The 56,415-nt window shown below is 73.3% G+C and carries 53 protein-coding genes and 1 pseudogene (2 of these 54 running past the window's edge); 35 read left to right on the top strand and 19 right to left on the bottom strand.

All coding sequences use genetic code 11. From position 1 onward, the window contains the following. Both istA and Q0963_RS12600 read right to left on the bottom strand, forming a co-directional pair. A pseudogene (gene istA, locus Q0963_RS12605) lies at positions 1-1,192 on the bottom strand (IS21 family transposase) (it extends 496 nt beyond the left edge of the window). Positions 1,193-1,913: 721 nt separating this feature from the next. Continuing rightward, positions 1,914-2,930, bottom strand: coding sequence for a hypothetical protein (locus Q0963_RS12600; RefSeq protein WP_299446344.1), 1,017 nt, complete (start codon positions 2,928-2,930; stop codon positions 1,914-1,916). Positions 2,931-3,234: 304 nt separating this feature from the next. On the opposite strand from Q0963_RS12600, the gene dnaK reads away from it, so the two are divergent. From dnaK to Q0963_RS12580, 4 genes are read left to right on the top strand one after another with little or no spacing between them, the layout of a single operon-like run. Then, the gene (gene dnaK / locus Q0963_RS12595) at positions 3,235-5,139 is read left to right on the top strand and encodes a molecular chaperone DnaK (RefSeq protein ID WP_299446342.1); all 1,905 of its coding nucleotides are present in this window, start codon (positions 3,235-3,237) and stop codon (positions 5,137-5,139) included. Further along, positions 5,136-5,732 (top strand): nucleotide exchange factor GrpE, encoded by a 597-nt coding sequence (gene grpE / locus Q0963_RS12590; protein ID WP_299446340.1) that lies wholly within the window; start codon positions 5,136-5,138, stop codon positions 5,730-5,732. Before dnaK ends, grpE begins: the two co-directional genes overlap by 4 nt. Before the next feature lie 47 nt (positions 5,733-5,779). After that, positions 5,780-6,829, top strand: a complete 1,050-nt coding sequence (locus Q0963_RS12585; protein ID WP_299446338.1) for a DnaJ C-terminal domain-containing protein — start codon at positions 5,780-5,782, stop codon at positions 6,827-6,829. 14 nt (positions 6,830-6,843) lie between these two features. Then, on the top strand, positions 6,844-7,299 hold the full coding sequence (locus tag Q0963_RS12580; protein ID WP_299446334.1) for a heat shock protein transcriptional repressor HspR: 456 nt from the start codon (positions 6,844-6,846) through the stop codon (positions 7,297-7,299). A gap of 72 nt (positions 7,300-7,371) precedes the next feature. Here Q0963_RS12580 and Q0963_RS12575 read toward each other — a convergent pair whose 3' ends face one another. Then, positions 7,372-8,352 carry a hypothetical protein gene (locus Q0963_RS12575; protein WP_299446332.1) on the bottom strand — a complete coding sequence of 327 codons (981 nt, stop codon included), beginning with the start codon at positions 8,350-8,352 and terminating at the stop codon, positions 7,372-7,374. An 89-nt stretch (positions 8,353-8,441) separates the two neighbouring features. Beyond that, a complete protein-coding gene (locus Q0963_RS12570) occupies positions 8,442-9,230 on the bottom strand; it encodes a tryptophan-rich sensory protein (RefSeq protein WP_299446330.1) in 789 nt (262 codons plus the stop codon). 125 nt (positions 9,231-9,355) lie between these two features. Between Q0963_RS12570 and Q0963_RS12565 the strand changes: the two genes are divergently transcribed. From Q0963_RS12565 to Q0963_RS12540, 6 genes are all read left to right on the top strand, one after another. Further along, on the top strand, positions 9,356-10,846 hold the full coding sequence (locus Q0963_RS12565) for an LCP family protein (RefSeq protein ID WP_299446328.1): 1,491 nt from the start codon (positions 9,356-9,358) through the stop codon (positions 10,844-10,846). 93 nt (positions 10,847-10,939) lie between these two features. Next, positions 10,940-11,473 carry a gluconokinase gene (locus tag Q0963_RS12560; protein WP_299446326.1) on the top strand — a complete coding sequence of 178 codons (534 nt, stop codon included), beginning with the start codon at positions 10,940-10,942 and terminating at the stop codon, positions 11,471-11,473. A gap of 73 nt (positions 11,474-11,546) precedes the next feature. Next, complete coding sequence (locus tag Q0963_RS12555; protein WP_299446324.1) at positions 11,547-14,114, top strand: ATP-dependent Clp protease ATP-binding subunit; 2,568 nt, start codon at positions 11,547-11,549, stop codon at positions 14,112-14,114. Positions 14,115-14,150: 36 nt separating this feature from the next. Continuing rightward, a complete protein-coding gene (locus tag Q0963_RS12550) occupies positions 14,151-14,855 on the top strand; it encodes an LppX_LprAFG lipoprotein (RefSeq protein WP_299446322.1) in 705 nt (234 codons plus the stop codon). After that, the gene (locus Q0963_RS12545) at positions 14,836-16,509 is read left to right on the top strand and encodes an MFS transporter (RefSeq protein WP_299446320.1); all 1,674 of its coding nucleotides are present in this window, start codon (positions 14,836-14,838) and stop codon (positions 16,507-16,509) included. The genes Q0963_RS12550 and Q0963_RS12545 overlap by 20 nt, the downstream gene beginning before the upstream one ends. Before the next feature lie 10 nt (positions 16,510-16,519). Further along, entirely contained in the window at positions 16,520-17,029 is a 510-nt protein-coding gene (locus Q0963_RS12540; RefSeq protein ID WP_299446318.1) for a mycothiol transferase, read from the top strand. Here Q0963_RS12540 and Q0963_RS12535 read toward each other — a convergent pair. Together Q0963_RS12535 and Q0963_RS12530 are read right to left on the bottom strand one after the other, a co-directional pair. Continuing rightward, a complete protein-coding gene (locus tag Q0963_RS12535) occupies positions 17,016-17,429 on the bottom strand; it encodes a hypothetical protein (protein WP_299446316.1) in 414 nt (137 codons plus the stop codon). The genes Q0963_RS12540 and Q0963_RS12535 overlap by 14 nt on opposite strands. Before the next feature lie 71 nt (positions 17,430-17,500). Beyond that, on the bottom strand, positions 17,501-18,286 hold the full coding sequence (locus tag Q0963_RS12530; protein WP_299446314.1) for an exodeoxyribonuclease III: 786 nt from the start codon (positions 18,284-18,286) through the stop codon (positions 17,501-17,503). Between the two features lie 44 nt (positions 18,287-18,330). Between Q0963_RS12530 and Q0963_RS12525 the strand changes: the two genes are divergently transcribed. The 4 genes from Q0963_RS12525 to pyrE are packed head-to-tail and all read left to right on the top strand — an operon-like array spanning position 18,331 to position 20,749. Continuing rightward, the gene (locus Q0963_RS12525; protein ID WP_299446312.1) at positions 18,331-19,107 is read left to right on the top strand and encodes an SDR family oxidoreductase; all 777 of its coding nucleotides are present in this window, start codon (positions 18,331-18,333) and stop codon (positions 19,105-19,107) included. Positions 19,108-19,158: 51 nt separating this feature from the next. After that, entirely contained in the window at positions 19,159-19,617 is a 459-nt protein-coding gene (locus Q0963_RS12520) for a hypothetical protein (RefSeq protein ID WP_299446310.1), read from the top strand. Between the two features lie 48 nt (positions 19,618-19,665). Beyond that, complete coding sequence (locus tag Q0963_RS12515; protein ID WP_299446309.1) at positions 19,666-20,142, top strand: hypothetical protein; 477 nt, start codon at positions 19,666-19,668, stop codon at positions 20,140-20,142. 52 nt (positions 20,143-20,194) lie between these two features. Then, positions 20,195-20,749 carry an orotate phosphoribosyltransferase gene (gene pyrE / locus Q0963_RS12510; RefSeq protein WP_299446306.1) on the top strand — a complete coding sequence of 185 codons (555 nt, stop codon included), beginning with the start codon at positions 20,195-20,197 and terminating at the stop codon, positions 20,747-20,749. 74 nt (positions 20,750-20,823) lie between these two features. Here the strand turns inward: pyrE and Q0963_RS12505 are convergent, their stop codons facing one another. Together Q0963_RS12505 and Q0963_RS12500 are read right to left on the bottom strand one after the other, a co-directional pair. After that, positions 20,824-22,269, bottom strand: a complete 1,446-nt coding sequence (locus Q0963_RS12505) for a sodium:alanine symporter family protein (RefSeq protein ID WP_299446305.1) — start codon at positions 22,267-22,269, stop codon at positions 20,824-20,826. Next, the gene (locus Q0963_RS12500; RefSeq protein WP_299446303.1) at positions 22,269-22,700 is read right to left on the bottom strand and encodes a universal stress protein; all 432 of its coding nucleotides are present in this window, start codon (positions 22,698-22,700) and stop codon (positions 22,269-22,271) included. The genes Q0963_RS12505 and Q0963_RS12500 overlap by 1 nt, the downstream gene beginning before the upstream one ends. A gap of 117 nt (positions 22,701-22,817) precedes the next feature. On the opposite strand from Q0963_RS12500, the gene Q0963_RS12495 reads away from it, so the two are divergent. From Q0963_RS12495 to Q0963_RS12475, 5 genes are all read left to right on the top strand, one after another. After that, entirely contained in the window at positions 22,818-23,408 is a 591-nt protein-coding gene (locus Q0963_RS12495; protein WP_299446301.1) for a LemA family protein, read from the top strand. Positions 23,409-23,484: 76 nt separating this feature from the next. Then, positions 23,485-24,354, top strand: a complete 870-nt coding sequence (locus tag Q0963_RS12490; protein ID WP_299446299.1) for an ABC transporter ATP-binding protein — start codon at positions 23,485-23,487, stop codon at positions 24,352-24,354. Further along, positions 24,351-25,148, top strand: coding sequence for an ABC transporter permease (locus Q0963_RS12485; protein WP_299446297.1), 798 nt, complete (start codon positions 24,351-24,353; stop codon positions 25,146-25,148). Before Q0963_RS12490 ends, Q0963_RS12485 begins: the two co-directional genes overlap by 4 nt. 23 nt (positions 25,149-25,171) lie before the next feature. Further along, positions 25,172-26,386 carry a sensor histidine kinase gene (locus Q0963_RS12480; protein WP_299446295.1) on the top strand — a complete coding sequence of 405 codons (1,215 nt, stop codon included), beginning with the start codon at positions 25,172-25,174 and terminating at the stop codon, positions 26,384-26,386. After that, the gene (locus Q0963_RS12475; RefSeq protein ID WP_299446293.1) at positions 26,383-27,012 is read left to right on the top strand and encodes a response regulator transcription factor; all 630 of its coding nucleotides are present in this window, start codon (positions 26,383-26,385) and stop codon (positions 27,010-27,012) included. Before Q0963_RS12480 ends, Q0963_RS12475 begins: the two co-directional genes overlap by 4 nt. Positions 27,013-27,019: 7 nt before the next feature. Here Q0963_RS12475 and Q0963_RS12470 read toward each other — a convergent pair whose 3' ends face one another. Beyond that, the gene (locus Q0963_RS12470) at positions 27,020-27,772 is read right to left on the bottom strand and encodes an SDR family NAD(P)-dependent oxidoreductase (RefSeq protein ID WP_299446291.1); all 753 of its coding nucleotides are present in this window, start codon (positions 27,770-27,772) and stop codon (positions 27,020-27,022) included. Between the two features lie 110 nt (positions 27,773-27,882). Continuing rightward, positions 27,883-28,581, bottom strand: coding sequence for a VTT domain-containing protein (locus Q0963_RS12465; protein WP_367180065.1), 699 nt, complete (start codon positions 28,579-28,581; stop codon positions 27,883-27,885). 72 nt (positions 28,582-28,653) lie between these two features. Here Q0963_RS12465 and Q0963_RS12460 point away from each other — a divergent pair, with 72 nt between their 5' ends. Further along, a complete protein-coding gene (locus tag Q0963_RS12460; RefSeq protein ID WP_299446289.1) occupies positions 28,654-29,313 on the top strand; it encodes a TrmH family RNA methyltransferase in 660 nt (219 codons plus the stop codon). On the opposite strand, the gene Q0963_RS12455 is transcribed toward Q0963_RS12460, so the two are convergent. Then, complete coding sequence (locus tag Q0963_RS12455; protein ID WP_299446287.1) at positions 29,291-30,574, bottom strand: acyltransferase; 1,284 nt, start codon at positions 30,572-30,574, stop codon at positions 29,291-29,293. The two genes, Q0963_RS12460 and Q0963_RS12455, sit on opposite strands and share 23 nt — an antisense overlap. A 420-nt stretch (positions 30,575-30,994) precedes the next feature. Here Q0963_RS12455 and fbaA point away from each other — a divergent pair, with 420 nt between their 5' ends. The 4 genes from fbaA to Q0963_RS12435 all read left to right on the top strand — a co-directional run bounded on the left by fbaA (position 30,995) and on the right by Q0963_RS12435 (position 34,994). After that, positions 30,995-32,026: a class II fructose-bisphosphate aldolase gene (fbaA, locus tag Q0963_RS12450; protein WP_299446285.1), complete on the top strand. Its 1,032-nt coding sequence runs from the start codon at positions 30,995-30,997 to the stop codon at positions 32,024-32,026. A gap of 110 nt (positions 32,027-32,136) precedes the next feature. Next, positions 32,137-32,544, top strand: coding sequence for a DUF3151 domain-containing protein (locus tag Q0963_RS12445; RefSeq protein WP_299446283.1), 408 nt, complete (start codon positions 32,137-32,139; stop codon positions 32,542-32,544). A gap of 231 nt (positions 32,545-32,775) precedes the next feature. Beyond that, the gene (locus Q0963_RS12440; RefSeq protein WP_299446281.1) at positions 32,776-33,555 is read left to right on the top strand and encodes a DUF6879 family protein; all 780 of its coding nucleotides are present in this window, start codon (positions 32,776-32,778) and stop codon (positions 33,553-33,555) included. A 137-nt stretch (positions 33,556-33,692) separates the two neighbouring features. Continuing rightward, positions 33,693-34,994, top strand: coding sequence for an adenylosuccinate synthase (locus Q0963_RS12435; RefSeq protein ID WP_299446279.1), 1,302 nt, complete (start codon positions 33,693-33,695; stop codon positions 34,992-34,994). Here the strand turns inward: Q0963_RS12435 and Q0963_RS12430 are convergent. Next, positions 34,991-37,207: a UvrD-helicase domain-containing protein gene (locus Q0963_RS12430; RefSeq protein ID WP_299446277.1), complete on the bottom strand. Its 2,217-nt coding sequence runs from the start codon at positions 37,205-37,207 to the stop codon at positions 34,991-34,993. The two genes, Q0963_RS12435 and Q0963_RS12430, sit on opposite strands and share 4 nt — an antisense overlap. 194 nt (positions 37,208-37,401) lie before the next feature. Here Q0963_RS12430 and Q0963_RS12425 point away from each other — a divergent pair, with 194 nt between their 5' ends. The 3 genes from Q0963_RS12425 (at position 37,402) to Q0963_RS12415 (ending at position 40,177) form a co-directional block, all read left to right on the top strand. Then, positions 37,402-38,061 (top strand): ABC transporter permease, encoded by a 660-nt coding sequence (locus Q0963_RS12425; RefSeq protein WP_299446275.1) that lies wholly within the window; start codon positions 37,402-37,404, stop codon positions 38,059-38,061. A gap of 89 nt (positions 38,062-38,150) precedes the next feature. Further along, complete coding sequence (locus Q0963_RS12420) at positions 38,151-39,317, top strand: ABC transporter ATP-binding protein (RefSeq protein ID WP_299446273.1); 1,167 nt, start codon at positions 38,151-38,153, stop codon at positions 39,315-39,317. Continuing rightward, positions 39,314-40,177: an ABC transporter permease gene (locus Q0963_RS12415; RefSeq protein ID WP_299446272.1), complete on the top strand. Its 864-nt coding sequence runs from the start codon at positions 39,314-39,316 to the stop codon at positions 40,175-40,177. Before Q0963_RS12420 ends, Q0963_RS12415 begins: the two co-directional genes overlap by 4 nt. A gap of 73 nt (positions 40,178-40,250) precedes the next feature. On the opposite strand, the gene Q0963_RS12410 is transcribed toward Q0963_RS12415, so the two are convergent. After that, positions 40,251-41,207, bottom strand: a complete 957-nt coding sequence (locus Q0963_RS12410) for a glycine betaine ABC transporter substrate-binding protein (protein WP_299446271.1) — start codon at positions 41,205-41,207, stop codon at positions 40,251-40,253. A 251-nt stretch (positions 41,208-41,458) separates the two neighbouring features. On the opposite strand from Q0963_RS12410, the gene purD reads away from it, so the two are divergent. Further along, complete coding sequence (gene purD / locus Q0963_RS12405; protein ID WP_299446270.1) at positions 41,459-42,745, top strand: phosphoribosylamine--glycine ligase; 1,287 nt, start codon at positions 41,459-41,461, stop codon at positions 42,743-42,745. Between the two features lie 9 nt (positions 42,746-42,754). Here purD and Q0963_RS12400 read toward each other — a convergent pair whose 3' ends face one another. Together Q0963_RS12400 and Q0963_RS12395 are read right to left on the bottom strand one after the other, a co-directional pair. Continuing rightward, a complete protein-coding gene (locus tag Q0963_RS12400; RefSeq protein WP_299446268.1) occupies positions 42,755-43,675 on the bottom strand; it encodes an LLM class F420-dependent oxidoreductase in 921 nt (306 codons plus the stop codon). A 9-nt stretch (positions 43,676-43,684) separates the two neighbouring features. Beyond that, positions 43,685-45,121, bottom strand: a complete 1,437-nt coding sequence (locus Q0963_RS12395) for an MFS transporter (protein ID WP_299446266.1) — start codon at positions 45,119-45,121, stop codon at positions 43,685-43,687. 56 nt (positions 45,122-45,177) lie between these two features. Between Q0963_RS12395 and soxR the strand changes: the two genes are divergently transcribed. Both soxR and Q0963_RS12385 read left to right on the top strand, forming a co-directional pair. After that, positions 45,178-45,633 carry a redox-sensitive transcriptional activator SoxR gene (gene soxR / locus Q0963_RS12390; RefSeq protein WP_299446264.1) on the top strand — a complete coding sequence of 152 codons (456 nt, stop codon included), beginning with the start codon at positions 45,178-45,180 and terminating at the stop codon, positions 45,631-45,633. A 26-nt stretch (positions 45,634-45,659) separates the two neighbouring features. Further along, positions 45,660-46,568, top strand: coding sequence for a phosphoribosylaminoimidazolesuccinocarboxamide synthase (locus Q0963_RS12385; protein WP_299446262.1), 909 nt, complete (start codon positions 45,660-45,662; stop codon positions 46,566-46,568). Here Q0963_RS12385 and Q0963_RS12380 read toward each other — a convergent pair. Continuing rightward, positions 46,549-47,319, bottom strand: a complete 771-nt coding sequence (locus tag Q0963_RS12380; protein WP_299446260.1) for an SDR family oxidoreductase — start codon at positions 47,317-47,319, stop codon at positions 46,549-46,551. The genes Q0963_RS12385 and Q0963_RS12380 overlap by 20 nt on opposite strands. A gap of 146 nt (positions 47,320-47,465) precedes the next feature. Between Q0963_RS12380 and purL the strand changes: the two genes are divergently transcribed. The 3 genes from purL (at position 47,466) to Q0963_RS12365 (ending at position 53,032) form a co-directional block, all read left to right on the top strand. After that, complete coding sequence (gene purL, locus Q0963_RS12375; RefSeq protein WP_299446258.1) at positions 47,466-51,365, top strand: phosphoribosylformylglycinamidine synthase; 3,900 nt, start codon at positions 47,466-47,468, stop codon at positions 51,363-51,365. 4 nt (positions 51,366-51,369) lie between these two features. Next, the gene (locus Q0963_RS12370; protein ID WP_299446256.1) at positions 51,370-52,479 is read left to right on the top strand and encodes a winged helix DNA-binding domain-containing protein; all 1,110 of its coding nucleotides are present in this window, start codon (positions 51,370-51,372) and stop codon (positions 52,477-52,479) included. Positions 52,480-52,573: 94 nt separating this feature from the next. Next, a complete protein-coding gene (locus Q0963_RS12365) occupies positions 52,574-53,032 on the top strand; it encodes a pyridoxamine 5'-phosphate oxidase family protein (protein ID WP_299446254.1) in 459 nt (152 codons plus the stop codon). Positions 53,033-53,059: 27 nt separating this feature from the next. Here Q0963_RS12365 and Q0963_RS12360 read toward each other — a convergent pair whose 3' ends face one another. Continuing rightward, positions 53,060-53,863, bottom strand: coding sequence for a spermidine synthase (locus Q0963_RS12360; protein WP_299446253.1), 804 nt, complete (start codon positions 53,861-53,863; stop codon positions 53,060-53,062). 39 nt (positions 53,864-53,902) lie between these two features. On the opposite strand from Q0963_RS12360, the gene Q0963_RS12355 reads away from it, so the two are divergent. Next, a complete protein-coding gene (locus Q0963_RS12355) occupies positions 53,903-54,289 on the top strand; it encodes a sterol carrier family protein (RefSeq protein ID WP_299446251.1) in 387 nt (128 codons plus the stop codon). Next, a complete protein-coding gene (locus Q0963_RS12350) occupies positions 54,286-55,140 on the top strand; it encodes an LLM class flavin-dependent oxidoreductase (protein ID WP_299446249.1) in 855 nt (284 codons plus the stop codon). The genes Q0963_RS12355 and Q0963_RS12350 overlap by 4 nt, the downstream gene beginning before the upstream one ends. Positions 55,141-55,146: 6 nt before the next feature. Here Q0963_RS12350 and Q0963_RS12345 read toward each other — a convergent pair whose 3' ends face one another. Beyond that, a complete protein-coding gene (locus Q0963_RS12345) occupies positions 55,147-55,905 on the bottom strand; it encodes an anti-sigma factor (protein WP_299446247.1) in 759 nt (252 codons plus the stop codon). Further along, positions 55,902-56,415, bottom strand: partial view of an ECF RNA polymerase sigma factor SigK gene (gene sigK / locus Q0963_RS12340; RefSeq protein ID WP_299446245.1) — the 3' portion only. Its footprint extends 89 nt past the window's final position; 514 of the gene's 603 nt are visible here — the last part of the coding sequence; its start codon lies off the right edge, out of view — the gene reads right to left on this strand; the stop codon is at positions 55,902-55,904. Before sigK ends, Q0963_RS12345 begins: the two co-directional genes overlap by 4 nt.

Genomic DNA, 56,415 nt, shown 5'->3' with positions numbered 1-56,415 from the left:
GGCTTGGTCCGCAGGACCTCCAGGTAGTGGTCCAGGGCGAGGCGGTGCCCGGTGCGGGCCGCGACCCGCTGGTGGACCGCGACGATGTGCGCCCGTCGAAGACCACGACCTGGGAGGCGCGCAGCGAGACCCGGACCCGGCGCCCGATCAGGTGCGCCGGGACGGAGTACTTCACCATCCGCACCGTGACCATGGAGGAGCGGTCCACCCACGGGTGCAGCACCGTGCCCGGGTCGAACCCCTCGCCCGGAAGAGGCGCCAGCAGCGACTGCTCCCGCGCGAACGCTATGCCGACCGGCTCGGTCCGGCCGCTGATGACGCGCGCGTCGGCGGCGGACTCCCAGGCCTGGATCTTCGCGTTGAGCTCGGCCAGGTCGGTCACCTCGGGCATGGGGGTGAGGTGGTTGCGGCGGAACCAGCCGACCGCACCCTCGACCCCGCCCTTCTCGTGGGCGCCCTCGATCCCGGGTTGGCAGTAGAACGCGTCGAAGCCGTAGTGGGAGCGGAACAGCACCCACCGCTCGTTCTCCACGCGGGCCCGGCCGGGGCCGTGCACGACCTGGGAGACGGCGCCCTTGAGGTTGTCGTACTTGATGTGCCCGGTGGGGATCCCGCCGATGGCCTCGAACGCGGCGATGTGCCCTTCCAGGAAGGCTTCCTGCGCCTGGGTCGGGTAGACCCGGTGGACCGCCTTGCCGGAGTGGGCCAGCCAGAACACGAACAGGAAGCACTTCGTGCGCACCCCGTCGAGGATCACCCACACCTCGCCGAAGTCGACCTGCGCCTCCACCCCAGGCGCGTGGTCCTGGGCGATGAACACCTCGACCCGCCGCCCGGCCTCCCGGTCGACCTGGGCGCGGCGGACCCGCACGTAGTCCCGCACCGTGGAGTACGACAACCCGGTCGCGTCGTGTTCCTCGACCAGCCGCGCCAGGATCCGGGTGGCGGTGTGCCGCTGCTTGCGTGGCGCGTCCAGGTCCGAGATCAGCATGGCGTCGATCGCCGCCTTGTACGGCTCCAGCCGCGGCGAGGACCGCACCGGCCGCTTCCGCGGCGGCGGCACCGCCGACGCCAACGCCTGACGGACCGTGCGCCGGTGCACACCATGCCGAGAAGCCAGCTCCCGGATCGAGAGCTCCTCCACCCGCGCGTCCCGGCGGATCGCAGCGAAGACGTCCACACGTGATCCCATCCCGACCCAACCCCTTTGCCTCGAGAACCAGCCGATGGGACTCAGGCTCAGGTGGGGCCAGATCAAACCGTCACAACCACCCCGGCGCGTCGCCCATGGGGCCAGAACAAGCCGTCACGGTGGGGCCAAATCAACCTGTCATAGACAACCGGGAGATGCCAGTAGTAGTCCATGTCGAGCGGGACTTGTGGGCCCAGTCGCTTCTCCGTAGCGTCGAGCGCGCGAAGCAACGCGGTACGTAGGTCGGCGATGCTGACGGTCAAGGGCTCTGCCACCCCACGAGCATGTCGCAGAAGCGCATGCTCATGCTGCGATTCCGACGGTCGACAGGCGGCGCTATGCAGCGGGTCCACGACCTCGGGGAGGCGGTTCAGGGCACGTCCGATGGCTCAGCCCGTGGAGTTGCCACCCCAACGGCAGTGCCGCCACCCGCGCCCTCGACGGAGTAGCCCGTCGCCCCGACGAACGACGAGAACATGCCGCGCCGCTGACCTCGTCGACGGCGTGTTCTCGTCGTTCGACGCAGGGGTGGTCGGGGTAGCCCCTTCTGGGCGCTGTGACGCGCAACGCCACCGTGGGGCGTGCCATCCTTCTGGAGCCGCCCCTACGACGACCCGGATCGAGGACGTCGTTCGGCTCCCTCGAAGGACACGACGGGGCGATCCTCCACGCCGCCTGACCCGCGGCCCCGCCCACGCGGTGCCGCGGGTCAGGCGCAGCCTCAGTCCGCCTGGCCGTAGAGGCCGGCCAGGGTGGCGCTGTCGGCCCAGTGGATGTGCTTGATCGGGTTGTCCGGGTCGTCGAGACCCTTGTTGTAGGTGTATGCCCCGCTCTCGTACACCGCCCAGACGTGCTGGTTGCCGTTGGAGTTGCCGGAGGCCACGCCCTCGATCATCGACGGTGCCCTCATGCAGAACGAGGTGGCATCGGTGATGTCACCGGTGAAGGACGTCGGCCGCACCCACACGTTGCTGCGGTCGTTGCGGCCGTAGGACGTCGCGAAGACGAACTTGCCGTCGATGACGGTCATGCCCTGGGTCTTCTTGGGCACCCAGCGCTTCTCTCCCGTATAGGTCAGCGACCCGTCGCTGTTCGGGCTGTACTTCCACATGCTCTGGTGGGCGTCCTTGTCGAAGTTCCCGGTCCAGATCTTGCCCCCCTGCTCGCCGAGGAAGGACGCGGCGCCGGCGACGTCCTGGGTGCCCTTGGGGCCATGAGTGGTGTTGTCGTTGGCCGCAGCCAGCTCGGAGTGCACCTTCGAGGTGGTCCAGTACCGGACGATCCCCTCGCCACCGACGTAGACGTGGCCACCGGCGATGGCGACACCTCCCGCGTGCGTCGTGGGGATGAGCATCCGTCCCAGGCTCTGGCCGCGCCGCTCGCCGCTGAGGACGACGCCGAAGACGGCACTCGGGCCGTCGGGGTCGCTGTTGCCGTCGCCGTCGTGGTACGCGGAGATGAGCAGCACGTCCTCGGTGGTGCCGTCCCAGTTGTTCCAGTAGGCCAGGCCCTGCGGCACGTACCGGCCGTCGAGCAGCCCGGCCGGGATGGCGACGCTCTGGTGGAACGTGCTGTCGTAGGTGGTGCTGGCGGACGGGCCCGGGTACCAGGGGTTGGACCCCTGGGTCGTCCGGCAGTTGGCGTCCTCGGCCAGTGCGGCCTCGGGAGCGGCCACAGCCACCAGCCCGCCCAACGTCGCTGCCGCCATCGTCATGGCCAGTTGCTTGAGTCCTGCCATCGTCAGTGATCCCCCTCGTGTCGTTCTCGTCGCGCCGGAGGTGCCTCCCCCCGGCCGGACCCCGAATCCCCCGGGCGTCGCTTCGCAAGATAGCCCCTCGGCGCCGTGGGGGCGTGCTGGCTGGACGGGGAGGCCTCCCCATCCCTCGACGGACGATCGCGATCGGGAACAGATGGCCGAGGACCAGAGTTGAGTCTTCTGAACGCAAGGTTGGCGACGTGAGTTTGCGCAAGGAGACCCACCGACCTAACGTGAGCGGGAGGCACTCAACCCAGTGTCACCAGATCGAGCAAGGAGCAGCCCCATGGCCCGTGCAGTCGGCATCGACCTCGGCACCACGAACAGCGCCGTCGCCGTCCTCGAGGGCGGCGAGCCCACCATCATCGCGAACGCCGAGGGCGGTCGCACCACCCCGTCGGTCGTCGCGTTCTCCAAGGGCGGTGAGGTGCTCGTCGGCGAGATCGCCAAGCGCCAGGCCGTGACGAACGCCGACCGCACCATCCGGTCCGCCAAGCGCCACATGGGCACGGACTGGGCCACCGACGACATCGACGGCAAGAAGTACACCGCGCAGGAGATCAGCGCCCGCATCCTCCAGAAGCTCAAGCGCGACGCGGAGTCCTACCTCGGTGAGAACATCACCGACGCCGTCATCACCGTCCCCGCCTACTTCGACGACCACGAGCGCCAGGCCACGAAGGAGGCCGGCGAGATCGCGGGCCTCAACGTCCTGCGCATCGTCAACGAGCCCACCGCCGCGGCCCTCGCGTACGGCCTCGACAAGGGCAAGGAGGACGAGCTCATCCTCGTCTTCGACCTCGGTGGCGGCACCTTCGACGTCTCGCTTCTCGAGGTCGGCAAGGACCCCGAGGACGGCTTCTCGACCATCCAGGTCCGCGCCACCTCCGGCGACAACCAGCTCGGTGGCGACGACTGGGACGAGCGGGTGGTCAACCACCTGCTCACCACGGTGAAGAACACCAGCGGGGTGGACCTGTCCAAGGACAAGATCGCGATGCAGCGCCTTCGCGACGCCGCGGAGCAGGCCAAGAAGGAGCTCTCGTCCGCGAGCAGCACCAACATCTCGCTGCAGTACCTCTCGATGTCCGAGAACGGCCCCATCCACCTCGACGAGACGCTGACCCGCGCCCAGTTCGAGCAGATGACCAAGGACCTGCTCGACCGCACGAAGCAGCCGTTCCAGAACGTCATCAAGGACGCGGGCATCGCGGTCGCCGACATCGACCACGTCGTCCTCGTCGGCGGCTCGACCCGGATGCCCGCCGTCAGCGCCCTCGTCAAGGAGATGACCGGCGGCAAGGAGCCCAACAAGGGCGTCAACCCCGACGAGGTCGTCGCGCTCGGCGCGTCGCTCCAGGCCGGTGTCCTCAAGGGTGAGCGCAAGGACGTCCTCCTCATCGACGTCACCCCGCTGAGCCTGGGCATCGAGACCAAGGGCGGGCTGTTCACCAAGCTCATCGAGCGCAACACGGCCATCCCCACCAAGCGCAGCGAGGTGTTCTCGACCGCCGAGGACAACCAGCCGTCGGTGCTCATCCAGGTCTTCCAGGGCGAGCGCGAGATCGCGCAGCAGAACAAGCCGCTCGGCACCTTCGAGCTGTCCGGCATCGCGCCGGCCCCGCGCGGGGTCCCGCAGGTCGAGGTCACCTTCGACATCGACGCCAACGGCATCGTCAACGTCTCCGCGAAGGACCGTGGGACCGGCAAGGAGCAGAAGATCACCATCTCCGGCGGGTCCGCCCTGTCGAAGGAGGAGATCGAGCGCATGGTCAAGGACGCCGAGGCGCACGCCGAGGAGGACAAGAAGCGGCGCGAGGAGACCGAGGCTCGCAACACCGGTGAGTCCCTCGTCTTCTCGACCGAGAAGTTCCTCTCGGAGTCCGGCGACAAGGTCTCCGACGAGCACCGCGCCCCGGTGGACGCCGCCCTCGCGGACCTCAAGGAGGCCATCAAGCCCGAGAGCAACGCCTCGGCCGAGGACATCCAGGCCAAGATCAACACCCTGAACACCGCCTCCCAGGAGATGGGGGCCGCGGTCTACGCGGCGGCGGCCGAGCAGGGCGAGTCCGGGGACGTGCCGGGCGCCGAGGCCACCGACGGTGGTCAGCCGGCCACCGACGCGGGTGACGACGACGTCGTCGACGCCGAGATCGTCGAGGACGACGAGGACGCGAAGGAGGCCAAGTGACCGACCAGTCGATGGACGACTCGGTGAACACCGAGGCCGTCAACGACGAGCCGGTCCGCGGCGAGGAGGAGGTGGCCCCGGAGGAGTCCGGGGCCACCGCCCCCGCCGGGGAGCCCGCCGAGGCCCCGGCCGACGGCGCGGACACCAGCCCCGACGCCGTTCTCGCTGCGGAGCGGCTCGCCGACCTGCAGCGGCTGCAGGCCGAGTACGTCAACTACAAGCGCAGGGTCGACCGTGACCGGGCGCTCGTGCAGGAGCGGGCCATCCACGACGTCCTCGAGTCCGTTCTCGGGGTGCTCGACGACATCCACGCGGCGCGAGAGCACGGCGACCTGACCGGCCCGTTCGCGGCGATCGCCGACAAGCTCGAGGGCACCCTCGGGCGGTACGGCCTCGAACGCTTCGGCGTCAAGGGCGAGGCGTTCGACCCGCAGCAGCACGAGGCCCTCATGCACGCCCCGTGGCCCAGCGGCGACGACGAGCTGCCGGCCGACGCGGCCGCCACGACCGTCGTCACCGTGCTCCAGCCCGGATACCGTGCCGGGGACCAGGTGCTGCGGCCCGCCCGCGTCGCCGTGTCCGACCCCGAGTGACGACCACCCCGCCCATCCCCCCGACGAGCGACCGATAGGAGGCGCCGATGGCCAGCCAGGACTGGTTCGAGAAGGACTTCTACGCCATCCTCGGCGTGCCGAAGGACGCCGACGACGCCGCGATCAAGAAGGCGTACCGCAAGCTCGCGCGGCAGTACCACCCCGACCGCAACACGGGCGACGCCGCCGCGGAGCAGCGGTTCAAGGACGTCGGTGAGGCCCACTCGGTGCTCTCCGACCCCAAGCAGCGCCAGGAGTACGACGCGGTCCGGTCGATGGCCGGTGGCGGCGCGCGGTTCCGCGCCGGTGCCGGTGGGCCGAGCGGTGGCGGCGGCTTCGAGGACATCTTCAGCGCCTTCGGCGGAGGCGGCGGCGGCGGGTCCCGCGTGCGGTTCCAGCAGAGCGGCCCGGGCGGCTCGTACGCCGGCGGCAGCGACCAGGACATCAACGACCTCCTCGCGCAGATGTTCGGCGGAGGCGCGGCAGCGGGAGGCCGCGGTGGCGACCCGTTCGGGGGTCCGGGGTTCGGCGCGGCCCGCGGCCCGCGGCCGGGCGCCGACATCCAGGCCCGGACGACGCTGCCCTTCCGCGACGCGGTCGAGGGGTCCACGGTGACGCTGACGACCGCCGACGGCGGCCACGTCACGACGAAGATCCCGGCCGGCGTCCGGGACGGCCAGAAGATCCGGCTGCGCGGCAAGGGCGCTGCCGGTGACCCGGGAGCGCCGAAGGGCGACCTCATCCTCACCGTCGGCGTCGAGAAGCACCCGGTCTTCGGGCGTTCCGGCGACGACCTCACCGTCGACCTGCCGGTCACCTTCGCGGAGGCCGCACTGGGCGCCACCGTCTCGGTGCCGACCCTCGACGGGTCCAGCGTCCGGGTCAAGGTCGCCCCCGGGACCCCCAGCGGCCGGGTCCTGCGGGTCAAGGGGCGGGGCGTCGCCGGCAAGAAGGGCACCGGGGACCTGCTCGCGAAGGTCGTCGTCGTCGTCCCGCAGCGGCTCAGCGACGAGGCGCGACACGCGGTCGAGACCCTGCGCGACGCCGAGGGCGACGCGGACCCGCGTGCGACCCTGTTCCAGCAGGCCGCGACCTGACGGGAGGGTGAGCGATGGCCAGGATCGAGATCTCCGCGTTCGCGCCCGACGACGACTCCCCGGTCTTCGTCATCTCGGTCGCGGCCGAACTCGCCGGGATGCACGCGCAGACGCTGCGGCAGTACGACCGGCTCGGCCTCGTCACCCCTTCCCGCACGAAGGGCGGTGGCCGCCGGTACTCCCAGCGGGACGTCGCGCTGCTCCGTGAGATCCAGCGCCTCTCGCAGGAGGAGGGCGTCTCGCTCGCCGGCATCGCACGCATCCTGGAGCTCGAGAACCAGGTCGAGGCGCTGCGGTCCCGGGTCGCCGAGCTGACCGCGCAGGTCGAGACGCTCGAAGCCGGCTCGGGACGCACGACCCGGGTGTTCTCGGTGAGCCCGACCGGCGACGTGTACGCGGCGCGGCTCGGCGAGCGCCCGAGGGACCGGCGCGGCCAGGCGCTCGTCGTGTGGCGGCCGAACCACCGCTGAGCGGCACCCTCACCCGAGCGGCCTGCCCCAGGGTCTTGGACATCTTCCAGCTCGTCCCCACCCACAGCGAGGTCATCGGGTCGGCAGGCGGGTGATCCAGTACGCAGCGGTGCCCGGCGAGGGGACGCCGAACCGGGCGTTGACTGCCCACAGCGCGCCGCCGGCCAGGGTGGCGGTGGCGGGGACGTCGAGGGTCGGGTCGGTTAGCGCGCCGGTCCAGCGGGCGGCCAGGCTGCGGCGGCGCCGGTCGAGCGCCAGCACCGACACCTCGGCGTTGCCGCTGCCCCGGACGACGTAGACGGTGCTGCCGCGGACCTCGATGCCGTCGCCGCCGGTGATCCCCGGCCCGCCGCGAACCGGCACCTCGCTGACGGCACCGGTGGCGGCGTCGACGGCCCACAGGCCGCCGGCGCTGCTGTGGTCGACGAGCAGCGTCCCGCGGCGGACCTCGCGGATGCCGTTGGCAGCGAGGTTGGCCCCGTCGAAGCCGGGCCACTCGCCCGTCAACGGTACGAAGCGCGGCAGCGTGCCGGTGGGCCGGCCGCGAGGGTCCAGGGCGATCGCGGTCAGCCGGTCGACCCGCGAGTCGGTGACCCACACGGCCCGGTCGGTGACGTCGAGGTCGTTGAGGAAGCTCCCACCGGGGACGACGACGTCGACCGCGACGTCGCCGGTGTGCCCGTCGACGGCCCAGACGTGGGCCACGGCGCCGACGTTGCCCGCGGCCCAGACCAGGCCGGACCGGGGATCCCAGCGCAGCCCGCGCAGCTGCCGGCCCGCAGCGCCCGGCAGGAGGGTGCGGACGGTCCCCGCGAGGAGGTCGCCGGTGACGATGCGCCCGTCGGCGAGAGAGCCGGCGTAGTACGTGGTGCCGGGCCCGGACGTGATGCCCTCGGGCCGGATGCCGTCCGGCAGGGCCACCGTCGGCGCGCGTCGGGCGGCGGCAGCCTGCGGCAGGGCCAGGAGGCTCACCGCCGCGAGAGCGGTGGCGCCGATGGCGGTGCGACGTGAAGGTCGGGAGGTACTCGGGGTCGTGGCCGTCGTCGTGTCCATGGTCCACCGTGCATCCCGCCCGCCCGCCGCGGCAAGGGGCAGGGCCGGCGGACCGGGCCGGTGTCGAACGACGTCCGGCAGCCCGGCGGTCAGACGGAGAGACGCGCGTGGGCCTTGGCCGCGGCGGAGAGGACGACGACGGCGGCGACCACGGCGGCGGCCGCGACGACGAGGGACTCCGGGGCGTCCGCCACGCGGCCGACGGCGATCCACCCCAGGCCCCACGCCATCGCGAAGGCCACCGCCCACCGCCCCCCGAGGCGCCGCGCGAACAGCACGCCGAGACCGGCGGCGACGGCCAGCACGACGACGGCGAGGATCTCGACGGTCGGGCTGCCGGGGTCGACGCCGCTCTCGGCGAGGGTGGCCGTGATGTTGGCGCACGTCGCGACCGCGACCCAGCCGAGGTAGAGGCCGAACGTGCCGTCGACGATGACCGTCTCGGCCGTCCCGTACGACGGGTGCTGCTGGAGCCGGCTCACGAGCAGGCCGAGCGTGGCCGCGAGCGCGAGGATGACGAGCACGCTGGCCCAGAGCCAGCCCTGCTGGGTCACGAGCAGCCATCCGGCGTTGAGAACCATCGACGCCGCGACGAGCCAGCCGACGGCCCGGTGGCGGGCGTCCGTCGCCTGCCCGGGGAGCCACTGCCACACGGTGTACGCCGCGAGTCCGAGGTAGATGGGGGTCCAGATCGAGAAGGCCGGACCGGCCGGGGCGATGAGGGTGGCGTCCGCCGCCAGGGCGCCCCCCGCGGACTCCTCGACCCGGGTGCCGAGGACCCCGACCCCGACGAGCGTGCCGACGACGCAGAACACCTCCGCGAGCGTGACGCCCACCTGGCGGATCCGGTCGGACCGCTGGACGTCGACTCGAGGCATGCGGTCATTCGACCACAGGCCACCGGCCGCGGCTCGCGCTGGGCGCGACCGACACCGCGTCGGAGTATCGTCACGAGGGTCGGACGACACCGTCCCGGGACCCTCCGGACGGAAGGCAGGTGGTCGTGGCCGTGGGCGCAGGGGCCCCGCGCTACTACCGGAACGTCGCCCTGGCCACCGTCGCACCCGGGGCCGGGCTGCTCCGGTCACCCCGTCGCGTGCTCGGGGCCGCGCTGCTCATCTCGTGGCTGGCCGGCGTCGGGTACGCCGGCTACCGCGTCGTCCGCGACGGCGGGCCGCTCCGTGCCGTGCTCGCCCTCGCGGTCGACCCCGGGGCGCTGGAGGCTCTCGCCGTGGCCGTCGGGGTCGCCGTCGTCCTCTGGGTGGCGTCGATCGTGCTCACGGCCGTCCACGCCTGGTCCCCGAGCAGCCCCCGGCATCCCCTGGCAGGGGTGGCTGCCGCCGGCCTCGGCTGCCTTCTCGTCGCGGCACCCGGCGCGCTGGCGGTCCGCTATCTCGACGTCCAGGCGGGGCTCGTCACCGATGTCTTCGTCGCCTCGGACGCGCCGGCCCCCGCCCCCGCGGCCCCGCTCGTGGAGTCGCCGACGGCGCCGGCTCCCGCGCCGACCGCGACGGCCGACCCGTGGGCCGGCGTCCCCCGCGTCAACCTCGTCGTGCTCGGATCCGATGCCGGGCCGAACCGGGTCGGGGTGCGCACGGACTCGATGGTCGTCGTGAGCATCGACCCGGCGACGGGGGACACCCTGCTCGTCGGGGTCCCGCGCAACCTCGAGAACGCGCCGATCCCCGCGTCGAACCCGCTGCACCGGCTCTTCCCGCACGGGTACGACTGCGGTGACCAGTGCCTCCTGAACGGCATCTGGACCCTCGCCGAGAACCACCGGCACCTCTTCCCCGGGGTGGCCGACCCGGGCCGGGCCTCCACGGTCGAGGTGGTGGCTGCCGTCACGGGTCTCGACCTCGCACACTCGGTCGTCGTCGACCTCGCCGGGTTTCGGCAGCTCGTCGACGCCCTGGGCGGTGTCGAGGTCGACGTGGCCGAGCGGGTGTGCGTCTCCTGCCGCCTCACGTCCGGGGGCGCGTTCGCGTGGACGTCGGACCGTCGCGAGTGGATCGAGCCCGGCCGGCAGCGCCTCGACGGGTTCCACGCGCTGTGGTACGCCCGCTCGCGGGCGACGAGTGACGACTTCAGCCGGATGCGGCGCCAGCGGTGCGTCGCCGGCGCGCTCCTCGAACAGGCCGACCCGGTGCGGCTGCTCACGCGATACCCGGCCATCGCCGAGGCGCTGCGGTCCAACGTCTCGGTCGACATCCCGCGCGAGGACCTCCCCGCCTGGGTCGAGCTGCTCGAGCGGGTCCAGGCCGGGGGCTCGATCCGGTCGCTCCCGCTCACCGACGACGTCATCGACCCCGGTCGCCCCGACTACGCGCGGATCCGCGCGCTCGTCCGGACCGCGCTGGTGCCGCCCGCGGCCGCGACCCCGGGGCCGAGCGCCACCCGGTCCGCGGCGGGCGGTGCCGGTGGCTCGCCCGTGACCCCGCCGTCCCCGACGGCGGACCCGGGCCGGGCGCTCGGCCTCGCGGCCACCTGCTGACGCCCCGTCCGGCGCGTTCCCTCGCTAGCGTGGCTCACGCCCGCCCGGCCGGCCCCGCCTGGCCTGGACCGACCGCGACCGAGAGGTGTGCCGATGACGACGTCCGCCGGCCCGGAGGCCTGCCGGACGCGGCACGTCGTCGTCATGGGGGTCTCCGGGTCCGGCAAGTCGACCGTGGCGCGCGGGGTGGCGGAGGCGCTCGGCGTGGTCTTCGCCGACGCCGACGACTTCCACCCTTCGGCGAACGTCGCGAAGATGACCGCCGGCACCCCCCTCACCGATGTCGACCGGGGGCCGTGGCTCGAGGACCTGGCGGCCTGGATGGCCGAGCAGGCGGGGCGGGGCCGGTCCACGGTCCTGGCGTGCTCGGCGCTGCGACGCTCCTACCGCGACGTGCTCCGGCACGGCCCGCCGAGCGTGCAGTTCGTCCATCTCGACGGGCCGGCCGAGGTCATCGCGGCCCGACTGTCGGGCCGGTCCGAGCACTTCATGCCGCGCTCGCTGCTCGAGTCCCAGATCGCCGCGGTCGAGCCGCTGGAGCCCGACGAGGACGGCGTCGTGCTCGACGTGCGCCTCGACCCCGGGACGCTCGTCGAGCGCACCGTCGACTGGCTGCGGACAGCCTGAGTGGAATAGACTCAACTTTGGTGAGCGTTGCCCCTCCAGCGACACCATCCGCACCACCGAGGAGACCGGACGTATGGACCTGAAGCCGACCACGAAGGTGGCCGAGGCGCTCGCTCTCGCCCAGCGCGCCGCGCAGAGCGAGGGGCATGCCGAGATCACCCCCGACCACCTGACCAGCGCTGCCCTGCGCCTCGACACCCCCCTCGCCGACGCCCTGCTCACCGCCGCCGGCACCGGCGCCGCGCAGGTGCTGGCCCAGGCCGATGCCCGCCTGCGCGCCCTCCCGACGACCAGCGGGGCGGCCGCCGCCCCGACCTTCGGGCGGGACGCCCTCGCCGTCCTCCAGCAGGCGGACACCCTGATGCGCGCCAACGGCGACACCTACCTCGCCCTCGACCTGCTGATCCTCGCCCTCGCCGAGAGCGGCCGCCTCGCGGCCGTCGAGAAGCGCGGGGCCGCCGACATGGAGCAGAAGGTCAAGGAGCTGCGTGCCGGGCGCCAGGTGACCTCCGAGACCCCGGCCGAGTCGGGGGAGGCGCTCGCCACGTACGGCACCGACCTCACCCAGGCCGCCCGTGACGGCCGGCTCGACCCCGTCATCGGCCGCGACGACGAGATCCGCCGCGTCGTGCAGGTCCTCTCCCGGCGGACGAAGAACAACCCCGTGCTCATCGGGGACCCCGGCGTCGGCAAGACGGCCGTCGTCGAGGGGCTCGCGCAGCGCATCGTCGACGGCGACGTCCCGGAGTCGCTCCGCGGCAAGCGGCTCGTCGCGCTGGACCTCGGCGCCATGGTCGCCGGCGCCAAGTACCGCGGCGAGTTCGAGGAGCGGCTCAAGGCCGTGCTCGAGGAGATCAAGGCCAGCGACGGCGAGGTCGTCACCTTCATCGACGAGCTGCACACCGTCGTCGGCGCCGGGGCCACCGGCGAGTCCGCGATGGACGCGAGCAACATGCTCAAGCCGATGCTCGCCCGCGGCGAGCTGCGGCTTGTCGGCGCGACGACGCTCGACGAGTTCCGCCAGCACGTCGAGAAGGACCCCGCCCTCGAGCGGCGCTTCCAGCAGGTGTTCGTGGGCGAGCCGTCGGTCGAGGACACCATCGCCATCCTCCGCGGCCTCAAGGAGCGCTACGAGGCGCACCACAAGGTCGAGATCGAGGACTCCGCGCTCGTGGCCGCCGCGTCGCTGTCGGACCGGTACATCACCGGCCGCCAGCTGCCCGACAAGGCGATCGACCTCGTCGACGAGGCCGCGTCCCGGCTGCGGATGGAGATCGACTCGAGCCCCGTCGAGATCGATGTGCTCCGGCGCGCCGTCGACCGGCTCAAGATGGAGGAGCTCCATCTCGCCAAGGAGACCGACGAGGCCTCGGTGGAGCGGCTCGAACGGCTGCGCGCCGACCTCGCCGACAAGAACGAGGAGCTCGCCACGCTCACCGCGCGGTGGGAGAGCGAGAAGCAGGGCCTGAACCGGGTCGGTGACCTCAAGGCCCGCCTCGACGACCTGCGGACCCAGGCCGACCGGCTCCAGCGCGAGGGCGACTACGAGGGCGCCTCGCGGCTGCTGTACGGCGAGATCCCCGCCCTCCAGGCCGAGCTCGAGGCCGCCCAGGCCGCCGAGAGCCAGGCCGGCGACGCCGACCTCATGGTCAAGGAGCGGGTCGGGGCCGACGACATCGCCGAGGTCATCGCGGCCTGGACCGGCATCCCCGCCGGCCGCCTGCTCCAGGGCGAGACCGAGAAGCTGCTGTCGATGGAGTCGATCATCGGCGCGCGCCTCGTCGGGCAGGTCGACGCGGTCCGGTCCGTCTCCGACGCCGTGCGCCGGTCCCGGGCCGGTGTCGCCGACCCCGACCGCCCGACCGGCTCCTTCCTCTTCCTCGGCCCCACCGGTGTCGGCAAGACCGAGCTCGCGAAGTCGCTGGCGGACTTCCTCTTCGACGACGAGCGCGCGATGGTCCGGATCGACATGTCCGAGTACTCCGAGCGCCACGCGGTGGCCCGGCTCATCGGCGCCCCGCCCGGCTACGTCGGGTACGAGGAGGGCGGCCAGCTGACCGAGGCCGTGCGGCGCCGCCCGTACTCCGTCGTGCTGCTCGACGAGGTCGAGAAGGCCCACCCCGAGACTTTCGACATCCTGCTCCAGGTCCTCGACGACGGCCGGCTCACCGACGGCCAGGGGCGCACGGTCGACTTCCGCAACGTCATCCTCGTCATGACCTCGAACCTCGGGTCGCAGTTCCTCGTCGACCCGACGATGGACCCGGACGCCCAGCGCGACGCCGTCCTCGCAGCGGTTCGTGGCGCCTTCAAGCCGGAGTTCCTCAACCGGCTCGACGAGGTCGTCGTCTTCGACGCTCTCACGACCGACGAGCTCGCGCGGATCGTCGACCTCCAGGTGCACGAGCTCGGCAGCCGGCTGCGCGGACGCCGGGTCGACCTCGAGGTCACCGACGACGCGAAGGCCTGGCTCGCCGCCCGGGGCTACGACCCCGCCTTCGGTGCCCGCCCGCTGCGCCGGCTCGTCCAGCGCGAGATCGGCGACCGGCTCGCCACCGGCCTGCTGTCGGGTGAGGTCCGCGACGGCGACACCGTCACCGTCACGCTGGCCGAATCGGGCGACGGGCTCGCCCTCGGCTGACCCCGGGCGGCGGCGAGTGGCGGTTACTCTTCGGCCATGCGCCGCCGCCCCGTCATCGTCGCGGCGCTCGCCGCCACCCTCCTGGCGGCCGGGTGCGCCGGCAGTGCCGACGGGGACGTCACCCAGCCGCCCGAGCGGACCGCCGCGCAACGGCTGGAGGCGGCCAGGACGGCCGTCGCGGAGGCCGGCACGCTCAAGCTCGTGCTCACGAGCACGGACGTCCCCCCGACCGAGAACGGGGTCACCGCGGCCACCGGCTCGGGCGTCGTCAGCGTCACCGAGCCCAGCTTCCAGGGCACCATCACCGGCACCATCCAGGGGGTCGCGGCCACCGTCGAGGTCATCGCGGTCGGCGAGGACACCTACCTCAAGCTCTTCACGCCCGACTTCGAGCCCTTCGACCTCTCGACCCTGAACGCCCCGAACCCCGCCACCTTCCTCGACCCGGCCGAGGGCATCGCCGCGCTCCTGCCCGACACCGGCAGCCCGACCCTCGGCGGTCGGGTGCGGGCCGGAGCGGACGTGCTCGACCAGGTGACCGGGACGCTGCCCGCGCAGCAGGTCGCGGACCTCTTCCGTCTCGGCGAGGGCACCGGTGAGTACCAGGTGACCTACGGGCTCACCGAGGGCGACGAGCTGCGGACCGCGACGCTCGTCGGCCCGTTCTTCGGCCCCACCGACTCGACGTACACGCTGACCTTGAGCGACTACGGCACCCCCGTTGACATCACCCGCCCCTAGGGCGCTGCTCGCCGCGGCGTCGGTGGCCGTCGCCCTGGCCGCCGCCGACACCTACGTCGTCGTGCTCGCCCTCACCGACATGATGCGCGGTGTCGGCGTCGGCATCGAGTCCCTCCAGCGGGCGACCCCGATCATCTCCGGCTTCCTCCTCGGCTACGTCGCGGTGCTCCCGCTCGTCGGGCGGCTGTCCGACCTCGTCGACCGCCGCCGGGTGCTCCTCGGCTGCCTCGCGGTCTTCGTCGTCGGCTCGCTCGTCACCGCGCTCGCCGTCGAGCTGCCCGTCCTCGTCGGGGGCCGGGTCGTGCAGGGCGTCGGCGGTGGCGGCCTCGTCCCAGCCACCCTCGCCCTGGTCGCCGATCTCTGGCCGGCCGGGCGGCGCGGCGTGCCGCTCGGGGTCGTCGGCGCCGTCCAGGAGCTGGGGTCGGTGCTCGGGCCGGTCCTCGGCGCGGCCGTGCTGGTCGTCGCCGACTGGCGGGCGATCTTCTGGCTCGGGGCGGTGGCCGGGGTCCTGCTCGCGGGAGCCGTCGTCGTGACCGGCGGGGGTGGGCTGAACCGCCCCCGGGTGGTCCCCTCCTCGCTCGGCCTGGCCGCCGCTGCCGCCGGTGGCCTCGCGCTCGCCGCCCCGGCCGCGCTCGCCACGAGCGTCACCCTCGGGCTGCCCTTCGTGCCGTTCGGGGGAGCGACGTCCCGGCTCGCCACGCCGATCGGGATCGTCGCCGGAGTGCTCACCGTCCTCGCCCTCGCCGCGACGATGCGGGGCCGCTGGGCGGTCGTGCGCCGGGTCGACCTGCTCGGGGCCCTGCTCGTCGGCGGGGCGCTGGCGTGTGTCGTGCTCACCTTCGCCGCGGCCGAGCCGGAGCGCGAGGTGGTGGGGCCGCTCGGCTACGCCCTGCTCCCGGTGGCGGCCCTGCTCGCCGTGCTCTACCTCGTGCACCACCGGCGCACCGTGACCCCCCTCGTGCCACGGGGCCTGGTCCGCGGGCGGCTCGTCCGCGCGCTCGCCACCTCGCTGCTCGTCGGGGTCGCCCTCGTGGCCGTCGTCGTCGACGTGCCGCTGCTCGCCCGCCTCGTGCTCACCACCGACCAGACCGAGGCGGCGCTGGTCCTGGTCCGCTTCCTCGTCGCCGTCCCGGTCGGCGCGCTGGCGGGTGGCTGGGCGCTGCGCCACCTCGGCCCCGGGCTCGTCGCCGGCGCGGGGCTGGGGCTCACGACGGTCGGGCTCGCCGCGATGTCGACCTGGGGAGTGGGCTCGCTCGAGCAGTGGACGTCGACCGTGGTCCTCGCGGCGACCGGCCTCGGGATCGGGCTGGCCCTGGCTCCGGTCAACGACGCCGCCCTGGCCGAGTCCTCCGAGGACACCCACGGCGCCGCCTCGGCGCTCGTCGTCGTGGCCCGGATGGTGGGGATGGTCGTCGGTCTCGCGCTGCTGACCGCGGTCGGCCTGCACGCCTACTACGAGGCGGTGGCGGCGCTGCCGGACCCGACGGACACCGAGGCCCTGCGCGAGGCGGCGGTCGTCCAGGTGTCCTCGGTGTTCCGTGGGGCTGCGGTGGCGGCCGGTCTCGGTGCCGTCGTGGCACTGACGCTCGGGCGCGCCGTCCGGCGGGTGGACGGCCTCGTCGCGCACGGGGCCGGGGTGACCGGCCGGGAGTAGCGTCGCCCTCATGGCCACCGTGAGCGACATCCTCCTCGACGCCCTCGGCCGGGTGCGCGAGACCGTGCACGGCCTCCTCGACGACACTCCCGAGGAGGTCCTCGCCCAACCGCCTGCACCCGGAGCCAACACCGTGGCGTGGCTGCTCTGGCACCTCACCCGGACCCTCGACTCGCACGTGGCCGACGCCTTCGACCGCGACGTCGTGTGGACCTCCGGCGGCTGGTACGACCGGTTCGCGCTGCCGTTCCCCGCGAGCGCCCACGGCTACGGGCAGTCCTACGACGACGTCCTCGCGGTCCGGGCCACGGCCGCGGACCTGCGCGGCTACTTCGACGCGACCTACGAGCTCGTCGCGGACGCCCTCGGGAGCGTCACCGCCGACGACCTCGACCGGGTCGTCGACGAGGGCTGGGACCCCCCGGTGACCCTCGGGGTCCGGCTCGTCAGCGCCCTCAACGACGCCACCCAGCACGTCGGCCAGGCGTCCTACGCCGTGGGCATCCTCACCCGCGGCTGACCCGGGGGCTCGCGCCCTGGCCGTCGACGCCCACCGGCACGGGCAGCGGACGGACCCCCGAGAGGCGCTTGCGGTAGCGCACCCGCCCTGCATAGTGCTCGAGCGCCTGCCACAGCGCCGCATGCGCGGCCCAGGGGAGCGGGTCCTCGCCCTGGCGCCAGGACGCCCCGAACGAGACCCACACCGGGACCCAGTGCTCCGCGTCGTCCCACGCCCCCCGCCGGGCGAGCAGGACGCGGCGGCGGTACTGGAACGCCTGCCGTGGCCCGTCCGGGCAGATCGGAGCCGTCGCCATCGGCCACACCCGCAGGTCGAGGTGCATGAGCGCCACCTCGAGGTCGCCGAGGATCGCGGGGTCGACGAGGACCGTCGCGACGTTCTCGTGGGGCGGGCGGGTCATCCCGGCACGGTAGCCCGGCGCACCGGGCGGCGTCAGCCCCTGACCGCCACGAGGACGACGGCGGTCGACCCTCAGGCGTCGAGCTCGACGACGACCGGCGCGTGGTCGCTGGCGCCGGCGCCCTTGCGCTCCTCGCGGTCGATGACGGCGCCCGCCACGCGGTCGGCGAAGGAGCGCGAGCCGAGGACGAAGTCGATCCGCATCCCGCGCTTCTTCGGGAAGGCCAGCCGCTGGTAGTCCCAGTACGTGTACGTCCCGGGGCCCGGGGCGTGCGGACGGACGACGTCGACGAAGCCGGAGTCGAGGAACGCGCCGAACGCCGCCCGCTCGGGGGGGCTGACGTGCGACTTGTCGAGGTAGTACTCCATCGACCAGACGTCCTCGTCCCGGGGGGCGATGTTCCAGTCGCCGCACAACGCCACCGGGGTGCCGTCGGCCGCCCACTCGACGGCGCGCTCGCGCAGCCGCCCCAGCCAGGCGAGCTTGTACGCCATGTGCGGGTCGTCGAGCGCCCTCCCGTTGGGGACGTAGACGGACCACATCCGGATCCCGCCGCAGGTGGCGCCGATGGAGCGGGCCTCGGCCGCGAGCGGCTCACCCCAGCCGGGGTCGCCGTCGAACCCCACCTGGACGTCGTCGAGCCCGACCCGGCTGAGGATGGCGACCCCGTTCCACTGGTTGAGGCCGTGGTGGGCCACCTCGTAGCCGAGGGCGCGGAACCGGTCGTACGGGAACTGCTCGTCCTTGGCCTTGGTCTCCTGCATCGCGAGGACGTCGACGTCGGAGCGCCGGAGCCAGGCCTCGACACGGTCGGCCCGGGAGCGGATGGAGTTGACGTTCCAGGTGGCGATGCGCACGGCCACACCCTAACCGCGGGCGCCGACGGGCCTAGGGTCCAGTCATGAGCACCGCCCTCGTCACCGGAGCCTCCGCAGGGATCGGCCGTGCCCTCGCGCAGCGGCTCGCCCACGACGGCCACGACCTCGTCCTCGTCGCCCGCGACCGCGCCCGCCTCGAGCGCCTCGCCGCCGAGCTCCGCGACCGCCACGGGAGCACCGTGGAGGTGCTCGTGGCCGACCTCGCCGACCGGCAGCAGACCGAGGAGGTGTGCGTCCGCCTCGCCGACCGCGAGCGCCCCGTCGACCTGCTCGTCAACAACGCCGGCTTCGGGCTGCACCGTCCGTTCCTCGACAACGACCTGGCGCAGGAGGAGGCCGCACTCGAGGTCATGGTGCGGGCGGTGCTCGTCACGTGCCACGCGGCAGGGCGGGCGATGCGCGAGCGCGGCCACGGGGCGATCCTCAACGTCAGCTCGGTCGCCGGGTTCCTCGCGAGCGGCACGTACTCGGCCGAGAAGTCCTTCGTAACCGTCTTCTCCGAGAGCCTCGCGAGCCAGCTCCACGGCACCGGCGTCACCGTCACGGCGCTGTGCCCCGGGCTCACCCGCACCGAGTTCCACGAGCGCGCCCGGATGCGCCTGCCGGGGCTGCCGCAGGGCCTGTGGCTCGACGCCGACGAGGTCGCGCGGCAGGCGCTGGCCGACGTCGCCGCGGGGAGGGTGCTGTCCGTCCCCGGCCCGCAGTGGAAGGTCGCGACCCTCGCCGTGCGGGCGCTGCCCCGCCCGCTGAGACGCGGCGGCGCGATGCGCCTGCTCGAGCGCAGCCGGCGTCGCTCCTGAGGGTCCGCAACCGGGATGTATCAGGGGCGGCCCAGCCGGCTCCTTCCGGTCGTGACGACGTTGCTGCAGGTCGACGAAGAGCGGGGCACCCTGGTGGACTGGCCGTGGCGTTTCCTCGCCCTCATCTCGGCGATCCCACCGCACGCCTGGGACGCCATCAGCCCGCGAGGGCGGGTGCACGAGCGCCTCGTCGACCGGGTCGGCGAGCTGACGGGGTCCGGGCCCCTGGTGCCGCACGAGTCGGTGCTCGGGGCGCGTCTGCTCCAGGGCCTCGCGTACGCGGGGGCGGGAGCCGCGCTGCTCGGCGAGGTCGACGAGTGGTGCGCCACGGGCTGGCCGGGCCGCTGGCCCCGGCCGCAGGCGCACCGGCGCTGGGACGAGGCCATGATCTTCGCCGGCGGCGCGCTGGCCGCGGCCCGGCTCGCCGACCTGGGGGAAGGTGGGTCCGAGCAGCACGGGGCCCTGGCGGAGGCGGCCCACCGGCTGGCCGTGCGAGCGCTCGCGAACTGACCCGGGCGGAGTGGTGACACGTCGGGGAGTCGGGTCTACCGTGGCTGCATGGGCGCGGACGCCGAGTCCGACACGCTGCGGGAGTACCGGCACCTCCTGCGGACCGCCTCCGCCGACTGGCAGGAGACGGCCCACCGGCATGCCCTGACGGCGATGGGCCCGAGCGAGCGGGCAGCAGTGCTGGCCGAGGTCCGGCGGTTGCTGCTCGCGGGAACCCGTGTGGGCGTCGACGACGTGCATGCCATCGCCCGCCTCCTCGTCCTCGCCGAGCGCCGCCGGCCTCGCCTGCTCCTGGACCAGATGCAGCCTGACCTCCTGGGCCATCTCGCCACGCGCGTCGTCGCCAGCCCGATCGGGCGGATGCTGCGGGCCGGCTACGACGTGTGGGACGGCCAGGAGCCGCCGCGCCCCTACGAGCCGCCCGTTACCCCGGACCTCCACCAGAACTGGCACACCCAGATCCCCTCCCTCGGCACGGACCTCGGGGCCACCGGCTACGTGCTTCGGCCGTCCCGCCGCCGGTGAGCGGCCGGTGGCGCCGGAGTCGCCGCCGCCGGCACCGCCTACCGTGGTGCCCGTGACCGACATCGCCGCCGACCGCGCCCGCCTCCTCCAGATCATCCGCGACCAGGCCGTCGTCCACGGCCGGGTCACCCTGTCCTCGGGCGCGGAGGCCGACTACTACGTCGACCTCCGCCGCGTCACCCTCGACGGCGAGGCGAGCCCGCTCGTCGGCCGGGTGATGCTCGACCTCGTCGCGGACCTCGAGTTCGACGCGGTCGGGGGGCTCACCCTCGGCGCCGACCCGGTGGCGACCGCGATGCTCCACGCCCGCGCGGCCGCCGGCGGGCGGCTCGACGCCTTCGTCGTCCGCAAGGCCGGCAAGGCGCACGGGCTGCAGCAGCGCATCGAGGGCCCCTCGGTGCAGGGCCGCCGCGTCCTCGTCGTCGAGGACACCTCGACGACCGGGGCCTCGCCGCTGGACGCCGCCCGCGCGGTGCAGGACGCCGGCGGCACCGTCGTCGCCGTGGCGACCATCGCCGACCGCGCCACGGGAGCCGCGCAGGTCTTCGCCGACGCCGGGCTGGAGTACCGCCACGTCTACGGGCTCGAGGACCTCGGCCTGGCCTGAGCCGCCGCCACCGAACAGAGCACGCCGCGCGGGCCAGGCCCACGCGGCGTGCTCTGTTCGGGTGGAGCGTCAGGTCACTGGTGGACCACCTGCTTGACCTCGCCGCTCTTGACCCGGTCGAAGTACCCGTGGATGACCGACCGGATGACCGGCGCCATGATGTACAGCCCGATGAGGTTGGGGATGGACATCAGGAAGATCATCGAGTCCGAGAAGTTGATGACCGGCCCGAGGGCGGCCGCGGAGCCGATGACGGTGAAGACCAGGAAGATGCCCTTGAAGACGTTCTCCGCGGTCTGGTTGTCACCGAAGAGGTACCCGGTGGCCTTCATGCCGTAGTACGACCAGGAGATCATCGTCGAGAAGGCGAAGAGCACGACCGCCACCGCGAGGACCGTGGGGAACCACGGCAGCACGGTCTCGAAGGACTGCGACGTCAGGGCGACCCCGCCGAGCTCGGTCGCATCCGGGAGGGCGTACGTGCCCGTGATGACGATCGTCAGCGCGGTCATCGTGCAGATGACGACGGTGTCGATGAACGGCTCGAGCATCGCGACGAAGCCCTCGGTCGCGGGCTCCTTCGTCTTGACCGCCGAGTGCGCCACCGAGGCGGAGCCGAGGCCCGCCTCGTTCGAGAACGCTGCCCGCTGGAAGCCGACGATGAGGGCGCCGATCGCGCCGCCCGCGACACCTTCGGGGCTGAACGCGCCGGAGAAGATGAGGCCGATGGCCTCGGGCAGCGCGGTGATGTTCCACAGCAGCACGACGATGCAGGCCGCGACGTAGAGGACGGCCATGAACGGCACGATCTTCTCGGTCACGCGCGCGATGCTCTTGATGCCGCCGATGATGACCGCGCCGGCGAGCGCCGCGAAGACGAGCCCGATGATCCACGGCGAGCCGGCGAGGAAGGAGTCGTCGCCACCGGTGACCGCGATGATCTGGGCGGTCGCCTGGTTGGACTGGAACATGTTCCCGCCGCCGAGCGCACCACCGATCATGCAGACCGCGAAGATGACGGCGAGGACCTTGCCGAACCCGCCCATCCCGCGCTCGGCGAGGCCGTCGCGCAGGTAGTACATGGGGCCGCCGGAGACCGAGCCGTCGGCGTGCTCACGGCGGTACTTGACGCCGAGCATGCACTCGGCCATCTTCGTCGCCATCCCGAGCAGGCCCGCGAGGATCATCCAGAAGGTCGCGCCCGGCCCGCCGAGCGCGATCGCGATGGCGACGCCGGCGATGTTGCCGAGGCCGACGGTGCCGGAGACGGCGGTGGCGAGCGCCTGGAAGTGCGAGACCTCACCGGCGTCGTCGGGGTTGGAGTACTTGCCGCGGACCAGGTCGATCGCCAGCCGCGGCCCGCGGACCTGCATGAAGCCGAGCCAGATGGTGAAGAAGGCTCCGGCGATGACGAGCCAGACGACGATGAGCGGCACCTCGGTGCCGAAGAAGGGCACCGTCGTGAAGACGATGCCGGTGATCGTGTCGGAGAGGGAGTTGAACCAGTCGACCGGATTCATCAGGGCACCACCGTCACGGGAACATGGGCATGCTGGACGAGGCGGCTCGCGACCGAGCCGAAGACGGCCTCGCGGAGGCCGCTGTCGCCGGTGCGGCCGACGATGATGTGGACCGCCTTGGTGTCGCCGGCGATGTCGGACAAGGTCTCGGACGGCTTGCCGTGCCGGACCATCTCGGTGTGCGGCACGCCGCCGCGCTCCGCGATCTCGGCCATCGGGACGAGGACCTGCTCGGTGGCGGCCGCGACCTCCCGCTCCTTCTCGCGGTGGCGGTGCTCGTTCTCGGTCGGTGTCTGGAACGAGTACGGCGTCCACGGGATGACGTGGACGAGCACCACCTTCCAGGAGTTGCGCTGGGCGCGATCGACAGCGAACTCCACCGCGCGGGTGGATGCATCGCTGTTGTCGACGCCGACGACGACGGTGTCCATACGGGCCTCCCGGTCCGGCATTCGGTTGGTCCTGCGTCAACCTAGCGGAGTCGATGTGACGTGCGCCATGGTTGCGAGTCCTAGGATCGCCGTGTCGCCGTCGGCTCAGGAGGCCCCGTGCTCATCGCCACGATCGTCATCATCGTCCTTCTCGTCGCGCTCGTCGGATGGGCGATCGGCATCTACAACGGCCTGGTCAAGCTCCGGAACCTCGTCGAGGAGGCGTGGCGCCAGATCGACGTCGAGCTCACCAGGCGGCACGACCTCATCGGCAACCTCGTCGAGACCGTCAAGGGCTACGCGGCGCACGAGCGGGGCACCCTCGAGGAGGTCGTCTCGGCCCGGGCGAAGGCGATGGCGCCCGGCCAGTCCCCCGCGCAGCAGGCCGAGAGCGAGAACTTTCTCAGCCAGGCGCTCGGCCGGCTCCTCGCCATCGCCGAGGCCTACCCCGACCTCAAGGCGAACGAGAACTTCCTCGCCCTGCAGGCCGAGCTGACCTCCACCGAGGACCGCATCGCCTCGGCCCGGCGCTACTACAACGCGACGGTGCGCGACCTCAACACCCGGGTCGAGACCGTGCCGTCGAACATCGTCGCCGGGATGTTCGGGATCAAGCGGGCCGAGTACTTCGAGGCCGAGGGCGAGGAGCGTGAGGCCCCGCGGGTCGACTTCGGCGGGCGCGACGTCCCCCCGCCCCCCGGGGCCTGAGCGTCCACCGGTCGGTGGACGACGGATCCACCGCTCGGGCGTCGCGCGTCGCGGCCCGTCGCGGCACGCTGGAGGCATGACCACAGCCATCCGCATCCGCGGCCTCACGAAGACGTACGGGACGCACCGGGCGGTCGACGACCTCGACCTCGACGTGCACGAGGGCGAGGTGTTCGCCTTCCTCGGCCCCAACGGCGCCGGCAAGACGACGGTCGTCGAGATCCTCGAGGGCTTCCGGACCCGCGACGCCGGCGAGGTGTCGGTCCTCGGGACGGACCCGCACCGGGCTCCGCGGGCGTGGCGGGACCGGATCGGCATCGTCCTGCAGTCGACCGGCGGGCTGGACCTGCTGACCCCGCGCGAGATCCTGCGCAGCACGTCCCGGGCGTACAGCACGCCACGGGACGTCGAGGAGGTCATCGTGGCGACCGGTCTGACCGAGAAGGCCGATGCGCGGATCTCCGGGCTCTCCGGTGGCCAGCGCCGGCGGCTCGACGTGGCGCTCGGCATCGTCGGCCGACCCGAGCTGCTCTTCCTCGACGAGCCGACGACGGGCTTCGACCCGCAGGCCCGCCGCGACTTCTGGGACCTCATCCGCGGCCTGGCGGGCGGCGGGACGACGATCCTCCTCACGACCCACTACCTCGACGAGGCCGAGCACCTCGCCGACCGCGTCGGCGTCATCGCCGCCGGCCGGCTGCTCGCCCTCGACACCCCGGCGGCGCTCGGCGGGCGCCAGTCGCAGGAGGCGACGGTGTCGTGGGAGGAGGGCGGGGTGCGCCACACCGTCCGGACCGCCGAGCCGACGGCGGAGGTCGCCCGGCTGGCGGCACGGTTCCCCGGCGAGGTGCCCGAGCTCACCGTCACCCGCCCGTCGCTCGAGGACACCTATCTCGGGCTCATCGCCCCGCACGTGAGCGACGCGACCGAGGAGGTCCTGGCATGAACACCCTCGCCATCGGGCTCGACCGCACCGCCGTCGAGCTGCGCATGTACTCCCGCGAGAAGGAGGCGGTCTTCTTCAGCTTCCTCTTCCCGGTCCTCCTGCTCTCGCTGTTCTCGGTCATCTTCTCGGGGCAGTTCGCCGACGGCGACGGCACGATGACCGCGGGCCGCTACTTCCTGCCGGGGATGATCGCCGCCGGCGTTCTGCTCACGAGCTTCCAGACGATGGCCCTGTCGGTGGCCACCGAGCGCGACGACGGCACGCTCAAGCGGCTCCGGGCGACTCCGATGCCGGCGACGTCGTACTTCCTCGGCAAGGTCGGGCTCGTGGCGGTCAGCGCCATCCTCCAGCTCGCCCTGCTGCTCGTCCTCGCCTGGGCCCTCTACGACGTCCCGATGCCGACGGAGGGCCGGCGGTGGCTCCTGCTCGCCGCCGTGTTCGGCCTCGGCCTCGTCGGGGGCACCGTGCTCGGTATCGCGTACTCGTCGCTGTCGACCGCCCGCTCCATCGGTGCTGTCGTCATCGGTCCGATGCTCGTGCTCCAGTTCATCTCCGGTGTCTACATCGGCTGGGACAGCGTGCCCGGCTGGCTGCAGCAGGTCGCTGCGCTCTTCCCGCTCAAGTGGATCGCCCAGGGGATGCGCGCGGTGTTCTACCCCGACGACATGGCGGCCCTCGAGATGGCCGGGGTGTGGGAGTCCGACCGGGTCCTCCTCGTCCTCGCGGCCTGGGCGGTCGGAGGTCTCGTCCTGTGCGTGACGACGTTCCGCTGGTACAAGCGCGGCACGGTGTGACCGCACCGCGGGAGGATGTGCCCGTGACCGGTGTCGACGAGCGCGCCGAGCCCGGCTCGTCGAGCCGCGAGCTCGACGCCATGTGGCGGCACCAGGAGCCGTTCTGGCACGGGGTGTTCGCGGTGGTCTGGGCGGCAGCCGTTGTCGTCACGCTGGTGGAACCGCCGGGGACGTTCGGGCGCTGGCCGAGTGTGGCGCTGCTCGGCGTCATCGCGCTCGCCTACGTCGTCTGGGGCGCGCGTGGGCTGCGGCACGAGCCCCGAGCCGGCCTCGTCTACCACCTCCTCGCCTGGAGCGCCCTGCTCGGCGTCCAGTGGGTCGACCCGGACACCGAGTCCTGGATGCTCTTCTTCGCGATGTACCCGCAGCTGTGGGCGATGCTCCGGGTGCGCTCCGCGGTGATCGGGACCCTGGTGACCCTCACCGCCTTCGGGGGCCTGCGCTTCGTCCAGAGCGACTTCTCGTCCGAGGCCATCGGGCCGATCGCCGTGTCGTCGCTCATCTCGCTCGCGGTGTCGCTGGCGCTCGGGCTGTTCATCAGCCGCATCGCCTCGGAGGCCGACACCCGGGCGCGGACCATCGACGAGCTCCGGTCCACCCAGGCGGCGCTGGCGGCGGTCGAGCGCGACCGGGGCGTCCAGGTGGAGCGGGAGCGGATGTCCCGCGAGATCCACGACACCCTCGCGCAGGGTTTCACCTCCGTCGTCGCGCTGTCGCGGGCCGCCGAGTCCGCGCTGGCGCGCGGAGACACCGACACCGCCCGCGAGCGGCTGTCCCTCATCGAGCGGACTGCCGTCGACAACCTCGCCGAGGCCCGGCTCATCGTCGCCGAGCTGACCCCCGGCCACCTCCAGTCGCGCACGCTCGTCGAGGCGATGCAGCGGCTCGGGGCGGCCGTGAGCAGCGAGGCAGGCCTGCACGCGGAGGTCTCGGTGCAGGGCGAGCCCGCTCCGCTCGGCGGTGTCGCCGAGGTGGTGCTGCTCCGGACCGCGCAGGAGGCGCTCTCGAACGTGCGCCGGCACGCCGCGGCCGCCCAGGTCGCGCTCGATCTCGCGTACGAGCCCGACCGGGTGGTGCTCACCGTCACCGACGACGGGCGGGGCTTCGACCCGGCGGCGGACGGGTCGGGCTTCGGACTCGACGGGGTGCGGGCCCGGGCGGCCGAGGTGGGTGGCGGCGTCGGCGTGGTCAGCGCCCCCGGGGCGGGAACGACGCTGCGCCTCGAGGTCCCGCGGTGATCCGGCTGCTCGTCGTCGACGACCACCCCGTCGTGCGCGCCGGGATGGTGGCGGTCCTCGGCGAGGAGGACGACCTCGAGGTCGTCGGGGAGGCCGCCAACGGCGCGGAGGCGGTGGCGCTCGTGCCCCGGCTCGCCCCCGACGTCGTGCTCATGGACCTGCGGATGCCGGTCATGGACGGCGCCGAGGCCACCGCCCGGATCCGGTCCGAGCCCGAGGCGCCACAGGTCCTCGTCCTCACGACCTACGACACCGACGCCGACATCGTCCGCGCCGTGGAGGCCGGGGCCCGCGGCTACCTGCTCAAGGACGCGCCGACCGCCCTGCTGACCGATGCGATCCGCCGCGCCGCGCGGGGCGAGACCGTGCTCGCGCCACCGGTCGCGGCGCGGCTCGCCGACCGGCTGCGCGCACCGGCCACGCCCGAGCTGACCGGCCGGGAGGTCGAGATCCTCGCTCTCGTCGCCCGCGGGATGTCGAACCCGGAGGTCGCGCGGGCGCTGTTCATCGGCGAGGCGACGGTCAAGACCCACCTCGTCCGGGCCTTCGCCAAGCTCGGGGTCCAGGACCGCACCGCGGCGGTCGCCGAGGCCTACCGCCGGGGACTGATCGACCTCGGCGGCTGAGCCGGGGTCACCGGGCGATGAAGCCGCCGTCGACGTACATCTCGGCACCCGTGACGAACGACGCGTCGTCGCTCGCGAGGTAGGCGGCGGCCGCGGCGACCTCCTCGGGCCGGCCGAGCCGCGCCATCGGGGTCATCGCGATCATCGCGTCCTCGAACGGGGTGCCGCGCGCCTGGTCCAGGATCGGGGTGTCGATGAAGCCCGGGTGGATCGAGTTGACCCGCACCCCCTCGGTGGCCCAGTGCAGGGCGACGTTCTTCGTCAGCGTGCGGACCGCGCCCTTGGCGGCGTGGTAGGCCGGGGAGCTGCCGAAGCCTCCGCTGGTCCCGAAGATCGAGCTGATGTTGACGACCGAGCCGTTGCCGGACGCCTTGAGCAGGGGCGCCGCGGTGCGCATGCCGAGGAACACGCCGGTCTGGTCGACGGCCACCGTGTGCTCCCACGCCGCGAGCGTGGTGTCCTCGATGGTGGCCAGGTCGCCCATCCCCGCGTTGTTGACGAGGATGTCGAGGCCGCCGAAGCGCTCGCGGGCGGTGTCGCAGGCGAGATCCCAGCCGGCCTCGCTGACGACGTCGTGGTGGACGAACACGGCCTGGCCGCCCGCGGCCTCGACCCGCTCGACCGTCTCGCGCCCGCCCTCGTCGTCGACGTCGGTGACCACGACCCGGGCGCCCTCCTGGGCGAACCGGAGGGCGATGGCTCTGCCGATGCCGCTCGCCGCCCCCGTCACGAGCGCGGTCCGGTCCTGGAGTCTGTTCATGGTCGCTCCTCTGGTCGGCGAGAGGGGGGACGAGCCCGTCCCCTTCCAGTCTCCCCCCGACGACCGGCCACGGCGGAGTCTGCTCCGTCACACGGCAGGGGCGGGCCGGGTCACTGGGAGTGGGGGTGGCGGTGCTCGACCTCGTCGACGACCTCGGTCGACTCCTCGACGACCTCCTCGTGCGACATCGTCGCGTCGCGCCGGTGCCGCAGGTACTCGACGACCATCGGCACGACCGACAGCAGGACGATGAGGAGGATCGCGGCCTCGAGGTTGTCGCGGACCACCGGGACGGCGCCGAGGAAGTAGCCGGCGGTCATGATGATGCCGACCCAGAGGGCCGCTCCCACGGCGGACCAGGTGTAGAAGTGCTGCCGGCCCATCCGCCCGATCCCCGCGACGACGGTGATGTAGGTCCGCACGATGGGGACGAACCGGCCGAGCACGAGGGCCCGGGCGCCGTAGCGCTCGAAGAAGGCCTCGGTCTTCTCGAAGTACTCGCGTTTGACGATCCGGCCGTCCCGTTCACGCAGGGGGGCGCCCACGCCGCGGCCGATCTCGTACCCGACGACGTTGCCGGCGAAGCCCGCGACGAACAGTGCCGCCATCGCCGCCGCGAGGTTCACCTGGAGCTGGCCGCTGGCGATGAAGATGCCGATCGCGAACAGCAGGGAGTCCCCCGGCAGGATCGGGAAGAAGAGCCCGCACTCGACGAACACGATGGCCAGGGACAGCCAGAAGAAGGCCGTGCCGTAGGTGTCGAAGAGGAACTGCGGGTCCATCCAGTTCGGACCGAGGGCGTGTATCACCCGACCAGGGTACGGGCGCGGGCCGTCCGTCCGGTATCGGCGGGCCGTGCGGCCGCCCTAGGCTCGCGTCCCGTGGACGACGAGCGCGAGGTCGGGGTCGGGCCCTGGCCGGGCCCGTGGCCCGACGGCGAGCACTGGGACCCCGAGCTGTTGCGGGACGGCGACCGGCGCAACGTCGTCGACCGGTACCGGTACTGGCGGATGGAGGCGGTCGTCGCCGATCTCGACGAGCACCGGCACCCCTTCCACGTCGCCGTCGAGAACTGGGGGCACGACTTCAACATCGGCTCGGTGGTGCGCACGGCGAACGCGATGAACGCGGCGGCCTTCCACATCGTCGGGCGTCGGCGCTGGAACCGGCGAGGGGCGATGGTCACCGACCGCTACCAGCACGAGCACCACCACGGCTCCGCCGCGGACTTCGCCGCGTGGGCCGCCGCAGCCGGGCCCGGGGGTGGGGCACTGCCCGTCGTGGGCATCGACAACGTGCCCGGCTCCGAGACCCTCGAGACCTACGACCTGCCCCGCGAGTGCGTCCTCGTCTTCGGGCAGGAGGGGGCCGGGCTCACCGTGGCGATGCAGGAGGCGTGCGACGTCGTCCTCCACATCACCCAGTTCGGGTCGACCCGGTCGATGAACGCGGGCGCGGCCGCCGCCATCGCGATGCACGCGTGGGTGCGGCGCCACGCCTTCGGTCAGGACGCCCGGGTCAGCGGGACCGACGGCCGCTGACGAGGGCGGCGGCGGCCACGGGGAGCAGGGGCCACCACCAGCTGACGCCGGCGGCGTCGACGATCCCCTGCCCGGCCATGACGCCGAGCCCGCCGCAGCCGAGCGCCGTCGCCACCACCGGCCGCCACGCCGGGATTGGCCCGGGCCGTCGACGGACGTGCTCGAAGCGGCCGACGACGGCGACGACCCCGGCGGTCGCGATCCCGAGCACGAGCCACCACAGGGGCCGGGTGGCCCACCAGGGCGCGGACAGCGGCTCGGGGCCCAGGCCGAAACCCCCGGAGAGGAGCGAGAGCCCGATGACGAGCACCATGACCGTGAGGTGCCAGAGGTAGACGCTCATCATCCGGGCGCCGAGGACCACGACCGCGGCCCACGGGCGGTCCCGCGCCATCCACCGCGACAGCGCCGGCTCGAGGGCGAGCACCAGCCCGGCCTGGAGCAGCCCGAGGAACGCCAGCGTCACCCGCGTCGGGTAGGAGTTGTTCACGGCGGCGCCGTCGAGTCCGATCATCGACACCGGGTAGGGGCCGAGCGCCACGAGCGCGACGAGCCCGGCCGCCCCCACGCCCGCCATGAGGAGGCGTCGTGGTCGCCCGGCGAGCCGGCCGTCCAGCCACGCGTACCCGAGCTGGTGCACGGTGCACCACACGACGACGTAGTTGGCGAAGCCCACCCACCACGGCCCGACCGTCAGGCTGACGAGGTCGACCACCCCGCCGAGCACCAGCCCGGCCACGACGCTCGCCCAGCCGTAGCGTTCCCACAGCCGCAGGGTCAGCGGAGCGAGCGCGCAGACGACGACGTAGGCCGCGAGGAACCACGTCGGCACGAGGGCGACCTGGGACGCGAGCCGCAGCGAGCCCCGGTCCATCCCCGCGGCGTCGGCGACGAGGACGAGCGCCGTCCAGAACAGGAGCAGGGGCACGACCGGCCCCAGCAGGCGCCGCAGCCGGGAGCGGAGCCACCCCGGCCAGTCGCCGCCGTCGCTGCGGGCCCGCCGCCACGACAGCGCGTTCGCATAGCCCCCGACGAGGAAGAACACCGGCATGACCTGGAAGACCCAGGTCAGCGGGTGGGTCCATGCCGCCCGGTCCAGGACGGCGCCACCGTCGAGCACTCCGTCCCGCACCGTGACGGCCGCGACGAGCCAATGCCCGAGGACGACGACGGCGAGGGCGCCGACCCGGAGCAGGTCGACGACCCGGTGGCGCGTCGTGGGGGTGGCCGCGGCCACGGCGGCGGGTGTCAGGGTGCGCATGGGACCAGGGTCGCGGCGGGCCGGCCGCGCCGCCTGAGCACCGCTACCCAGGTCCCCGGTACGCCGTCCGAAGCCCATACGTCACATCCATCACGGAAACGCCCCACGACACGCCGTGACACCGTTGTCATCGCACATTGGGGCTAGCCGCGCCCACGGTTTCCGTGAATACTCGACACATCCCGCTCCCCCGGTGACGGAGGGGCGGGGAGGGGTTGCGCGGGCGTCAAGTCCCCGCAGGCACAACGATTCTCCCGGTTCTGCAGGGGGCCTGGAGAGTCGAATGACGGGGTGGCGTCGGCCGACGCCACCCCGTTCGCGTGTCCGCGCTCCGCCTCGTGGACGAGCAGGGACGCCACACCGGGTGGCGTGGAAGGATCGGTGACGAACGGCACATCCCACGTCACCCAGGAGGACTCCGTGCCCATCGCAACGCCCGAGGTCTACGCCGACATGCTCGACCGGGCCAAGAACGGCTCGTTCGCCTACCCGGCCATCAACATCACGTCCAGCCAGACCGTGACGGCCGCGATCCGCGGCTTCGCGGACGCGGGCTCGGACGGCATCATCCAGGTCTCCACCGGCGGCGGAGAGTACGCGTCCGGCTCGACCATCAAGGACATGGTCACCGGGGCCAAGGCCCTCGCGGCGTACGCCGAGGAGGTCGCCAAGAACTACCCGGTCAACATCGCGCTGCACACCGACCACTGCCCCAAGGACAAGCTGGACACCTTCGTCCGCCCGCTCCTGGCCGCCTCCGCCGAGCGGGTCAAGGCCGGCGGCCTGCCGATCTTCCAGTCGCACATGTGGGACGGCTCGGCCACCCCGCTCGAGGAGAACCTGCGGATCGCCGAGCAGCTGCTCGCGCAGTGCCGCGAGGCCAACGTCATCCTCGAGATCGAGGTCGGTGTCGTCGGCGGCGAGGAGGACGGCGTCGAGAACGAGATCAACGAGAAGCTCTACTCCACCCCCGAGGACGCGGTCGCCACGGTCAAGGCGCTGGGCGGGGGCGAGAAGGGCTACTACATGACGGCCCTGACCTTCGGGAACGTGCACGGCGTCTACAAGCCGGGCAACGTCAAGCTGCGCCCCGAGGTGCTCAAGGCGGCCCAGGAGGCCGCCGCCGGTGAGCTCGGGCTCGCCGCGGACGCCAAGCCGTTCCATCTCGTCTTCCACGGCGGCTCGGGGTCACTGCCCCAGGAGATCGCGGACGCGGTCGACTACGGCGTCGTGAAGATGAACGTCGACACCGACACCCAGTACGCCTTCACCCGCCCGGTGGCCGGCTACATGCTCGAGAACTACGCGGGCGTCCTCAAGATCGACGGCGAGGTCGGCAACAAGAAGCAGTACGACCCGCGCGCCTGGGGCAAGGTCGCCGAGGCCGGCATGGCCCAGCGCGTCGTCGAGGCCTGCGAGAACCTCCGCTCGGCCGGCACGCACCAGGCCTGAGCCCATCCTGGCCGGCGGCAGCCGGCGCCGAGCACGCACGCCGCGCACCTCCCCGGTGCGCGGCGTGTGCGCGTCCCCCGGCCACCGGCTCCGGGGTCTAGCGTGGGCCCATGAGTACCAGCGACCTGCTCGGCATCCCGCCGACCCACCTGCCCAAGGACCCCTCCGCCCGCCCGCTCGCGGACGGGGTCGCCCCCGACCAGGTCGCGGCGGCCCAGCCGACGTCGTCGCTGGCGTGGGCCGTGCTCGCCGAGGACGCGCTGGCCGACGACCGCCCGGTCGAGGCGTACGCCTACGCCCGGACCGGGTACCACCGGGGGCTGGACGCGCTGCGGCGCAGCGGGTGGCGTGGGCAGGGCCCGGTGCCGTGGGAGCACGAGCCGAACCGAGGCTTCCTGCGGGCGCTCGCCGCGCTGTCGCGGGCGGCCGGGGCCATCGGCGAGGAGGACGAGCGGCACCGCTGCGCCGAGTTCCTGCGGGCCTCCAGCGCGACGGGTGCCCGCGAACTGGGCCTGTGAGAGCCGGGTCGGCGCGAGCGAGAGGCCCGAGCGGATGTCCGCCCGGGCCTCCCTACAGCCAAGGCAGACCACCGGGATCGGTGGCGCTTCCCTCTCGCCAAGAAACGCCCACCCGACGGTCCCCTGCAGCCCCGGCTGTGCTCTTCCACTGTGCCCCGTTCGGCCGCAGACATGCGACACTTACCTGCCAATGGCAGCAAATAGCCAACCCTGCGGGAAGGACGGTCGGTCGTGACGACGCTCGACACCGGTGACGACGGCGTGTTCCTCGCGCTCGAGGAGCATCTGCGCCACGAGCGCGACCGGCTCGAGGACCGCCGCCGCGAGCTCGAGGACGTCCGCGCGCTCATCACCCGGGTGGCCGACAGGTCACTCGGAGCCTGGACGCCGTCGAGCGAGCCGGTCTCACGTGTCGTCGCGCCGAGCGTCGTCAACCAGCTGCTCACCGAGAGCACCGGCATGGTCCGCAACTTCGTGCTCACCATCGACGACGGACCGGCGCTCGACGAGACGACGGTGCGGGCCAACCGGGCCCGCATCGATCGCGGCGACGTGCAGCGCGCCGTCTACCCGGCCGACATCCTCACGACGCAGCGGGGCCAACGCTGGCTGTCGGTCTGGGCGGAGGCCGGCGAGGACCAGCGCATCCTGCCGGCCACCGGCACCGAGTTCGCCGTCTTCGGCGACACCGCGGTCGTCGCCCTCGCCGGGTGGGACGACCTGTCGCAGGGGTACGTCGTCCTGCGCGACCCGCTCGTGATCCGCCTGTACACGGCGTACTTCGACCTCGCGTGGAAGCACGGAGTGCCGGCGCCGACCGTCGAGAACGACGGCAGCAGCGACCCCCATCTCGTCGAGCTCCTCGAGCTGGGGCTCAAGGACGAGGCCATCGCGCGGCATCTCGGGGTCAGCCTGCGCACCGTCCGGCGGCGCGTGGCCCGGCTCATGTCCGTCAACGGGGTCGACACCCGCTTCCAGCTGGGCTGGGTCCTGGCCGGCCGGCCGCGCTGACCGCCGTGGCGGGCGGACCGGAGCGGGTGGGCGGTCGCGCGGTAGGCTGAGGCGGTCGAGGCCCCGGCGCGTTCCGCGGGGCCTTCTTCGCGCCGGGGCACGGCCGTCCCGGTGTTCGCGGAACGGAAGGAGCCGGAATGCCGGCGATCGTGCTGGTCGGCGCCCAGTGGGGCGACGAGGGCAAGGGCAAGGCCACCGACCTCATGGGCACCGACGTCGACTACGTCGTGAAGTTCAACGGCGGCAACAACGCGGGGCACACCGTCGTCATCGCCGGCGAGGACGGCCGCCGCGAGAAGTACGCGCTGCACCTGCTGCCGTCGGGCATCCTCACCCCGACGGTGACCCCGGTCATCGGCAACGGGGTCGTCGTCGACCTCGAGGTGCTGTTCCAGGAGCTCGACGGGCTGGAGGCCCGCGGCGTCGACACCTCCAAGCTGCTCGTGTCGGCCAGCGCCCACGTCATCGCGCCCTACAACCGGACGCTCGACAAGGTCACCGAGCGGTTCCTCGGCAAGCGCAAGATCGGCACGACCGGGCGCGGCATCGGCCCGACGTACGCCGACAAGATGAACCGCGTCGGCATCCGCATCCAGGACCTCTTCGACGAGGGCATCCTGCGCCAGAAGGTCGAGGCGGCGCTGGGCTTCAAGAACCAGGTCCTCGTGAAGATCTACAACACCCGCGACGTCGACGTCGACCTGGTCGTCGAGGAGCTGCTCGGGTACGCCGAGCGGCTGCGGCCCATGGTCGCCGACACCACCCTCGTCCTCGAGAAAGCGCTCGACGCCGGCTCCAACGTCCTCCTTGAGGCGGGCCAGGCGACCCTGCTCGACGTCGACCACGGGACGTACCCGTTCGTCACCTCGTCCTCGGCCACGGCGGGCGGCGCGTGCACCGGGTCGGGCATCCCCCCGACGCGGGTGTCGCGGGTCATCGCGGTGCTCAAGGCGTACACGACGCGCGTCGGCGAGGGCCCGTTCCCGACCGAGCTCGACGACGCCGACGGCGAGACCCTGCGCACGACCGGCGCCGAGTTCGGCACGACCACCGGGCGTCCCCGGCGGTGCGGCTGGATGGACACCGTCGTCGGGCGGTACGCGACCCGGATCAACGGCGTCACCGACTTCGTCATCACCAAGCTCGACGTCCTCACCGGGTTCGAGACGCTCCCGGTGTGCGTCGCCTACGACGTCGACGGGGTCCGGCACGAGGAGATGCCGGTGTCGCAGACCGACTTCCACCACGCGAAGCCGGTCTACGAGATGCTCGACGGCTGGCAGGAGGACATCTCCGGTTGCCGCACCTTCGAGGAGCTGCCCGTCGCGGCGCAGCGTTACGTGCTGCGCGTCGAGGAGCTCATCGGCGCCCGGGTGTCGGCGATCGGCGTCGGCCCCGGCCGGCACGAGATCATCGCGCGCCACCCCCTCCTGGACTAGCCGGGGCGCAGCACGTGCATCCGGTGGGCGGCCCGGGTGAGCACGACGTAGAGCACCCGGACCCCGCCCGGTGACTCCTCGGCGATGGTGTCGGGGTCGACGACCACCGTCGCGTCCCACTCCAGGCCCTTGGTCGACAGCGGGTCGATGACCTGGACCCGGCCCTCGCCCCCGCCGTCGAGCGCCGCGAGGCGGTCCTCCCACCGGCGCGGGGTGATGACGGCGATCGAGCCGTCGACCTCCCCGAGCAGCTGCTCGACGGCGTCCGAGGCGGCCCCGACGAGCGAGCCCTCGACGACCCGGTCCACGGGATGCACCCCCGTCTCGCGCACGGCCTCCGGGATGTCGGCGTCGGGCACGAGCGGGAGGATGACGTCGCGCGCGTGGTCGAAGATCTCGCGGGCGTTGCGGTAGTTGGTGTCCATGTGGAACGCCCGGCGGTCGAGCGCCGCGAAGGCCTCCTCGCGGGCCCGGGTGGCCTCGGCCAGGTCGGACCACGACGCCTGCGCGGCGTCGCCGACGACCGTCCACGACGCTGACCGGCCGCGACGCGCCACCATCCGCCACTGCATCGGGGACAGGTCCTGCGCCTCGTCGACGAGCACGTGGGCGTACCCGGAGGCGCGGTCGATGCGGCCGTACATCAGCCGGGCGCGGGCGTCCGCTGGGGCGATGACGGCCCCCGACGGGCGGTTCGTGCGGGCCCCGGGCCCCACCCCGGCGCGCACGTCGGTGACCCCGTACGTCGTGAGGTCGTCGAGCTCCTCGATGTCGTAGAAGCCGGCCTCCTCCCGCTCCGGGTCCTGCACCGGCCCGAGCCGGGCGAGCAGGTCGTCGACGAGGGCGACGTCGGAGACGCTCCACTCGCCGGTCTCGAGCGTCTCGCGGTAGGACCACGCGAGGGCCGCGCCCTCCTCGTGGTCGAGGACCCCACGGGAGATCGCGTACACGTGGTCGGTGTCGGTGAGGGTGAGCAGCAGCTCACGAGGGTCGAGCTGGCGCCACCACGTCGTCATGAACTCGTCGACGTCACGGGAGGCGTCGAAGGCGTCGAGGAAGTCGGCGCGCTCGCCCTGGCGCACCGAGCGCCACGCGGCCTCGGCGAGGGCCGAGCGGGCGGCATCGGTGGCGAGGTTGTGCTGGTGGCCGCGGAGGACCTCGGCCCGCACCCGGCGGAGCGCTTCGGCGTCGAGGCGCACGGCGTGCCCGGCCACGAACGCCCGGAACAGCTGCGGGGCGTCCTCGGGCGGGCGGGCGGCGACCCGCGACAGCAGCCGGCGGATGCGCAGCGACCCCTTGATGGCGGCCACCTCGGGGCTGTCGGGCCGCAGCGCCGTCATCCCGTCGACGACGTCGCCGAGGGCCCGCAGTGCCACCGACTCCTCGCCGAGGCTCGGCAGCACCCGCTCGATGTAGGCGGTGTAGGCCGACGACGGCCCGATGACGAGGATGCCGCCGTGCTCGAAGCGCCGGCGCTCGGAGTACAGCAGGTACGCGGCCCGGTGCAGCGCGACGACGGTCTTGCCGGTGCCCGGCCCGCCGGTGATCTCGGTGACGCCACGGGCGGGAGCCCGGATCGCCTCGTCCTGGTGGACCTGGATCGTCGCCACGATGTCGCGCATCCGGCTGCCCCGGCTGCGGGTGAGGGCGGCCATCAGCGCACCGTCGCCGACGACGACGAGGTCGTCTGGCGCCACGGGGACCATGAGGTCGTCCTCGACGCCGATGACCCTAGGGCCCCGGCACCGGAGCACCCGGCGCCGGACGACGCCCATCGGGTCGACCGGTGTCGCCCGGTAGAAGGCCGCCGCCGCCGGCGCGCGCCAGTCGACGACGAGGGGCTCGTACTCGTCGTCGCGCACCCCGAGCCGGCCGATGTGGCGGACCTCGCGCTCGTCCGCGGTGGACTCCTCGGTGCCGAGGTCCAGCCTCCCGAAGACGAGGCCCTCGTACTGGGTGTCGATCATGGCGCGCCGTTTCGCCGCGGCGAAGACGAGGGCGTCGCGCTCGAACAGCCCGGTCATCTCCTCGTCGCGGACATCGCCGGTGCGGTCGGTGCGGCCCCGGGCGAGCCCGTCGGCCTCGACGTCGCGGGCGCGGACGGCGGCCTTCTCGAGCTCGCGGTAGACCCGGTCGACGTGGGCCTGCTCGATGGCGACCTCGCCCGCGACGTCGGGGGACGCCTCGGGCTGGGCCGGATGGTGGGTGGTCACGAAGTGCGATCTCCTCGCTGCACGGCGCAGGTCACGGAACGGACCAGTCTAGACCGAGGCTCTCGGCGGCCGGGACGCCCGCCGACCTTCGCCGACGGGAGACGCGCCCGGGGGCCGTCTGATAGACAGGGAACCCCCCGGCCGCGCGGACGCGCACGGTGTGGTCGGTCCTCGACAGCACAAGGGATGACCACGTGGACGGCATCATCAGCTGGTTCGACTACATCGCGAGCCGCCCCGACGACATCCTCGAGGCGACCTGGGCGCACGCGAAGATCACCCTGACGGTCATCGTCGTGGCGACCGTCTTCTCGGTGCTGCTCGGCGTCTTCGTCCAGCGGCGGCCCGCCCTGAGGGCCTTCGCCCTCAGTGTCAGCGGCATCTTCCTCACGATCCCCTCGCTCGCCCTGTTCGCGCTCTTCATCCCGATCGTCGGCACCGGCAACGAGCCGGCGATGTACGCGCTGTTCCTCTACGCGATCCTCCCCATCCTGCGGAACACGGTGACGGGCCTGGACTCGGTGCCACCGGCAGTCGTCGAGTCCGCCAAGGGCATGGGCATGGGCACCCTTCGCCAGCTGGCGCGGATCCGCCTGCCCCTGGCCTGGCCGATCATCATGGCCGGGATCCGGATCTCCACCCTCATCACCGTCGGCATCGCGGCCATCGCCGTCCTCGTCGGTGGCGACGGGCTCGGGACGTACATCCAGAGCGGGCTCACCCGGCTGGGCCTGCCGAACAGCCTCGAGTCGGTGTGGACGGGGACGGCGTTCACCGTCCTGCTCGGCCTGGTCCTGGATGCCGCCCTGGCGGGGTTCCAGCGCGTGACGACCTCGAAGGGACTGCGCATGTAGCCGTCGGCGCCGTCGCCCGGCGCGCTCGCACCGCACCAGACCCACACCGACCACAGGCCCCCGACCGGACCGGAACGAGAGAAGGCCTCATGAGCCAGGACGCGAAGATCAGACTCGACCACGTCCAGAAGAAGTACCTGGGGAGCAAGGCGCCCGCCGTCGACAGCCTCACCCTCGAGGTGCCCGAGGGTGAGATCCTGGTCCTCGTCGGGCCCTCCGGCTGCGGCAAGAGCACGACGCTGCGCCTCATCAACCGGATGATCGAGCCGACCGGCGGGCGCATCTTCCTCGACGAGGAGGACGTCACGACCGTCGATCCCGACCACCTCCGGCGCCGGATCGGCTACGTCATCCAGCAGATCGGTCTCTTCCCGCACCAGACGATCGCCCAGAACATCGCGACGGTCCCGAAGATGCTGAAGTGGGACAAGGCGCGGATCGCCGAGCGCGTCGACGAGCTCCTCTCCGTGGTCGGCCTCGACCCGGAGGTCTACCGCGGCCGCTACCCCAGCGAGCTCTCGGGCGGGCAGGCGCAGCGCGTCGGCGTCGCCAGGGCGCTGGGGGCCGACCCCGAGATCATGCTCATGGACGAGCCGTTCGGGGCCATCGACCCGATCACCCGGGACCGGCTCCAGAACGAGTTCCTGCGCGTCCAGGAGACCCTGCGCAAGACGATCGTCTTCGTCACCCACGACATCGACGAGGCGATCAAGATGGGCGACCGCATCGCGATCCTCGGCGAGCAGAGCCACATCCGGCAGATCGACACCCCCGAGCGGATCCTCGCCTTCCCCGTCGACGACTTCGTCCGCGACTTCATCGGCAGCGGCTCGACCCTCAAGGGGCTGCACTTCGAGATCGTCGACGACAACGTCGAGCTCGACCCGTACCCGACGATGACGGTCGACAGCACCGCGGCCGAGGGGCTCGCCCTCGCCCGCGCCGCCCACGCCGACTGGGTGCTGCTGCTCGACGCGTCGCACCGACCGTTGCGCTGGGTCCCGGTCGACGAGCTCGAGGCGGGCGGCCCGGTCACGGCCGAGTCGGGCACCGAGGTGCTCGCGAAGGTCAGCCTGGGGGCCACGCTGTTCCAGGCCCTCGAACAGATGCTCGTCAGCTCCGCCGCCGTCGCGTGCGTGGTCCGGGAGGACGGGTCCTACCACGGGGTCGTCCGCCTCACCTACCTCAACCGAGTCATCCGGCAGGCTCGGCGCGAGGCCCGCGAGCACTACGAACGTCTCGAGGCGATGGCGTGAGCCAGCTGACCCCCGCCCAGGCGCGCCTGGGCGACCACGGCACGACGACCGACGGCCGCGAGCCCGAGGGGTCGCTGCCGCCCGACCTGGAGGCCCCGCACGAGCCGGGGTGGCTCACCCGCGCCCGGCGCAAGCACCTCGGGCTCAAGACCGCCCCGCTGGGGATCCTCGGCCTGGCCGGGCTCGTGTTCTGGTACTACCAGAGCCTCAACCTGGCCGAGTCCAAGGTGCAGATCGCCTCGCCGCTCGCGTGGGGCACCAAGCTGTGGCCGCAGACGGTGGAGCACCTGACGATCGCGTTCTGGTCCACGGTGCTCGTCGTCGTCGTCGCGATCCCGCTCGGCATCGCGCTGACCCGCCCGCCCCTGCGCCGGTTCGGGCCGACGATCGTGGCGGTGGCCAACTCCGGCCAGGCCCTGCCGGCCTACGGCCTGCTCATTCTCTTCCTGTCGATGCTCGGCCAGGGGCTCCGGACGGTCGTCGTGGCGCTCGTCCTGTACGCCCTCCTGCCGGTGCTGCGGAACACGATGGTGGGGCTCGACGCCGTCGAGCGCAGCGTCATCGAGGCCGGCCGCGGGATGGGGATGACGCGCTGGCAGGTGCTGACCCGCATCGAGCTGCCGCTCGCGGTCCCGGTCATCCTCGCGGGGGTCCGGGTCGCGATGATCCTCAACATCGGGATGGCCACGCTCGCCTACCTCATCGGTGGTGGCGGGCTCGGCGTGACCATCGCCGTCGGGCTGAAGCTGCAGCAGGACGCGGTGCTCGTCATCGGGGCGTCGATCGTGGCGATCGTCGCGCTCACCTTCGACTGGCTGGGGGCCCTGGCCGAGACGTACCTGCGGCCAAAGGGCGTCTGAGCTCGCCCCACACACGCAACGGCGGCGGCCCCGTCCGGGACCGCCGCCGTTCCTCGTGGTGCGGAGTGTGCGTTCAGAGGACGCCGATCTCGGTGAGGTAGTCCTCGGCGACCTTCTCGGGCGAGTCGTCGTCGACGTCGACCTTCGCGTTGAGCTCGGCCATCTTGGCCTCGTCGAGCGGCGCGAGGATCTCCGCCGCGAGGTCGTCGTAGACCTGGGCGTGCTGCTGGTAGACCTCGTCCTGGAAGGTGAAGGAGACGTTGTAGAGGATCATGACGCCCGGGTCCTCGACGAGCTCGAGGTTCAGCGCGGTGATGCGGCCGTCGGTGGTGAAGACCTCCCCGAACTGGCAGGCGCCCTTGGCGGTCTCGGTGTAGATGAGGCCGGTGTCCAGGATGTTGATCTGGCTCTGCGGCACCTCGTAGCCGGTGGCGTTCTCGAAGAGCACGAGCCCGTCGGGACGGTCGGGGAACTCCGTCTCGAGACAGAGCTTGGCGTCCGGGTTCGCCTCGAGGTAGTCGGCCATCGACTGGAAGTCGAAGCCGCCCTGCTCCTTGGCGAGGTCGCCGAAGGCGGCGAAGCCGTAGGTGTCGTTGAACGGGGAGCGCCCGACCCAGGCGATCTTGTTGTCCGCGAGGTCCTTCTCGGCGGTGACCTTGAGCAGCTCCTCGCCGTCCTGGCTCGGGTCCTCCTGGCCGAGGTGCACGGTCCAGCCCGTGCCGTTGTACTCGGGGTAGACGTTGATGTCGCCGCTGAGCAGCGCCTGTCGGTTCACCGACGTCCCGCCGAGGTTCGTCTTGTTGGTGACGTCGGCCCCCTCGTTCGCCATCGCCTGCGCGAGCATCTCGCCGAGCAGGATGTTCTCGGTGAAGTCCTTCGAGCCGACGGTGATGCTGACGCCGTCGAGGGCCTGCCCGCCGCCGTCGTCGCCGCCGCCGCCGCTGCCGGCGTCGTCACTGCCGCAGGCAGCGAGCGTGAGCCCGGCCACGAGCGCAGCCGCGGCGAGGGAGTAGGTCCTGGGGGTCTTCATGGGGTCACCTTCGTGTCATCGGGAGTCGAGCGCGTGCGTGCGGTGTCGGTTCGTGTCGTGCCTGACGCCCCCGTCACCGACGGTCGCCGGCGCGCGGGGAGCTACCCCCACCCTCGACCAGGAAGTGGGTGCAGCCCGATTCCGGGCTGTCCTCGTGACGGAATCGTGACCGGCGTCGCGCCCAGGTCTCGAATATTGATCAACCGTCCCGAACAGTGGACGCCACCCTTCGCTCCCCTAGGCTGAGCGGCGTGAAGGTCCTCGTCATCGGGTCCGGCGCCCGTGAGCACGCCCTCGTCCGCTCCCTCTCCCTCGACCCCACGGTCGACGCGGTCGTCGCGGCCCCGGGGAACCCCGGGATCGCCGCCGTCGCGCTGTGCGAGCCGCTGGCAGGGGGCGTGAGCGACGCGGAGGCGATCCTCGACGTCGCGCGCCGGCACGAAGTGGACCTCGTCGTGGTCGGTCCGGAGGTGCCGCTCGTCGCCGGGGTCGCCGACGCCGTCTGCAACGCCGGCATCGCGTGCTTCGGGCCCTCGGCCGCGGCGGCGCGGCTGGAGGGGAGCAAGGCCTTCGCGAAGGAGGTCATGTCGGTCGCGGGGGTCCCGACCGGTCTGGCGCACGTGTGCACGACGGCCGGCGAGGTCGAGGACGCCCTCGATGCGCTCGGGGCGCCGTACGTCGTCAAGGACGACGGGCTCGCGGCCGGCAAGGGCGTCGTCGTCACCGACGACCGCACGGCCGCGCTGGACCATGCCCGTGCCTGCCTCGCCAAGCCGGACGGCCGGGTCGTCGTCGAGGAGTTCCTCGACGGGCCCGAGGTCTCGCTCTTCTGTCTCTGCGACGGCGAGATGGTCGTGCCGCTCAGCCCGGCCCAGGACTTCAAGCGGGTGGGAGACGGCGACTCCGGCCCGAACACCGGGGGAATGGGTGCCTACTGTCCGCTCGACTGGGCGCCGCCCGGGCTCGTCGACGACGTCGTGGCGCGCGTCGCGCAGCCGGTCGTCGACGAGATGGCGCACCGCGGCACGCCGTTCACCGGCGTCCTGTACGTCGGTCTGGCCCTGACCTCCCGCGGGCCGCGGGTCATCGAGTTCAACGTCCGCTTCGGGGACCCCGAGACCCAGGTCGTCCTCGACCGCCTCCTCACCCCCCTCGGCGGGCTGCTCCTTGCGGCGGCCACCGGGCATCTCGGCGACGTCGCGCCGCTGCGGTGGTCCGCCGACCACTCGGTGACGGTCGTCGTGGCCGCCGCCGACTACCCCGGCACCCCGAGGACGGGGGACGTCGTCAGCGGTGTCGAGGACGTCCCGGGTGCGCCGGACGCGTACGTCCTGCATGCCGGGACGGTCATCGGCGAGAACGGCCTGCTCGTGTCCGCCGGTGGCCGGGTGCTGTCGGTGGTCGGGCGGGGGGCGAGCCTGGCCCAGGCCCGCCGGAAGGCCTACGCGGCCGTCGGGGCGATCGAGCTGCCCGGCGCCCACCACCGCAGCGACATCGCCGAGCGGGCCGAGCGCGGCGAGGTCACCGTCCCGGGCTGACGCCGCCGCTCAGACCAGGGCCGCCCGGATGTCCGCGAGGTGGTCGAGGTCCGCGAGGTCGAGCACCTGGAGGTACAGCCGGCTCGCGCCGGCCTCGGCCAGCCGCCCGACCCGGTCGCACGCCTCGGCGGTGCTGCCGGCCACGCCGTTCGCGCGCAGCTCTGCGGCGTCACGCCCGATGGCGCCGGCCCGGCGCCGGACCGCCGCGTCGTCCCGGCCGACGCACACGACCTGGGCCGCCGAGTGCACGAGGCTCAGCGGGTCGCGGCCGTGCTCCTCGCAGACCTCGTCGACCCGCGCGAACAAGCGCGCCGTGTCGTCGGGCGACGAGAACGGCACGTTGAACTCCGCGGCGTAGCGGGCCGCGAGCGAGGGGGTCCGCCGCTTCCCGGCGCCGCCGACGATGATCGGGACGCCGCCGTCCTGCACGGGCTTGGCCAGGGCGGGGGAGTCGCAGACCGGGTAGTGCGAGCCGTCGTGCTCGTAGCCGGAGCCGGGCGAGGCCGACCACAGCCCGGTGATGACCGCCAGCTGCTCCTCGAGCCGGTCGAAGCGCTCCTTCAGGGGCGGGAAGGGGATGCCGTAGGCCGTGTGCTCGGCCTCGAACCAGCCGGCGCCCAGACCCAGCTCGACCCGTCCACCGCTCATCTGGTCGACCTGCGCGACGGCCACGGCCAGCGGGCCGGGCAGGCGGAAGGTCGCCGACGAGACGAGCGTGCCCAGCCGGATCCGGGTGGTGTCCCGAGCCAGCCCGGCGAGGGTCGTCCAGGCGTCCGTCGGCCCCGGCCGCCCGTCCCCGTCGCCCATGTGGAGGTAGTGGTCGGACCGGAAGAAGGCGTCGAACCCGAGGTCCTCCGCTGCCCGGGCGACGGCGAGGAGATCGTCGTAGGTGGCGCCCTGCTGAGGCTCGGTGAAGATCCGGAGGTCCATGGCCCCACGCTACGGAACCAGGGCCCCCGCGTCAGCACTCGTCAGCCGGCCGACCCTGCCACCCCCGGCGGCCACGGTGAGAGCAACCACCACTCCCACTGCCATGAGCGCGGCGAACCGGGGCCCGTCCATCGCCGGCCCGAACCAGGCGACGACCGCGCCGATGAGCCCGGTCTGGAGCGCGACCCCGGTGGACACCGCGAGCCCCTGGGCGGCGCTGGCCCGCCCCCGCTCGGCGACCGGCGCTGCGGCCAGGAGCTCGGTGGAGAGGGTGGGCGACAGGATGCCCATCCCCGTCGCGGACGCCGCCCACCCGGCCAGGCCGACGGCGATCGGGACCACGTCGAGGGCCAGGAGCAGCGGACCCATCGCGCCGGCCGCGATGAGGAGGCCGCCGACCCGGGTGCGCACGGCCGCGCCGACCCGGTCCTGCACCCGGTCGATGCTGTTGGCCCACGACCCGGCGGCCCACATGACGCCGGTGACCGACAGCGAGATCCCGGCGACTGCGGGCGACACCCGGTGCGTCGTCACGAGCATGAGCGGGAGGACGGCGCCGACCCCCGTGAACGCCGCGGAGGTGAGGAGCCGGAGCCCGACGACCGCAGGCACCCCCGGCGCGAGCCGCAGGGTGCCGGCGGGGAGGGCCCGCACGGCGGCGAGGAGCACCACCCCGGCCCCGCCGAGCACCGCGGCGAGGCCGACGGCCCGGGACGCCGGCGTGGCCAAGAGCGGCGCCGAGAACGTCGTCACGGCGAGCCCGGCGGCGAGCAGCACCGAGGCGGCCAGTCGGCCGCGGGCCCGCGGGTCCACGCCCGGCGGTGTCCCGGCGGCGCGGCCGCCGGCGCGCAGGGCCGGCCGGAGCAGGAGGACGGCGGGGAGTGCGACGAGGAGCGGGCCGATGAACACGAACCGCCAGCCGGCGACGGCCTCGATCCCTCCGGCGACGCCCGGCCCGAGCAGGGACGGGAGGATCCACGCGGCCGCGAAGGAGGCGAACACCTTGGCGCGCAGGGACTCGGGCAGCGCCTGGGCGACCAGGACCATGAGCGTGGTGTCGACGAGCGCCTCCGCGGCCCCCGAGACCGCCCGCCCGGCGACGAAGACGCCCATCGTGGGCGCCAGCGCCGAGACGACCTGGGCGAGCGCGAACAGCCCCAGCCCCCCGAGGAGCACGGGACGCGGCCCCAGCCGGTCGGTCCAGCCGCCCGCCCAGGCCGTGGCGACCGTGAACGTCACGAGCGTGGCGCCGGTCGCGGCGCCGAAGAGGGTCCAGCCGTCGAGGTCCCGGACGATGACCGGGAGGATCGTCTGCACGGCGCGGTTCTCGAAGGCCGTGAGGGTCACGAGCGCGATGACGCCGACGACGACGGGCAGGTGCCGGCGGTCGAGGAGGCGGTCGCGAGGTGGGCTGAGCGGGGGGGCGGTGGGGTTTGTCGTCGTCACCCGAGGATCCTCATACCTCAGGTGCGCTTGAGGTCAAGAAGGAATATCCTGGCGCCGTGGACCGGCACGACCTGCTTGCCATCGGCGAGGTGGCAGCCCGCTCCGGCGTCAGCGTGCCCACGGTGCGCTTCTACGAGGAGCGGGGCCTCGTCACGTCGGTCCGCACGGCCGGCAACCAGCGCCGGTTCGAGCGCCACGTGCTGCGCCGGATCGCCGTCATCCGGGCGGGTCAGCGGTTCGGGCTGACGCTGGCCGAGATCGGCGACGCGCTCTCGACGCTGCCCCTCGACCATCCGCCGACCAAGCGCGACTGGGCTCGGATGTCCTCCCGCTGGCACGACGCGCTGACCGCGCGGATCGAGGCGATGACGCGGGTCCGCGACGGGCTGTCGTCGTGCATCGGGTGCGGGTGCCTCTCGCTGCGGGCCTGCCCGGTGTACAACCACGACGACGAGCTCGCCGCCGAGGGGCCGGGGCCGCGGCGCTGGCCGGCGGCCGCCCGCGGCGAGTGACCCCGCGGGCTGGAAGAATCCCCCGCATGGCCGATGCCCCCGCGACCCCCGCCCCGCTCGAGCTGCCCGGCTACGCGCACGTCTACTCGGGGAAGGTCCGCGACCTCTACGCCCCGGTCGACGCGGCCACCGGCACCGCGCGCCCGGACCAGCTGCTGCTCGTCGCGTCCGACCGCATCTCGGCCTTCGACTTCGTGCTCGAGACCCCGGTGCCCGACAAGGGCCGGGTCCTGACCCAGATGTCCCTGTGGTGGTTCGACCAGCTCGCCGACATCGTGCCCAACCACGTCGTCTCCACCGAGGTGCCCGACGCGGTGCAGGGGCGGGCCGTGCTCGTCCGGCGCCTCGAGATGCTGCCCGTCGAGTGCGTCGCGCGGGCCTACCTCACCGGCGGCGGCCTGCGGGAGTACCGCGCGGACGGGCACGTCAGCGGGATCCGCCTCCCCGAGGGGCTCGTCGACGGCTCACGCTTCCCCGAGCCCATCTTCACGCCGTCGACCAAGGCGCCCCAGGGCGAGCACGACGAGCCGATGTCGTACGGCGCCGTCGAGGCGCTCGTCGGGGCGCGTCTCGCAGCGCGCGCTCGTGACCTGACGACGCGGATCCTTTCCCGCGGCAACGAGATCGGCGCCCAGCGCGGCATCCTCATCGCCGACACCAAGGTGGAGTTCGGGGTCGAGGGGGGCGAGCTGGTCCTCGCCGACGAGGTGCTGACGCCGGACTCGTCACGCTTCTGGCCGGCCGACCAGTGGGAGCCCGGGCACCCCCAGCCGAGCTTCGACAAGGAGTTCGTCCGCGAGTGGCTGCTGTCGCCCGCGAGCGGCTGGGACAAGGCCTCCGGAGCCGCGCCGCCCCCGCTGCCCGAGGAGGTGCTCGAGCGCACCCGCGCCAAGTACGTCGAGGCCTACGAGCGGCTCACCGGCCGGAGTCTGTGAGCCAGTCCGCGAACCGGCGCCCGTCGAGGGGCACCTCCGGCCCGGGCAGGAGGCCGGTGCGGAGTCCCGCGGTCGGGGCCGGGACGCCGACGACCCGCACCCCCGGGTGGCGGGCCTGCGCCACCGCACGGGCCATGGCCACGGCGTCGGTCCGCTCGGGTCCGGCCAGCTCGCGGGTCGCCACGCCGTCCCGCGACGCCGGACCCGTCGGCGGCCCCGACCGCACGACCTCCGCGAGCAGCCCCGCCGCGGCGTCGGGGTGCACGGGCTGGAGCCCGATGCGGGGCACCACGGCCAGGGGCCCCGCCCGCAGCTGCCCGAGGAACGTCTCGGCCAGCGTGAACCAGGCCGTCGTGCGCACGACCGTGACCGGCACGTCGGCCGCGACGTAGGTGGCCTCCTGGGCGGCCTTGCCGGCGTAGTAGCCGGCAGCCCGGCGGACCGCCGGGTCGGTGACGTTGACGATCGACAGGACCACGAGATGGCCGACGCCCGCCGTGGCCGCCGCTGCAGCCACGCGTCGCGCCGCGCTTCCGAAGAACCCGACCGACCGGGCCCGCGACATCGTCATCCGGTTGACGCAGTCGACGACGACGTCGGCGCCGGCGAGGGCCTCGTCGAGCCCGGCCCCGGTCGTGACGTCGACCCCGCTCGAGCGGGACGCCCGGACGACGTCGTCGCCCGAGGCCTCGAGCAGCGAGGCCACCCGGGCACCCATCTCGCCGGCTCCGCCCAGGACGACGACCCGCATCGTTCCTCCTCGCAGTCCTCGGGGCCCGGCCGGCACCGGGCCCGGTCGGTCCAGGGTGCCACTGCGAGGGACGGAGGGCCACCGTCGCGCCGGTAGCCTGAGGTCGGCAGTCCGCCACCGCACCGCACCCCTCGGAGACTCCCGCCATGGCCTCGTCGCACGACCACGTGCTGACCACCGTCCCCGGGGGCGCCGCCCTCTCCAGCTTCCGTGCCGCCGGCGTGCTGGCCCGGCTGCGCGTCGTCGCGCCGCAGGTGGTCGCCGTCGGCGCTCAGCACGTGCACTGGGTCGTCAGCGACAGCCCGCTCGACGAGACCACGGCCGCGACGGTCGGCCGGCTGCTCACCTACGGCGACCCGTGGACCCCGCCGGCAGCCGCGCCGCACGAAGCCGTCGTCGTCGTGGCCCCGAGGCTCGGCACGCTGTCGCCGTGGGCGTCCAAGGCCACCGACATCGCCCACAGCTGTGGGGTCGACGTCCGCCGGGTCGAGCGGGTCACCGAGTACCGGATCGAGCTGTCAGAACCGTTGACCCCCGAGCAGTGGGTGGCGGCGGCCGAGGCCCTGCACGACCGGATGACCGAGTCGGCGCTGCCCAGCCGTGCGGACGCCGCCGCCCTGTTCGAGGAGCGGGAGGCCGAGCCGGTGGCGCACGTCGACGTGCTCGGCCGGGGCCGGGCGGCGCTGGAGGAGGCCGACCGCGACTTCGGCCTCGCGCTCTCCGACGACGAGGTCGACTACCTCGCCGAGGCGTTCACCGGCCTCGGACGCAACCCCACCGATGTCGAGCTGATGATGTTCGCGCAGGCCAACTCCGAGCACTGTCGCCACAAGATCTTCAACGCCGACTTCATCGTCGACGGCCAGGCCCAGCCGCGCTCGCTGTTCGGGATGATCCGGCACACCGAGGAGGTCGCCGGGGCCGGCACCGTCGTGGCGTACAAGGACAACGCCTCGGTCATGGAGGGCGGACCCCGCACGCGCTGGCTGCCCGAGTCGACCGACGGTCCCAGCCCCTACCGCGGGCGGGAGGCCGACGTCCACGTCCTCATGAAGGTCGAGACCCACAACCACCCCACCGCGATCAGCCCCTTCCCGGGGGCTGCGACCGGCGCGGGTGGCGAGATCCGGGACGAGGGCGCCACGGGCCGGGGCAGCCAGCCCAAGGCCGGGCTCACCGGGTTCGCGGTCAGCAACCTGCACCTGCCCGGCACCGACGAGCCGTGGGAGCGCGAGGAGTACGGCGCCCCCGCGCACCTCGCGAGCCCGCTCGACATCATGGTCGAGGGCCCGATCGGCGCGGCCGCGTTCAACAACGAGTTCGGGCGCCCCGGCCTCGGCGGCTTCTTCCGGGTGTACGAGCAGACCGTCGACGGGGTCCGGCGCGGCTTCCACAAGCCGATCATGAGCGCCGGGGGGCTCGGCACCATCAGCGCCGAGCTCACCGAGAAGGTCACCTTCCCGGCCGGCACGCTGCTCGTGCAGCTCGGCGGCCCCGGCATGCGGATCGGGATGGGCGGCGGCGCGGCATCGTCGATGGCGGCCGGCGCCAACGCGGCCGACCTCGACTTCGACTCCGTCCAGCGCGGCAACCCCGAGATCGAGCGGCGTGCGCAGGAGGTCGTCAACCAATGCTGGAGCCTGGGGGCCGACCACAACCCGATCCTCGCCATCCACGACGTCGGCGCCGGAGGCCTGTCCAACGCCTTCCCCGAGCTCGTCGACGGCGCCGGGCTCGGCGCCCGGTTCGACCTGTCCGCGGTCCCGACCGAGGAGAGCGGCCTCGCGCCGAAGGAGGTGTGGTGCAACGAGTCCCAGGAGCGGTACGTCGTCGCCATCGCCCCGGAGTCGCTGGCCCGGTTCGCCGCCCTGTGCGAGCGGGAACGCTGCCCGTACGCCGTCGTCGGGGTCGCGCGCGACGACGGCCAGCTCGTGCTGGCCGAGGGGCTCGAGGACGTCGAGGGCGAGGACCGGCCCATCGACATGCCGATGGAGACCCTGCTCGGCAAGCCCCCGCGGATGACCCGTGACGTCGTCCGCGTCGCGCGCCAGGGGGACGACCTGGACCTCGACGGGCTCGACCTGCGGGCCGGCGCCTACGCCGTCCTGCGCCACCCGACCGTCGCGAGCAAGCGGTTCCTCGTCACGATCGCCGACCGCACCGTCGGCGGGCTCACCCACCGCGACCAGATGGTGGGGCCGTGGCAGGTGCCGGTCGCCGACGTCGCCGTCACCCTCGCCGACCACGTCGGCTTCGCGGGCGAGGCGATGGCCAGTGGCGAGCGGATGCCGCTCGCGTCCGTCGACGCTCCCGCCTCGGGGCGGATGGCGGTGGGGGAGGCGCTCACCAACCTCCTGGCCGCACCCGTTGCGGCACTGGCCGGCGTCAAGCTCTCGTGCAACTGGATGGCCGCGTGCGGTGAGGAGGGCGAGGACGCCGCCCTCTACGACACCGTCCACACGGTCGGGATGGAGCTGTGCCCGGCGCTCGGCATCTCGGTCCCGGTCGGCAAGGACTCCCTCTCGATGCGCACCCGGTGGACCGACGCCCTGGGCCGGTCCCGGCAGGTCACCTCGCCGGTGTCGCTCGTCGTCACGGCCTTCGCCTCGCTCCCCGACGTCCGGGGCACCTGGACCCCGCAGCTGCGCGGCGACTCCGTGCTCGTGCTCGTCGACCTCGGGGCGGGCCGGGACCGGCTGGGCGGCTCGATCCTCGCCCAGGTGTCCGGAGCCTTCGGCCGCGACGTGCCCGACCTCGACGACCCGAAGCGGCTCGTCGCGCTGGCGGCCGCCCTGGCCGACCTGCGCGGCCGGGGCCTCGACCTCGCGTACCACGACCGGTCCGACGGCGGGCTGTGGGCGGCGGCCTGCGAGATGGCGTTCGCCGGGGGGACGGGCCTCGAGGTCGAGGTGCCGTCGGTACCGGCGCTCTTCGCCGAGGAGCTCGGCGTCGTCCTCGGCGTCCCTGCGGGCGACGCCGCCACCGTCGAGGAGGTGCTCCGCGAGCACGGGCTCGACCACCTCGTGTCCACGGTCGGGCGGACCGCGGCGGACCGCCGGGTCCGGGTGTCGGTCGACGGCGCGGCGGTGCTCGACGAGTCCGTACGCGACCTCGCCCAGGTCTGGGACGAGGTGTCGTGGCGGATCAGCGTCCTGCGCGACAACCCCGGGTCCGCCGACGAGGAGCACGCCGCGGTCGGTGCCGACGACGACCCCGGCCTCGTCGTCGCGCCGAGCTTCGACCCCACCGACGACGTCGCCCTCCCGTACCTGTCCACGGGGGTCCGCCCCAAGGTCGCGGTGCTGCGCGAGCAGGGGGTCAACAGCCACGTCGAGACGGCGTACATGCTCGACCGGGCCGGCTTCGACGCCTACGACGTCCACATGACCGACCTCCAGACCGGCCGGGCCCACCTCGCGGACTTCACCGGCCTCGTCGCGGCAGGGGGCTTCTCGTACGGCGACACCCTGGGCGCCGGGGAGGGGTGGGCCCGCTCGGTGCTGTTCAACCCGCGCCTCACCGACGCCTTCCGCGAGTTCTTCCATCGGGGCGACACCTTCGGGCTCGGCATCTGCAACGGCTGCCAGATGTTCGCCGCGCTCGCGGACCTCGTGCCGGGAGCGCACGCCTGGCCCCGGTTCACCCGCAACCGGTCCGAGCAGTACGAGGCCCGGCTCACCCTCGTCGAGGTGCTCGAGTCGCCCTCGCTGTTCACCACCGGCATGGCCGGCAGCCGGTTGCCGATCGCGGTCGCGCACGGCGAGGGCTTCGCCGACTTCTCGGCCCGGGGCGACGCGACATCCGTGCAGCGGGTGGCCCGCTTCGTCGACCACCACGGCGAGCCGGCGACGACGCACCCGTTCAACCCGAACGGCTCGCCCGGGGGGCTCACGGCGGTCACGACCGTCGACGGCCGGTTCACCGCGATGATGCCGCACCCCGAGCGGGTGTCCCGCAATGTCCAGATGTCATGGACCTCCGGACGGGTCGAGGACGAGAGCCCCTGGCTGCGGATGTTCCGCAACGCCCGGGTCGCCGTAGGCTGACGAGGTGGGGTCACGGATCGACGACCGGGCCATCGCCCGGTGGCGGTTCCGTAGCCAGCTGCTGGACGAGGCCTCGGCCCCCGACGCCGCCACGGCCGTGCGCTCGTTGCTGGCGGTGCAGGCCGAGAACCTCGACCAGACCGGATGGGCCCTCGCCTCGCGCTGCACCGGCCTGAGCCCGGTGGGCCTCGCCGGCCTCGTGGGATCCGGTGAGGTCGTGCGCACCCACGTCCTCCGCCCGACGTGGCACCTCGTGCACCGCGCCGACCTGGCCTGGCTGCAGGAGCTGACCGGCCCGCGCCTGCGGCGGCAGCTCGGTCGGCAGCTGGACCGCGACCTCGGTCTCGACGGTGCGACGGTGGCGGCCTGCACCGACGCGGTCGTCGCCGTTCTCGCCGAGACGCCCGACCTCACCCGGGAGGAGCTCTCGTCCGCGCTCGAGCGGCGCGGTTTCGCGCTCACCGGGCAGCAGCTCGCGGTGCTGCTGGCCCACGCCGAGATGGGCCTCCTCGTCGGCAGCGGGGTGCCACGCCCGGACGGGGGGACCGGGACCCAGACGTACTCGCTGCTGGCGGGGCGGATCCCCCCGTCTCCGCACGCCGACCGCCCGGCGGCGCTGGCCGAGGTGGCCCGCCGCTACGTCCTGGGGCACGGACCGGCCACCGAGCGCGACCTCGCCTACTGGGCCTCCCTGACCGTCACCGACGCGCGGACCGGGTTGGCCGCGGTCCGCGACGGACTCGAGTCCTTCGAGCACGACGGCCGGGTGTTCTGGCACGCGCCCGGCGAGTCGCCCCCGGCGGCGCCCCGGTCGCCCGAGGTCCACCTCCTGCACATCCTCGACGAGTGGTACCGCGGCCACCAGGACTCCCGCCGTGTCGTCGACGCCGACGGGCTGCACCCCGTGGGGCGGGAGGCCGCGATCGGCGTGGCCGTCGTGGACGCCCAGATCGCGGGGACCGTGCGCCGCACCGTCCGGGCGACGTCGGTCGCCTTCGAGGTCACGCCGTACCGCCCGCTCACGGCGGCCGAGGTGCGGGCCCTCGAGGCCGAGGCCGACCGGTACGGCGCGTACCTCGGCAGGGCCGGGCGGCTGGTCCGGGCCGCAGGCTGAGCGCCGGCGGGGAGGCCCGCGTCCTCCACGCCCGCACCACCCCTAGGGACCTTCGCCCCTACCCGGCCGGTCCGCGGCAGGTGAGCGTGGACCCATGAACACCGAGACGACGCCCCCGACCGCCGGCGCCGGCCCGCCCGGGCCGGACGACGTGGAGGTCCTCGATCCCGCGCAGTGCTGGGCGATCCTGCGCGAGGCTCCGTTCGGTCGCCTCGGCGTGATCGTCGACGAACGCCCGGAGATCTTCCCCGTGAACCACATCGTCGACCACGGGTCCATCGTGTTCCGCTCCGCCGCGGGGACCAAGGTCGCGGCGGCGGTGGGCTCCCGGGTCGTCTTCGAGGTCGACGGCTACGACCTCACCGCCGGCCGCGCGTGGAGCGTCATGGTCAGCGGTCCGGCCAGGAAGGTGACCGACACCGACGACCTCATCGACGTCATGCAGGCACCTCTCGACCCGTGGCACCAGGGCGCCAAGCCCCACTTCGTGCGGATCGTCACGGAGTCGGTGACGGGACGCCGGTACCCCGTCTCCGGCGGGGCGAGGACCTGAGTCGCCGAGGGCTGAACGGGCCCGCGCTCACCGACGGCGCCAGGCGCGCTGGTCCGGGGGGACGGGGGAGTCGAGGCCACCGTCGGCGGCGCGGAGCGGCCGTGCGGCCGGCACCTTGCGGGCGACGTCGGACCACGGCAGCACCCCGGTCGGCAGCACGGCCGAGGCCGCGGCCCGCCGCAGGGTGTAGAGGTCGAGGGGGCCCGCCGACGCGACCAGCACGAGGTTGCCGAAGCGGCGCCCCTTGAGCACCTCGTGGAGCCCCACGAACGCGGCATGGCCGAACACCTCCTGCGCGCCCGCGGCGACCCGGGCCGCGTAGCGCATCCCGGGCTCGTCCGTGACGTTCGCGAGGAACAGCCCTCCGTCGTCGAGCACCCGCCGCACATCGGCCAACCACTCGACCGTCGTGAGACCCGCCGGCACCCGGCCACCCACGAACGCGTCGAGGACGACGGCGTCCGCGCTGCGGTCGGCGAGGGCGGCCATGCCGTCCTCCCCGGCCACCGGGCGGACCCGGATGCGGTGGCTGCGCGGCAGCGGGAGCTCGCGGCGCACGACCTCGGTGAGGTCGGCCGCCGGCTCGAGGACGATCTGCGGGGACCCGGGGCGGGTGTGCTCGACCCAGCGCGGCAGGGTGAGCCCGCCCCCGCCGACGTGGGTGGTGCGCAGCCGGCCGACGGGGGCCAGGGCGTCCAGGACCAGGGCGAGGTGCTGGACGTACTCGAAGGCCAGCAGCGCGGGGTCGTCGAGGTCGACGGCCGACTGCGGCAGGTCGTCGAGCAGGACCGTGACGAGGCTGCCCTCGCGGTCGAATCGGGGGTCGCCCACGACGTCGAGGGTACGGCGCTCGCCGGTAGCGTCGGCACCATGCCACCCCGTCGCCGCACCGACCCCGCGCTCGGGCTCGCCGCCCTGCGCGCCTGGCACGCCGACCCCGACGGCGTCGACCGGTCGACCCGCGCGACGGCCGTCCGGCACACCCTCGAGGAGCTCGCCGCGCGCGCTCCCGGCAACAGCGTCGAGGTCCGGGTCCCGCCCTTCGGGGTCGTCCAGTGCGTCGAGGGCCCCCGGCACACCCGCGGCACCCCGCCGAACGTCGTCGAGACCGACGCCGTCACCTGGCTGCATCTCGCCACCGGGTCGCTGGCCTGGGCCCAGGCGCTCGCGGACGGCGTCCTGCGGGTCAGCGGCACCCGGGCGGACCTGTCGTCGCTGCTGCCGCTCGGCGACGGCGCCGGACGGGCCGCGCGATGAGACACGGCATCGTCCTGCTCACCGACGAGCCCTGGCGCGAGATGGCGCCCCGGTGGCGGGCCGTCGAGGAGCTGGGGTTCGACCACGCATGGACCTACGACCATCTCGTGTGGGGTGGCCTCCCCGACAGCCCGTGGCACAGTGCGGTCCCCACTCTCGCGGCGGCGGCCGGCGTCACCGAACGCGTCCGGCTGGGCACCTTCGTGTCCTCACCGAACCAGAACCACCCGTACACCTACGCCCGCGACGTCATCACCCTCGACGACCTCACCGGAGGCCGGTTCCTGTGCGGGGTCGGCACCGGAGGCGACCTCGACGCCCGGCTCCTCGGGGCCGACCTCGCCCTCCGGCAGCGGGTCGAGCGGTTCCACGAGTTCGTCCCGCTGCTCGACCGGCTGCTCCGTGAGGACCACGTGGACCACGACGGCGACTGGTACACCACGCGTGACGCCCGCACGCTGCCCGGGCCGGTGCGGCACCGGGTCCCGCTGCTCGTGGCCGCCAACGGGGCCCGCTCCATCCGGCTCGCGGCCCAGCACGGCGACGGCTGGGTCACCTACGGCGGGAGAGGCGAGAGCGTGGAGGACTGGTTCGCGCATCTCGCCGAGCTCGTCGACCGCTTCGAGCAGGCCCTGGCCGACACCGGCCGCGACGCGGGCGACCGCTACCTGTCGCTGGACTCCTCCCCCCGCTTCTCGCTGGAGTCGGCCGGGCTGTACGCCGAGCTGGCCGGCAGGGCCGCCGAGCTGGGCTTCACCGACGTCGTGAGCCACTGGCCGCGCGCGCAGGGCCCCTACGCGGGCGACCCCGCCGTCCTCGAGGAGGTGGCGGGGTCGCTCGGCGGGCGGTGACGGGCCTCAGGCGACCGCCATCACCATGATCGGGTCGGTCGTCGGCGACGGCGAGCCGCCCGCGGGCTCCACCGTGACGCCCACGGCGGCCGCGTTCTCGAGACTGCCCTGGAGGACGGCCTCGGCCCGGCCGTCGCCCGTGGCCGTGATGAACCCCGCGGACCGGGCGATCTCGTCGGAGCCGACGTACCAGAGCTGGTAGGTCTTCCCCTCGGGGGCGGGCGGCATCCCGATCACGGTCAGCGCCGACCGGTCGAGCGTGCGGCTGTACGCGAGCGTGGCCGTGAACTCGCCCTTGCTGCTGGTCACCGTCGCGGCGTCCTCGGCCGCCTGGACCTGCTGGACGGCGGTGAGGGTCGGCTGGTCGGCGGACCACGAGCTCAACGCGACACCGCCCACGGCGAGCACCGCGGCTGCCGCTGCCGCCGTGAGCCACGTCGTCGTGCGTCGGAACAGGGGGATGACGGTGGCGCCCTGGGCCGCGGGAGCCGGCTCGTCGTCGGAGCGGTCGTCGGCGGCCTCGTCGTCGACCGGCGGCGGCAGCGGGCGGACCTGGGAGATGCCCGAGAGCACCGAGGCGCGCAGGGACGGCGGCGGGGTGGCGTCGATGAGCCCGGCGAGCGAGTGTGCGGCGCTCGTCAGCTCGGCGACGTCGGCCTGGCAGGCGGGGCACTCGGAGAGGTGCCGCTCGAAGGCGGAGCGCTCGTCCGGTTCGAGGGCATCGACCGAGTACGCACCGCTGAGGTGGTGCAGATCGGGGCTCATGCCGGTACTCCCAACGTGTCTCGGAGACGGATCAGCCCGTCTCGGATCCTGGTCTTCGCTGTTCCGAGTGGCAGCCCCAGGAGCTTGGCGACCTCGGTGTGTGTGTAGCCCCCGAGGTAGGCGAGCTCCACGGCACTGCGTTGTGCTTCGGTGAGGGTGTCGAGGGCCTTGCGCACCCGTTGTGCCTCGAGGGAGGTGTGGGCGGCCTCGGCGGTGGTGTCGAAGGCCACGTCGTGGGTGGCGGAGGCGTGGTTGTCGTCGCGGCGCCGGGAGGCCTCGCTGGACCTGACCCGGTCGACCGCGGCGCGGTGGGCGATGGTCATGAGCCACGACATGGCGCTGCCTCGGGCGGCGTCGAACCTCGCGCTGGTCCGCCACACGTCGAGATACACCTCCTGGGTGACCTCCTCGGACATGGCCGGGTCGCGGACGATGCGCAGGACGAGCCCGTAGACGCGACGGGAGGTGGCGTCGTAGAGGGCGGCGAAGCTGCTCTCGTCCCCCCGGGCC

The organism is uncultured Phycicoccus sp., from assembly GCF_947495705.1.
GTDB lineage: Bacteria > Actinomycetota > Actinomycetes > Actinomycetales > Dermatophilaceae > Phycicoccus.
This window is presented reverse-complemented; position numbering and strand designations above follow the sequence as displayed.

Bases quoted from the DNA above. Each gene is read 5' to 3' on its own strand.
- Q0963_RS12345 (WP_299446247.1), bottom strand. From the start codon at position 55,905: ATGAGCCCCGATCTGCACCACCTCAGCGGTGCGTACTCGGTCGATGCC.
- Q0963_RS12585 (WP_299446338.1), top strand. From the start codon at position 5,780: ATGGCCAGCCAGGACTGGTTCGAGAAGGACTTCTACGCCATCCTCGGC.
- Q0963_RS12555 (WP_299446324.1), top strand. From the start codon at position 11,547: ATGGACCTGAAGCCGACCACGAAGGTGGCCGAGGCGCTCGCTCTCGCC.
- Q0963_RS12525 (WP_299446312.1), top strand. From the start codon at position 18,331: ATGAGCACCGCCCTCGTCACCGGAGCCTCCGCAGGGATCGGCCGTGCC.
- Q0963_RS12560 (WP_299446326.1), top strand. From the start codon at position 10,940: ATGACGACGTCCGCCGGCCCGGAGGCCTGCCGGACGCGGCACGTCGTC.
- Q0963_RS12500 (WP_299446303.1), bottom strand. From the start codon at position 22,700: ATGGACACCGTCGTCGTCGGCGTCGACAACAGCGATGCATCCACCCGC.
- Q0963_RS12470 (WP_299446291.1), bottom strand. From the start codon at position 27,772: ATGAACAGACTCCAGGACCGGACCGCGCTCGTGACGGGGGCGGCGAGC.
- Q0963_RS12515 (WP_299446309.1), top strand. From the start codon at position 19,666: ATGGGCGCGGACGCCGAGTCCGACACGCTGCGGGAGTACCGGCACCTC.
- Q0963_RS12385 (WP_299446262.1), top strand. From the start codon at position 45,660: ATGGCCGATGCCCCCGCGACCCCCGCCCCGCTCGAGCTGCCCGGCTAC.
- Q0963_RS12380 (WP_299446260.1), bottom strand. From the start codon at position 47,319: ATGCGGGTCGTCGTCCTGGGCGGAGCCGGCGAGATGGGTGCCCGGGTG.
- Q0963_RS12535 (WP_299446316.1), bottom strand. From the start codon at position 17,429: ATGACCCGCCCGCCCCACGAGAACGTCGCGACGGTCCTCGTCGACCCC.
- Q0963_RS12540 (WP_299446318.1), top strand. From the start codon at position 16,520: ATGGCCACCGTGAGCGACATCCTCCTCGACGCCCTCGGCCGGGTGCGC.
- Q0963_RS12350 (WP_299446249.1), top strand. From the start codon at position 54,286: ATGAGACACGGCATCGTCCTGCTCACCGACGAGCCCTGGCGCGAGATG.
- Q0963_RS12400 (WP_299446268.1), bottom strand. From the start codon at position 43,675: ATGGACCTCCGGATCTTCACCGAGCCTCAGCAGGGCGCCACCTACGAC.
- dnaK (WP_299446342.1), top strand. From the start codon at position 3,235: ATGGCCCGTGCAGTCGGCATCGACCTCGGCACCACGAACAGCGCCGTC.
- Q0963_RS12435 (WP_299446279.1), top strand. From the start codon at position 33,693: ATGCCGGCGATCGTGCTGGTCGGCGCCCAGTGGGGCGACGAGGGCAAG.
- Q0963_RS12420 (WP_299446273.1), top strand. From the start codon at position 38,151: ATGAGCCAGGACGCGAAGATCAGACTCGACCACGTCCAGAAGAAGTAC.
- Q0963_RS12355 (WP_299446251.1), top strand. From the start codon at position 53,903: ATGCCACCCCGTCGCCGCACCGACCCCGCGCTCGGGCTCGCCGCCCTG.
- Q0963_RS12445 (WP_299446283.1), top strand. From the start codon at position 32,137: ATGAGTACCAGCGACCTGCTCGGCATCCCGCCGACCCACCTGCCCAAG.
- Q0963_RS12575 (WP_299446332.1), bottom strand. From the start codon at position 8,352: ATGGACACGACGACGGCCACGACCCCGAGTACCTCCCGACCTTCACGT.
- Q0963_RS12455 (WP_299446287.1), bottom strand. From the start codon at position 30,574: ATGCGCACCCTGACACCCGCCGCCGTGGCCGCGGCCACCCCCACGACG.
- Q0963_RS12580 (WP_299446334.1), top strand. From the start codon at position 6,844: ATGGCCAGGATCGAGATCTCCGCGTTCGCGCCCGACGACGACTCCCCG.
- Q0963_RS12485 (WP_299446297.1), top strand. From the start codon at position 24,351: ATGAACACCCTCGCCATCGGGCTCGACCGCACCGCCGTCGAGCTGCGC.
- Q0963_RS12570 (WP_299446330.1), bottom strand. From the start codon at position 9,230: ATGCCTCGAGTCGACGTCCAGCGGTCCGACCGGATCCGCCAGGTGGGC.
- Q0963_RS12550 (WP_299446322.1), top strand. From the start codon at position 14,151: ATGCGCCGCCGCCCCGTCATCGTCGCGGCGCTCGCCGCCACCCTCCTG.
- Q0963_RS12600 (WP_299446344.1), bottom strand. From the start codon at position 2,930: ATGGCAGGACTCAAGCAACTGGCCATGACGATGGCGGCAGCGACGTTG.
- Q0963_RS12410 (WP_299446271.1), bottom strand. From the start codon at position 41,207: ATGAAGACCCCCAGGACCTACTCCCTCGCCGCGGCTGCGCTCGTGGCC.
- Q0963_RS12505 (WP_299446305.1), bottom strand. From the start codon at position 22,269: ATGAATCCGGTCGACTGGTTCAACTCCCTCTCCGACACGATCACCGGC.
- Q0963_RS12365 (WP_299446254.1), top strand. From the start codon at position 52,574: ATGAACACCGAGACGACGCCCCCGACCGCCGGCGCCGGCCCGCCCGGG.
- purL (WP_299446258.1), top strand. From the start codon at position 47,466: ATGGCCTCGTCGCACGACCACGTGCTGACCACCGTCCCCGGGGGCGCC.
- Q0963_RS12490 (WP_299446299.1), top strand. From the start codon at position 23,485: ATGACCACAGCCATCCGCATCCGCGGCCTCACGAAGACGTACGGGACG.